We start from the raw sequence: 46,347 nt of genomic DNA, 5'->3' as shown, positions 1-46,347 counted from the left end.
TTTTTTAATAAAAGCGAATCCCTGAAGTATAAGCTTGCGATTTAATGATTATTTGCCGGCGGCTTCTCTGTCTCTGCGTTTAATGTTCTTATAGCCTAAGATCCACAGGGGCAGAATAATCAGTGCCCAGTTAAAAATACCCAGGTATTTGTAGGCATTTTGCACGATCCACATTAAGCCCAAGGTGGAAACCAGGTAGCATACCACCAAAGAGACCACGGCGATAATGGCTTTTTTCTTGACCAAATTGGTTTCGTTCTTCATGACGTGGGGTTCCATGCGGGTCACGATGCCGAAGATAAAGCCGACGGCGGTGGTGATCAGTGCCAGGAAGAGCAGGATCGGATAAAGGACGGAGAGGATCGAAATGTCCAATTTATTGACGACGGCAATGGTGGGCAGGGCTCTAGAGGCTTCGTTTAAATAAATGTCGGGCATTTGAGAGAAGATCAAAAGGGTGATGCCCACGAGCATAAGAATGTTCATGATGCAGCCGATGATCATGGCGCCTTTGGCTTCATTTTTGTATTGACCGCCTTTAAAGGATGCGGTAATGCCGCCGATGGCGCTGATTTGGAAGCCGGCATAGGTCAATGCCCACAAGAGGGAGTTGCCGATGTTGCCGGGGACGGTGGCATCCGATGCGGAAATGCCCCACTTGGTGGCCTTCGGATTTACATAGCCTTCAGAGAAGAGGCGGGCGATGTCCGGGCCGAATTTTATGAGGCCTGAGACGATGACGATAGAAATAATGGCTAAGATCATAATGGTCATAATCGTGGCATTTTTACGAACCAGCTCTTCGCCGAAAATAACCAGCAAGGTGACGACGACCACCATAAAGACGGAGCCGACGAGAACGGGCAGCCCCAGGTATTGATTCACCAAAAGCCCGCCGGATGCGATGGTGGCAGCCGATGCGGCGATGGTGGTAATGATGACGCTGACGTCCATGGCCGGAGTGAAGATTTTGGCGTATTTGCCGTAGGCTTCCTTGGACCAGGCGTCGTAGCCCCATTTGTCTGTTTGCCGTGCCGTTTCAAGGCCGACGTAGTAAGTAATGGCGATCAGAATAAAAGTAAGAATCGGCATTAAGGTGCCGAACCATCCGTGGTTTGCGAAGAATTGAAGTTCTTGCGTCCCCGATGCGAAACCTGCGCCGCAGTGGGTGGAGAACCACACCGTCGCAACACCGAAGCTGATGGATGTAAGATAATTGCGCTTGTCGTTATTCACGATATTCCTCCAATCTAAGGGGTTGCTTCTATTTATAGAAATAGTATCACAACCGCCCGCCCATGAAAAGAATCTTTTCACCGGTTTAACACCTTTTCTTAGCCTTTTTCCCCCTTTTCCGCTCCATTTTGATATAATAGCACCAATCCAATCATTTTTTATTTAAGGAGGTTCTTATGTCTGAGAAAAAGGCCTTTACTCTGGGCCTCATCCCCAAGCTTATCATTGCCATTGTTCTGGGTATTTTGGTAGGCTCCTACCTGCCGGAAGTGGTGACGAAAATCGCCGTCACGTTCTCGGCAAACTTCGGTAAGTTTTTGAACTTCGTCATTCCCCTGATGATTATCGCCTTTGTGTCCAAGGGCATCGCCGACTTGTCGGAAGGCGCGGGCAAATTGCTCCTCGCCACGGTGGGCATGGCTTATTGCTCCACATTAATCGCCGGGAGTTTGTCCTACACCATGGCCCACGGCATCTTCCCCTCGTTCATTTCCACGGAAATGGTAGAGCAGATCAAATCGGCCTCCGAAAAGAATTTAAGCGCCCTCTTTGAGATCCCTCTGGATCCCGCCATCGACGTCACTGGCGCCTTGATCCTTGCCTTTATGGTGGGCCTTTGCGTGTCGATTTTACGTCAAAAAAACAGCGGCGACACGTTCTACAAGCTCATTAACGAATTTAACGAAATGATTAATCTGGTTTTATCCAAGGCAATTATTCCTTTGCTTCCCTTCTTCATTTTCGGTAACTTCGCCAACATGGCTTACTCCGGCAGCGTCTTCGCCATTCTCTCCGTCTTTATTCGGATCTTCGGCTGCATTTTGGTTCTGCACCTGCTTTACGTCTTCGCCATGTTCCTCGTGGCCTGCACGACGACGAAGCGCAATCCCTTCAAGACCTTTACGAAGATGTTCCCGGCTTATTTCACCGCCGTAGGTACCCAATCTTCCGCCGCCACCATTCCCGTCAATGTGGAATGCAATAAGCAAATGGGCGTCAGCCGCCAAATTCGGGAATTCTGTATTCCTCTTTGCGCCACGGTCCACTTGCCCGGCTCCATGATTACTTTAACGGCTTGTGTCTACACCTTGCTCTATATGTACAACATGCCCCACGGCTTCGGCTTGATTATTCAATTTATCGCCGTCTTAGGCGTGGCCATGGTCGCCGCACCGGGCGCACCCGGCGGCGCGGTTATGAGCGCACTGCCCTTCTTGCCCATCGTCGGCGTAGCTACGAACTCGCCCATGGCATCGATTTTGATTTCCCTTTATTTAACCCAAGACTCCTTCGGTACCGCCGCCAATGTGGCCGGCGACAACGCCATTTCCATGCTCGTGGAAAAAGTGTACTACAAACACATTTTGAAACAACCGAAACCGACGGAAGAAAGTCTTTCCTAACGCAAAAAACCGGCCATGACAGCCGGTTTTTTTGTGCGAAAATTTATTCGTTCATGAGGGAACGTTCGTCGGGATCGCCGCTAAAGGTGACGACGCAGACTTCCGGGCCCGTGTGGGCGCCGATGACGCAACCCACCCGTTGGTCGATGTCGATGTTTTTCTCTTCCATGCCCATGTCTTTGATTAAAAAGTCTTTAACAAGGGAAACCCGCTCGGGCCAGTCGCCGGAATAGACATAGACCCGTTGGTTGGGATTGAACGCACCGCCGACGGATTTCTCGTTCAGGTATTTCTTCAGCTTTTTCAAAAAGGCTTTCTGTCCCCGATGCACGTCTAAAAGGGACAAAGTGCCCTCGGTTTTGTCGACGTCGAGAATGGGGCAAAGTTGCAGCACGCCACCGGCGATTTTCGCCGTCTTGGACACGCGGCCGCCGCGATGGAGGTATTCCAAACTGCCTACGGTAAAGAATTCGTAGGAGGTGGTTTTGATTTTGTTTAAGTAATCGGCAATGGCCTTAAGGCTTTCCCCGCGGTCCCTGAGGATGGCGGCCTTCAGAACCAAAATCCCTTCGCCGAAGGTGGCGGTTTTCGAATCCACCACTTCGATTTTTCCCGGATACTCCTTCTCCAAGGCGGCTTTTACCATCTCCGCCCCTTCGTAGGAACCGGAAAGGCCGGAGGAGAGGCTAATGTATAAGACCTCGTCTCCCTCTTCCAGGGCCTTTCGAAAGGCCTCTTCCATGACTTGGGGCATGACGCGGGAGGTGCTGTAGGTGGTGCCTGCCCGCATGTTGTCGTAGAAGTTTGAAATGTCCATGGCATGGCCCGTTTCAAATTCGTTTTCTCCGTCGGAGACGGCGATGGGCAGCTGAACGATGTCGTATCGCCCGGTGATGGTGAAATTAATATCCGCACCGTCGTCGGTAAATAATTTTATCATGAGTCGCTCCTTATGGCGTTGATTTTTCTCTTTTTCCGCCGGAACCTCCCTGCGGGAAATTTCCGTTTGTCATTATATTACGTGTTACGGCTTTTAAAGTCAACGAGGGCCGCGCCATTGGGGCTTTTTTATTTTTCGGCACCTGTAAGCTGATTTTTTGCCAACAGGATCACGAGCATGACCACGCCAAAGAGGACGATGCTCCCGCCGGGCTTAAGGCCCAGGTAGTAAGAGAGGGCGAGGCCGCCTTCGGTAAATAGGATGCCGAAGAAAATGGCGGCGACGTGGGTTTTTTTGTAGCTGAGTTTCAACTGCAGGGCGCAGGAGACGGGAAGCACCAAAAGGGAGGAGATGATTAAGACCCCGACGGTGCGGGCGGAAATGGCCACGGTAAGACCGGTTAAGAGGACGAAGATGCCGCTCAGTCGATCCACATGGATGCCTGCCAGGCGGGCGGAAATGCTGTCGAAGGAGAGGTAGAGGAGTTTTCTGTAATTATAGATAAGAAAGAGCACCACGCCACAGGAGACGGCGAGGATCATGTAGAATTCGAAATCCGTAATGGCCACGATGGTACCGAAGAGGAAGGATTCGAAATTGGCCCCGCCTTTGACGAAGCCCGAGAGGATCGATGCCAGACCCACGCCGGTGGACATAATGACCGCCGTGGAAATTTCCCCGTAAGAGGGGAAGCGGCGGCGAATCCATTCCATGGAAAGGGCCGCGGCGGCGCAGGTAATGATGGCGCCTAATATGGGATTGATCCCGATTAAAAGCCCGAACATGACCCCGGCCAAAGACACGTGGGAAAGGGCGTCGCCGATCATGGCCAAGCGCCGATTCACAATCACCACGCCCATGGCGGGAATGACGATGGAAAGGAGAAGGCCTACGACCATGGCCCGTATCATGTAATCGTATTGAAATAGCGCCATTGACTCACCTCTTTTCCAAAACGCCGTCTTCTAAGACGTAAATGCCGTCGATTATTTCTTCCACCAAATGCAATTCGTGGGTAATCATTAAAATGGTAATGCCGTGCACGTCGTGAAGGTGGCGCAAGATGTGGAAGAGCTCTTCCCGCGCCTTAAAGTCGATGCCTGTGGTAGGCTCATCTAAAATCAGCACGTCGGTCATGGAGATCAGGGCCTTGGCGATTAACACCCGCTGCCTTTGCCCGCCGGATAAGGCGCCGTAGAGGCGATGGCGAAAGTCTTCTAAATCCACGAGGGACAGGGCATCGTCGATGCGGCTTTTGCGCTCCTCTTCATTTAGCTTTTCTCCGTAAAGGCCCAAATCCACCAACTCTTTCACAGTAATGGGAAAGTCGTAGGAGGCGACCATGAGCTGGGGCACGTAGCTGATGCGGGAAAAATCCGTGTCCTTTCCCAGAGGCTTGCCGTCGTATTCGATGGTGCCCGATGTGGGCTTCTCGATGCCCAAAAGGAGTTTGATTAAGGTGGATTTTCCCGAGCCGTTGGCCCCTATAAATGCGAGAAAATCTCCCTGTTTAACAGAGAGATTTACCCCTTTTAACACATCGTTTTTCCCGTAGGAAAATCGCAGGTCACTGACCCGATAGATTTCTTTCATTGCAATGCAGACTCCAGTGTTTTTAGATTGCTTTCCATGCGTTCGAAATAGTTTTTATCGCTTTCGTATTCCATGGGATCCAGTTCTTTTACTTGTGCCCCAGCTTCCGATGCGATGGTTTGAGCTATTTTATCATCTTCGTGGGGTTCCGTAAAGACGGTTTTAATACCCTTGGCTTTCATTTCATCGACGATGGTCTTCATGGCTTTGGGATCCGGTTCCGATTCGGAGTTAATTCCTTCGATGGGGATTTGATTTAAGCCGAATTCTTTGGCCAGGTAACCGTAGGCTTCGTGGCTGACGACGATGTCTTTGTATTTGGCTTTGGAAAGCACCTTTTCGAAGGAATCGTTCAGGGCATCGAATTTTTCGCTGAGTTTTTCGTAATTGGCCTTATAGAAAGCGGCGTTGTCGGGGTCTTTGGCCGACAGGGCTTCGCAGATATTTTCCGCCATTTCTTCGGCATTTTCCGGAGACATCCATACGTGGGGATCCATGCCTTCGTGTTCGTGGTCGTGGTCAGCGGCGTCGTGTTCGTGTTCAGCTGCGTCGTGTTCGTGGTCGTGTTCGGCGGCGTCGTGTTCGTGGTCGTGTTCGGCGGCGTCGTGGTCGTGGTCGTGTTCGGCGGCGTCGTGGTCGTGATCGTGATCGGCGGCGTCGTGGTCGTGATCGTGATCGGCGGCGTCGTGGTCGTGATCGTGATCGGCGGCGTCGTGGTCGTGGTCGTGATCGGCGGCGTCATCGTGGTGGTGATGGTGGCCGCCCTTTAAGAGCTCGATGCCTTCGGAGGCTTCCACAAAGGTGGCGTCGCCTTCTGTGGTTTCTTTAAAGCGATCCGTAAAAGATTCCAGGCCGGCGCCGTTGTAGATAAAGAGGTCTGCCTCGTTTACTTGGTTCATGTCCTTCGGCGAGGGTTCGAAGCCGTGAACCCCTTGGCCCTTGGGAATCAAGCAGGTAACCGTGGCCTTGTCCCCGGCGATTTCTTGGGTCAGGTCTCTGAGGATGTAGGTGGTGGTGACGACCTTCAAGCCTTCTCCCTTGGGCTTTTGGCTGTCGGTAGCCACTGCTTTGTTGTTGTTATTGTTATTATTGTTGTCGTTGTTGTTGGTTTTTGCGCCGCAGGCGGTGAGCATCAAGGCGGCTGTAGCCAAAGCGACGAGTTGTTTTATTTTCATCGTATCCTCCTAAATAGAAATCATTGTTATTTAACGGATCTAAGTATACCACTTCTCCCCGCTTTTTGGGAGATTTTATCATAAATTTTTTTCACCGCTTTTCTTTTTTCTTCCCATGGCTTATGATGGAGCGAGGAGGAATGCCATGGAAAAATTACTGAGAGAAAAAGGCTTAAAGGTCACGAAGGGCCGCTTGGAAGTGCTGAAGATTTTACAACAGGCCCGTGTGCCCATGTGTGCCATGGACGTGTTTAACGAAACGCCGAGGGCCATCAGCGCCTCGTTGTCCACGGTGTATCGGATATTAAATCAGCTCACCGAGGCGGGGATTTTGCAGGTTTCTCTGGAGCAGGAAGAAAGCACCTATTACGAAATGAAGGGCGATCATCACCACTACATCGTCTGCGCCCGCTGCGGCAAGCTCGCCCCCATCGACGACTGCCCCATCGACGCCTTAGACGAACACATTATGCGCGCCACGGGCTATGCCATTACAGGCCACCGCTTTCAATTGGAAGGCATTTGCCCGGACTGCCTGAAGAAATAAAACGGAACCGCGGATATTTTTCCGTCGGTTCCGTTTTTGTTCTCTATTCAAATGTTTTACGCCTTTTTGCCCCGCCGGATCCACAGGGCGAGGGCGACGCTTGCGGCGGTAATGGCCATGTTTAAAAGGACGACGTGCCTCGGTGCATCCATGCCCCCTGTGGCCGTCACAGCCCCCGCCGCGGCGAGAACCACGTAATTGGCGAGGGAGGAGGCCATCATAACCACGGAGGTGATTTTCCCCTTATGCTCCTCGTAAAGGCCGTTGGCTTCCGCCACCACCAGCTGCAGTACGCCGCCGGCGCCGCCGTAGCCGATGAAAAAGCCGCCGATTAAGGGCGAGACGGGGCTTTTTACGACGTAGGTAAAGGCCAGGGCCGCAAAACAAATGGCCGGGTAAAGGACGAGGACATCTTCCGTGTCGATTTTCTTAAGCACCACAAAGGCCGTGGCCAAAATGGCGACGATGGTGCCCGCCGCGTAGACGGATTGAATCATGGACGGATCATTCATGCCGTAAAGGCTTCCCAGCTCCTGATTGCAATTGAGCCACAGGGTAAAGGTGGCGGTGGCGGTAAAGCCCATGAGCACCACGGGCACGATGCCTCGGCGAATGCCCGCCGATGACTTCGCCTTCCCTTCGGCTTTTTCCATGGCGGGGAAAGGGGCCGTGAAGATCAAGAGGCCGTCGGCGGCGATAAGCGCCCCCAAAAAGGCGAATACCGCTGTGTAGGAGAGGGTGCGGGCCGCGGCAAAGCCGATCATGAAGGGCAGGACGAATTGGCCCAAGGACATGGCGAATTTCGTAAACATATTGGCCTTGGCGCCTTTTTCCTTAAAGAGCTCGAGAATCGTCGGCGTGACGCAGGTGTCTAAAAAGGAATTGGCCATGCCGCCGATAATGGCCGCGGCGTAGGCGGCGGAGGCGGAGGTGCAAAAGGCGATGCCGAAAAAATACAGGGCGTACAGGAAGACGCCCACGAGGCCCGATGTCTTTCTCCCCCATTTGTCGGAGACGTAGCCCGAAAGGGGCAGGGCCACGAGTCGGCCCAAGCCTAAGGCGGCGATAACTTGAATAACGGCGGAAATGTCCGCCGCACCCCAGGCGCTTTGCAGGGCGGTTTTGTACTGAGACAAGATAGATACGCCGATGCCGTGAATAAAGTAAGTAAAGTACAAAGGCAGGGCGGTGCGCAAGACGCTTCGATTGGATTGCATGGATCACCTCGTAAATTTTTCAAAAAAAAAGTGACCCGCGGGCCACTTTTCCGGCTTTTTCAAGCCGTCTCGATGGTATGCCATTCCGATTTTTGGTAAGCAACAGTAAGTAAGAAACAACTCTAAGTAATAAAACTTATAGCTAGGAGTAAGTCGGCACGTTCGCCCATCGATAGGTATATTATCACATGAATTGCCGATTCCGTCAAGGGTTCTTTATCTATTGCCCACCAAATTTTTACAGATCCATAAATTGACGAAGGGTGTCGTAAATTTCCCTGGTCATTTCACGAAATTCCACCGGCGTCTGCTTTTCGTTGACGGAAAAGAGGTCGTCGAGGAGGTAATTAAAGGTAACCGAGAGCATGCCCTCTTCGATTTCCACATAAAAGGCCAGCTGTTTGTTTTCGATGACGGCTTCAAAGCCATAGCTGTCCCCGTCTAAGATGCGGATGCACTCGTCGTAAATGGCCACGAGCTCTTCGAATTTAAAGAAGCTGTCTTCCGCCTCAAAGTCCACCTCGCCGTCTGTGCCCTGAATCTTGCAGATTAAATAATCGGCGCTAAAGCCCGTGCCCACGCCCCAGCCCGGCTCGTACTCGAATTCCAGGGCGTCCACGGAAATTTCTTTTATGCCTTCTCGTAAGTGAAACATCTTATTTCTCCTTCGTTAGGCGAAAGCCTTGTTCTTCGGCGATTTCTATAAGAGCCGCCCGATTCGCCGTGGCGCCTTTTAGGCGAGAAACCACTTGTTTGGAAAAAGAATCTACCCGGCGATTGGCATCCCTGAGGTCGTAGTAGGTCTGCATTTCTTCGTCGTAATCCTTAATGGCTTCCATGTAATTGTCCAAAACCACGTAGCTGTCTGTGAAGCACTTAAGATCCATGGACATGCGGGGCTTCAGCTGCGGCGATTGATTGGGATGGCCGAAACCTAAACCGAAAACGGGGAAGGTGAGCTTGGGCAGATTTAACAGCTCGATGACGGCGCGGGCGTCGTTTAAAATACTTCCCAGATACACGGCGCCAAGCCCCGCCGCCTCAATGGCATTGGTGACATTTTGTGCCGCGAGGACCGCATCGGTGACGCCTTGGAAGAAGCGATCGCTGTCTGCCTCGGCTGCAAGTTCCACCCCTTGTTCCCGGGCGATGCGGCTATTTCTGTAGACGTCGGCGACAAAGACCCACAGCTCCGGCGCCCGGGCGATGTATTCCTGCCCGCCGATGTCGGCCAGGGCCTTTTTCTTCGCCTCATCGACGATGCGAATAATGGAATAAGACTGCATCCCCGTAGAGGTGGCCGTGCGATTGGCGACGTCTTTGAAGGTCTCCACCAATGCCGGATCCACCGGCGCATCGGTAAATTCCCGAATGGTCACGTGGTTTAATGATCTGTCAAAAAGGGTTTTATCTGCCATTACTTCCTCCTCTGTTTCTCTTTCAGTCGGCGAATCCACAAATTGCCGATTTCCGCCGTGGATTCCATGGTTTTAATCTGCATACGCAAAAGCCCCTTGAGGGATTCCGCCAAAGCGGCGTCTTCTTCGTTTCCCGCGGTTTTAAACATCCCGCCCTCGTCTTTTCCGTAGAGCTCGATGACCATTTCCCCGGGACCTGTGACATCTGCGTGTTCCACTTCCACGACCAGGGGCTTTTTGTCCGCGGGCAAAAGGGCGCCGGGGGTGCGCATGGCAGGGAGATTCACATCCCCGCCCTCGACAAAACTTCCCTCGGCCTCCGATAAATAGACGCCCCTATCGGTGATGCCGTCGACGAAATAAAAGCGCCGCCCATCGCCCATAAGCCACAGGCCGTCTCCCGCTTTTAAGCGCGCCAAATAAGCCGCCTCCACGGGCAAAAAGCCCTGCTCATCCGGCAGCTGATCCGTGTGTAAATAATAGGCCCGATTTCTCTCGCCCATGCCATCCCCCATTTGTAAATAGAAAAGGTACCGACGTTGGCCGGTACCTTACATGAAACGCTTATTTCGCGTTTTCGTTCACCCATTTCATGGATTCTTTAACGGCTTCATCCGTCGGAATTTCAACGCCGGTTTCCGGATCTTTTCCGGCTACCTTACCGTAGATGTCCGATGCCGGAGCGTGTTTGTCGTTTTGATTTTCTTGTTCTCTTCTTGCTTTTGCTTTTTCTTCTTTGTTAGCCACAATGTCCTCCTATTTATGATACACATGGCCGGCGTGAATTCGCGCAGCTCGATAAATCTGTTCCATTAAAACGACGCGCATCAAGGTATGTGGCAAAGTCATTTTCGAAAAGGACAAGAGCCAATTCGCCCGCGCCTTCACGGCGGGAGAAAGACCCATGCTGCTTCCGATGACAAAGACCACGTCCCCGGCGGTTGTTTCAATAAAATCGTATAATTTTTCGGAAAAGGCCGGTGAATCCACCTGCTTTCCCTCCACGGCCAACACGATCACCGTATCCCGCGGATTTATTTTTGCCAAAAGGGCCTCGCCCTCCCGCTCAAGCACCCCTTGTGCCTCTTTTTCAGATAGACTTTCCGGCGCACGCTCGTCTTTCAGCTCCACGACCTCTGTAGGAATATAAGGCCGCAATCGCTTCACATACTCCGAAACCAAGGCGCTCAGGGCGGGATCTTTTAATTTTCCCAGGGCCAGAACCTTTATTTGCATCCTTAGATCAGTGCCTTCACTGCTTCAAGGGCTTTGTCGTAATCCGGGTGATTGGTCACTTCTTGAACGTATTCAACGTATTTTACCTCATCATCAGCGCCGACGATGACGATGCCGCGGGTTAAGAGGCGCAGGCCTTCGATTAAGAAGCCGTATTTGTTGCCGAAATCGCAGATTTGATAGTCGCTGACGAGTTTGGCGCGGTCGATGCCTTCAGCGGCGCCGAAGCGTTCTTGTGCGAAGGGCAGGTCGTTGGAAATGGTGATGACGTGCACATTGTCGCCGAGGTCTGTGGCCATTTGATTGAAGTTGCCTGTTTGAATGGAGCAAACGCCGGTATCGATGGACGGTACGACGGAATAAATGCGAACGGTGCCGTTTAATTCCTTGGATTCAAAGGGACTTAAATCGTTGTTTACCGCTACAAAATCCGGCGCTTTGTCGCCGACTTTAATTTCTTTACCTAAAATGTTGATGGCGTTTCCGCCGAAAGTAATATTTTCTCTGGACATGATGTACCTCCTAAAGTTCATAAATCATATATCTTATGTATATCCTAAAATTCGGGAAACTAACAGAAAATCTGCCGGAGATTTTATTTTTTCCGTCTTTTGCGCCAAATGCCCGACGATGCGGTATGATAGTAATAAAATAAAGGAGGCATTATGACCCTACAAGCTACCGCACTCGTCTTCGACGGGCACACCGCCGCAGCCTTGGCCGTCATCCGAAACCTGGGCCGCCGCGGCGTGGTTTTTCGCACCCTGGACGCGGCGCCTTCCGACTACGGCATCAGCCGCTATGTAAAAGATGCCGTGCTGACAAAACATCCCGGCGACGACGCCCTTTTAGAGGCCCTCCTCGCCCTTTCAGACGGCCGACCGGTGCTCTTTCCCACATCTTCCGCCCATGTGGATTTTATGGCGCGGCATTTTTCCCTGCTAAAGGACCACTTCCGCTTCCCCTCCCCGACGGCCGAGGCCCTGTCCTCCGCCGGCCTTACCGCTCTTTTTCGCGACCTTATGCCCCCGGAAAAAGGCCTTAATAAAGCGCCGGATCAATTAGTCATCGACATCGCCACGACCTTGGGCTTTCCCTGCTTAATCAAATCCCGCCACGGAAAAAAAGAGGCGCCGATTCAATACATCCAAAGTGCCGCTGCCTTTTCCCGTGCCCTCGAAAAAATCGAGGCGGATTTCTACGCCGAGCGCTACGTGCCTGGCGAGGCCTGTGACAATTACACCGCCTCTCTCTACTACGCGGAAGCCGGCGAACTTTCGGGCTTTGTCACGGCGCAGGTGCTGCGGCAGTACCCCGAATTTGTCGGAGAGGCCACTTATTTGAAACAGAAATGGATTCCCGAGCTCATCGGCCTCGTCCATCCCCGCTTAAAGGCATCAGGCTTTCGCGGCATTTTCCACGCCCACTTTAAGCGCGATGAATTTACGAAAAAAGTCTACATCACCGGCGTGAGCGCATCCTTCTCCCCGGAAACGGAGCTTTACACCCACCTGGGCTTCGAAACCCCCTACCTCTATTATTTGGACAGCCTCGGCGAAGATGTGCCGAAGGTATTTTTTCAATCGGACACCGATTGCCACTTTCTCGACGGCTGGCGAGACATGGCCGGGGTGGCGGGTTACATCAAGACGGGCCACATGGGCCTCATGAAAATTCTCGGCGACTACAAATTCAGAAAAGTCCCCGCCACCTGGGCCTGGGACGACATGGGCCCTGGGCTGAATAAGCTCGGCGCCGAAGCCGCCAAAGGCGCGAAGATCCTCTACAACAAGCTTCCTTTTAATCGATAACGAAAAAAGCACCCCCGCGGGTGCTTTTATTTGTTCTATAAACAAAAAACGGGATGTGCGTAACATCCCGTTTCATTTGGCGGAGCGGGTGGGATTCGAACCCACGTGCCCGTGAAGGCAAACTGATTTCGAGTCAGCCCCGTTATGACCACTTCGATACCGCTCCTCGCATATTGACTTAACGAATCTATTATACAGGATTTATTCCTGTTTTAAAAGGTCGTTTTTCAATATGCCCCGGTTTACAGCTTGATAAAGTCCAAAGGATTTTTCGCCACGCCGCCGACGCGCACTTCGAAGTGCAGGTGGGGGCCGGTGGAGCGGCCGGTGGAGCCGATTTTTCCGATGGATTGGCCTTTTTGCACCACGTCGCCGACTTTCACGTTATAGGCGCTTAAGTGAGCGTAGCGGGTGGAGGTGCCGTTTTGATGATCGATGATGATGAGGTTGCCGTAGCTTCCCGCCATGCCCACGCGGGTGACGACGCCGCCGTCTGCAGCCACGACATTGGTGCCCGTGGCATTGGCCAGGTCGACGCCGTAGTGGAAGCGGCCCCAGCGGGGACCGAAGGGGGAGGTGAGGCGACCGACGGTGGGGGGCATGAAGCTGCCCGTAGCCAGGCCTTCTTTCGTGCCCACGGCGACGATTTCATCGACGGGCTCCTGAATCAGGCGGCTGGATTCGGTGACGGAAGAGGTGATTTTGCCGTTTTCCGATTTCACGCAGGTGGTGGTCTCTAAGAGCCCGGCTTTGCCCGCCTGTGCCACCTTTTTCACGCTCTTCAGTTGATTGGGATCTTCCTTCGTCACGGTTTTAAAAGCAACCGGCGATTGGGCCTTCATTTCCTGCTCTAAGGTGACGGTGATCATGGGCGCCGGTTTCAAGACGGTGATTTTCGATCCCTTGTGCAGGGGGTCTTGCCAATTGGCGTTTAAGGCCTTGATTTCATCGACGGTCATATTAAATTTCTCGGCCACGGACGCCAAAGATTCCGTTTCCTCGGCTACATAAACCGCCTCTTCCCGGCCGCCGGTTAAGAGAATCTTGAAGGCTTCATCCACGGTGAGGATCTTCTCTTCGGTCTTCATCGCTTCGGCCTTGATTTCAGGCTCAATGGCCATGCGGCGCACGGTGGCGCCTTTTGCCTTAAAATGGTTTTCTAATTTCGCCATGAGGGCGTCGTAATCGGCGGGATTTTTTAAGTAAAAGACTGCATCGCCGACGCTGACCTTCAAGGCCTCTGCGGCTTTTTCCGCTTCCGCAGCCATGGGCGTGGGATTTTCCGCCACTACCGTTGCAGCAACTACCGGGCTATGCACCATGCCTGCCGCCATCACTGCCGCCAGGGCACCTAAGTTTATCGTTCGTCTGATCTTGTTCATAAATGTCTCGCTTTCTCTATGGATTTGAAGCTCGAGGCTTCTTTCGTTACTATTTTGTAACTCTTTTGAGCACGAGACTTATTATAACAGAGAATCTCTCCCCTACTATTGCCTAAAGACTACAAAAAGATGACAGTTTCATGACACGATCCGTACACAAAATAAACATCCCCCGGCGTAGCCGGGGGTTTTCCTTTTTCGGCCCAAAGGGCCTGCATTACTAGCTGCGCCTGAAGGGCGTCGGTGGTCTGCCCGTGCTAACGTTACTCGGCTACCCCTTAAAGGGGTTCGTCGTGTCAAAGGTTAGTTGCTCACTTATTTGATCCTCTTTCAACTGGTTTTGTATATACTCTTGAATCTTTTTAGCGTTTTTCCCCGCTGTATCAACGTAATAGCCTCGGCACCAAAACTGTCTTCCCCTATATTTAAATTTCATATCTCCCCATCGTTCATAGATCATGATGCTGCTCTTACCTTTTAGAAAGCCCATGAATGAAGATACAGATAGTTTGGGTGGGATCTCTAGTAGCATGTGAACGTGATCTGGACATACTTCCGCCTCGATTATGTTCACGCCTTTCCAACTACATAACTCCCGTAGAATCGCTCCAATTTCTAAGCGCTTCGATCCATAAAATACTTTTCGCCTGTATTTCGGAGCAAACACGACGTGATACTTACAATTCCATTTTGTGTGTGATAAACTATGGGTGTGATTTAGTGATGTCATTATTTCCTCCTGATTGTGATTGGTTGGCAGACCTCTCTCATCATATCACGCTGGAAATAACGGGCAATTATCGCTAAAGCTAAACGGAACCCCCGGTCTAACCGGGGGTTTTCTAATGCAAAGAAAGCGAAGGGTTTCGCCTTCGCTTTTCTTTGATGATGTTCTTTCATTTAAATGGCACAGGGGCTGTAGCCGCAGTCTTGGCATTCGGCGCAGCCGCCGGTGTGGTTCATGGTGCCGCCGCACATGGGGCAGGTATCGGGATTTTCCGTCATTTGTTTGGCGATCTCCCGATTTAATTCGTCTTGCAGTTCTTTGATGCGGTCGGTGCCGTCTTTTTTGTCGTTTGTAATTAAAATGCCGCTTCTGGCGCAACCGTCGCGATAAATGGTGATGCCCTTCAGGCCCCGCTCCCAGGCGTAGACGTAAAGGTCTTCCACTTCTTCCACGGTAAATTCATTGGGCACGTTCACCGTAGAGGAAATGGAGGCGTCGATAAATTGCTGCCAGGTGGCCTGCACATTGATTCGGTCCCGATAGTTTAAATTCGACGTGGTAATGACGTAATCGGGCAGGTCTTCTTCTCGGGAAAGGCCTTGGGCTTCCATGAGCTTGCGAATAATTTCCGTGTACACCGTGTAGTAGGTGTCTTCGGCGTGAAGGGATTCGGATTTTCTCACGTAGCTGATTTGGAAAATGGGCTCCACGCCGTTGCTGCAGCCGATCAGGGTGGAGATGGAGCCTGTGGGAGCGATGGTGAGAAGCTGGGAATTTCTCAGGCCGTATTCTTCGATCAGGGCCAGCACGTCCTCGTCGGCGTTGGAGCGAATAAATTCACTGGCCAGGACCTTGTCTTTTCGATAGCGGGGGAAGGGGCCGGCTTCTTTCGCCAAGAGGGCCGATTGACGCAGGGCTTCGTTCACGAGGACGCGGCCGATTTGATTAATGAGGTTTAAAGATTCCGAGGAGCCGTATTTCACGCCCATTTTAATGAACATATCGGCCACACCCATAATGCCCAGGCCGATTTGGCGCAGGTCCCGGGAAAGATCCCGCTGCTCTTTTAAGGGGTGCAGGGCCATGTTTTCGTCCAGGACGTCGTTTAAATAAATGACGCCTTCCCGCACCAATTGACCGAAGGATTCGAATTCGAAGCGGGCAAATTTGCTGAAGGGGTATTTGACGAATTCCCCTAAATTAATGCTGGAGAGATTGCAGGAGCCGAAGGCGGGCAGGGGCTCTTCCGCACAGGGATTTACCCCGGCGTATTCGAAGGTGTCGTCTTCGCTCATAATGTGCCATGAATTGATGCGGTCTTTAAAGAGCACGCCGGGCTCGGCCATGTCCCAGTTGTTGTAGGCCAGATTGTGCATCATGTCCCGGGCGCTGACTTCCCGGCGGATTTTTTCTCCGGTGGCTTCCACGTCGAAGGTTAAGGTAAAGGGCTTATCTTCCTTGTAGGCTTTAAAGAAGTCATCGCCGCAATTTACGGAAATATTGGCGCTGGTTACCTTGTCCAGGTCTTTCTTCACATTGATGAAGTCCAAAATGTCCGGGTGAGAGGCATCCATATTGAGCATGAGGGCGCCGCGACGACCGCGCATGCCAATGAGGCCCGTGGTAAGGGAGTAAAGATCCATAAAGCTCACGGCTCCCGTGGTGGAGGAGGCGGCGTTATTGACTCTGGCGCCTTTCGGACGCAATTTGTTTAAGGTGAGGCCCACGCCGCCGCCATAGCTGTAGGTGCGGGCCATCCACTTGGCCGTGTCGTAAATGGATTCGATATTGTCTTCCACCTGGGGCATGACGTAGCAATTGGAAAGGGTGATCTTTTTGCCGAAGGCATCCAGCCCACGACCCGCCAAGATTCGTCCCGCCGGCATAAATTCCTTGTTGGCGATGGCTTTTTTAATGGCGGAATTGCCGCCGGAGACCCGTTCCAAAAAGTCTTCGAAACTTTCCGAATCGTAGCGGTACTTCTTCTCGTAAATGTCCCGCTGCAGATCCGTCATGTCCCAGCCGTGTTCCCTGAGGCGGGCGCGCTCTTGGCGATAGAGAATGTATTTCTTCGCCGCCACGGGATCCTTCGCCATCAGCGACAGCTCCACGGCATCTTGAATGGTCTCGATGTCCACGACCTCGTCGCCCGTGCATTTTTCGGTGACCTCCTTGGCCACGGCCCGGGCCGCGTCTTCATCGACGCCCCTGTCCGTCTCCGCCATGGCTTTTTTTACGGCGATGACAATTTTCTCGCCGTCGAATGCCACCACTTGCTTGTTTCGCTTCCTTACGTTCATTGCTTCCTCCCCTTATTTATCCACAATCTATCAACATATTGTGGTTAAGTTCTAACTATTTCTGTCTTACCTCTAAATGTAGTATACGCTATTTATACTACGCTATGGCCTGACTATTTTCAAGATCCTTTTCCAAATAAAAAAGACGCCGAAGCGCCTTAGTTTTCGTCGTAGATCATTAAATTGTAATCCTTCATTACCTGCACCAAGATATCGCCGTAGCGGGGGTTGGTGCTGTAGCCCGCCGAGTGAAGGGCCCGGGCGTAGGCCTCAGCACTTTCCGCTTCCCGCACCGGTGCGTAGCGGTTCGCCTTGGCGATGAGCTTGCCGTAGTCGTAAAAGCTCTCCCGGGCGGAGTTGTAGGTGCGAAAGCCGTCTTCCACGGCCATCTTCCGCCCGCCTTTCATTTCGATGGTGGGAAGCACCACGCCCTTGCCCTTGATGCCGAAGTAATTATTGTAGGTCTTCGACAGTTCGCTTTCGCCGAAATTCGATTCCACCGCCGCCTGGGCCAAAATCACCGAGGGGTAGAGATCGTATTTCTTTCCCACTGCCTGCGCCAGAGGCGCAAAGGCCGTGAAAAAATCCTCCCGGCTGTGGACGCTCTCCCGATTGGGCTCGTAGCGGGGCCGCATAAAGAAAAACGCCACGATAAGCACCGCAAAAAACAGGGTGCGCTTTCTCTTTTTCACAATTAATCCGCCTCGATGACCGTATCGGGATCATCTTTCAGATAGAAGGTGTTTTTGCCCAACGCCGTCATGACGATGACCACGGCGGGCATCAGGTAGTTAAATACGGCAAAGGGCATATAGGCCATGGGGGAGACGTGGAGCACGCCTTTCATATACACCCCGCAGGTGTTCCAGGGCACGAGGCAGCTGGTTACCGTACCCGAGGCTTCCAGTGTGGAGGAGAGCATCTTCGGGTGCAGGCCGCGGCGGCGATATTCCGGCGCAAACATGCGACCGGGCACCACCAGGGAAATGTATTGCTCCGGCATGGTCATGTTGGACAAGAGGCAGGTAAACAGTGTGGCGGTAACCAGGCCGGTGACGGAGCGAATGCCCTGTACCAAGGTCTTGACGATAATTTCCATCTGTCCCGTCTCCTCGGCAATGCCGCCGAACATCATGGCGATGAGCGTAAGGGACACGGACTGCATCATGTTCATGAGGCCGCCGGCGGTTAAAAGCTTATCCAAGCTTTCGATGCCCGTTTGAGACACATAGCCGTTCATGCCGCTTCCTAATATTTCGTTCAGACCCACGGTGGGCTGAATGACGGGGCCGATGAAGGTGGCCACCACAATCCCGAGGACGATGCCGGGAAGGGCCGGCAGCTTAAAGGCGATGGTGACGATGACCACAATGGGGGGCAAAAGAAGCAGAGGGCTGATGACAAAAGTGCTCTTTAAGCCCTCTCTCAATGCCACGATGCCCGAGGTGTCCGCCGAGCCGACGGGGCCGCTGTAGCGGGTGGTTAAAAAGGCGAAAATCGCCAGGGTAAGGACATAAGTAATCATCGTGGGCTTGATCATGGCCTTGACGTGGGTAAAGACGTCGGTGCCGCTCATGGCAGGCGCCAGGTTCGTCGTGTCCGACAAGGGGCTCATCTTGTCGCCGAAATAAGCGCCGGACAAAATGGCGCCGGCGGTAACGGGGGCGGGGATGTTTAAGCCTTGGGCAATGCCCATAAGGGCGATCCCCATGGTAGCCGCCGTGCCCCAGCTGCTCCCCGTGGCCAGGGAAGTAATGGAGCAAATCAAGCAGGCCGCCACGAGGAAAATGGAAGGTTTCAAAATCCCCAGGCCGTAATAAATCATCGAAGGCACCACGCCGGTGGCGATCCAAATGCCCACCAAAATGCCGATGGTGATTAAAATCATCACCGAAGGCAGGGCCTGAGAAATGCCACGCACCATGGCCTTTTCGATGCTGTCCCAGGAATAGCCGATTTTCATGGCCATTAAGGCGGCGAAAATCACGCCGATAAACATGGGAATATGGGGTTCTATTTTAAATTTTAAAATGCTCACGCACATAATTAAGACGAGGCCGAAAAAGACCGTAAGGGCCTCCCACAGCTTCGCCTTTCTCGGCGCATTCGTCGCTTTCATCGCTACAATCCTCCTCGTGGAATACTTTCCTGCATTAGTAAGTAAGAATATATGAACACATTATAATATAAAACCGTGCGCCGCGCTACGAAAAAGGAAAGCTGCGCGCCCTTTCATCTCTAAGAAATCACTAAGTCCGGTTTAAATTCAGTTTATCACCACATCTTCCCATAAAAAAAGCCCGCCGAAGCGGACTCTTTTTAAAAGGTATTTTAGAAGCCTCCCGTATCCGGGTGATCGTCGATGGTTTTGCCGACGCCCATCTTTCCGATGAGGTAGCCCACGGCGAAGCAAACAAGGGAAGGAACGAACCAGGTAAATCCGAATTGACCCAAGGGCAAGGTTTGGATGGATGCAGCCAGACTGCCCAGGCCAATTTTGTCGCCGACGGTTTCGATGACTGCGATAACGAGAACACCGGCGACCATGACGATGTAAGCCATGTCGTAGCGAACGCGTTTTTCAAACATCATGTAGAATACCAAGGCGATGATAATCGGGTAAACGATGGTAAGCACGGGGCCTGCCAAAGCGATGATGGCATCGACACCGATTAAGGAGAGTGCAAAACTGATGATCGTAACGATAATAACGGTGACGCCGTATTTGATCTTGCCGTTACTGATGTCTTCGAAGAAGTTACCTGCAGCGGAGGTTAAGCCGACGGAGGTGGTGAGGCAGGCCAGTGCAACGGCCAGACCCAATGCAACCTTACCGAAGCTACCGAAGAGCATACCGACTAAGCTAACCAAAATTTCGACGCGGGAATCGTCTGCGGTAAACATGGAGCTACCTTGTGCGCCTAAATAGGTGAGACCACCGTAGACAACGGCCAAGGCGACGAAGCAGACCAAGCCGACCATCATAATGAAGGAACGACGTTCTTTTTCACTGACTTCGCCATAGCCTTTTCGAATCAAGTCGGCGACGACGATACCGGTGAACAAGGGTGCTGCCAGAGCGTCAAGGGTTTGATATCCTTCATAGAAACCACTGACGAAGAAGCCGCCGTCGTGTTCGACGGGAACAATGGCGCCTACAGGTGTAATAATCGCTTTAGCAATAATGAGAACGAGGAAGATCAATAATGCCGGCGTTATGTATTTACCGATAATATCGACGACGCCACTTTCTTTATAAGCAAGAGCGAAGGTAATAGCAAAGAATACGATGGACGTAATGAAGGCGGGTGCATTCGGGAAGAAAGGCATTACGCCGACTTCGTGAGTCGTAGCTGCGGTTCTGGGAATTGCAAAAGCAGGACCGATACAAATAATAGCAACGAGGGATAACAGCTTCGCAAAACCGGGGCTGACGCGCTTACCTAAGTCAACGGCACGACCGCCTGCAAAGGCTGTGATGAAAACGGTTAGAATGGGAATGACCGGGTCGGCTAAAAGGAAGCCGCACATGGTAGCAAACCAACCGTCACCGGTGGTAACACCTAAGTAAGGCGGGAAGATCAAGTTACCTGCGCCGAAGAAAATGGCGAACAGGGCCAGACCGCTAACAAAGATATCTTGTGTTCTTTTGTTCATAAACTCATCTCCTTTATAAAATTCTAAGGTTCGTTCTACCTTTGTGTAACATTATATCTAAATTACATACCTTTTTGAAGTAAATTTTTCAATTAACGAAAACTGTGTCTATTTTGTCGTCAGTGTACTATATATTTGTATACAGCCGTGTTTTGACCTTAATATTTTTTCTATTCGTTATGCCTTTGTCAAGCATTGGGAATAGACGCATTTATTTTTTCTTCCGCGACGGCTTTTTCCGGCACCGCAAAAATAAAAACGCTTGCCTCGACGGATTTTTTCACGGTGCGGCGAAAAATTTTTTGCTGCGCTGATCCGTCCTTCGAGGCACCTTTTTCTTTTTGCCATGGCCTTATTTCTCCGTGGCTTTTCATTTAGCCGCGGCCGTATTTCTCCTCGCCCTTCGCTTTTTCATTACCCTACGGTTTTTCCGAATCTTTCGGGCAATAAAAAATGCGCACCGAAGTACGCATTTTTGCTATCTTAATTATTTTTAGAAGGCGGGCTTTATGTCGTGATCCGAACGTTTCTTACCCATGCCCATTTTACCGCATACGGTACCGATGGCGGCGCCGATGAGGCCGGGCAGAAGCCAGCTGAAGCCGAAGTCAGCCAAAGGCATGCTTTCGATGAGTTTCGCAGCGCCTTCGAAGGAACCGGTCATGTTGTAGATGGTAGTAAAGGATGCGGCCACGATGGTGCCTACAGCCATACCGATAATGGTTCCGTCGTAGGGGAGTTTGCGATCGAAGATCATGATGAAGGACATGGCGATAATGGCGGGATAGACGATGTCCAAAACGGGACCGGCCAAGCCGATAATGCCGTCTACGCCGACGAGGGAGAAGGTAAAGCTTACGAGGACGGATACGCAAACCACGTATTCGTATTTCCACTTGCCGTTGGAAACGGAGTTAAAGAAGTTTCCGGCTGCGGAGGTTAAGCCGACGGAGGTGGTGAGGCATGCCAAGCTGACTGCCACAGCCAGTGCCGCTTGTCCCCATTTACCTAAGAGCAGGCCGACGCTGCCGACGAGGATTTCGACGCGGGTTGCATCGGGACCGAAGTGGGTGCCGCCTTGAGCGCCGACGTAGGTGAGGCCGCCGTAGATAATGAATAACAGGACCATGGCCAAAACGCAAACTTCGACGATCATCCGTTGTTTTTCACGCTTCGGCGCATCGCCGTAGCCTTTTCGAATCAAGTCGCCGGTTACGATGGCGGTACAGAGTAAGGATACCATGGCGTCCATGGTTTGATAGCCTTCGATCATCCCTTGGGTGAAGAATCCCGTTCCCTCTGCGGGGAGGACGGGCCCGAAGGGGGTCGCAATGGCTTTTGCAATAATAATGCCTAAGAAAATGAGCAGTACCGGCGTAATGTAATTACCGATAATGTCGATAACGCCCGTCTCTTTAATGGACAGGGCCAGGGTGATGGCGAAAAAGATGCCGGATGTTACCCAAATCGGGGTTCCGGGAAGGAAGGGCAGGATGCCGACTTCGTGGGTGGTAGCTGCCGTTCTCGGAATGGCGAAGACCGGGCCTACACTGATCATGGCCGCTGCGGCCAACACAACCGCGAAGGGGTAATTGACCCGACGGCCCAAGTCGACGGCTTTACCGCCGGCAAAAATGGTAACGACCAAGGTGACGACGGGGATAACCGGGTCTGCCAAGAGGAAGCCCAGCATAACCGAGGTCCACGAGTCGCCTGCATGGAAGCCGAGATAAGGCGGGAAGATTAAGTTGCCTGCGCCGAAAAAGATAGCGAACAGCGCGAAGCCTATTACAATAACGTCTTTCGTTCTACTGCTTTTCATTTAGTCACTCCTCCAACAGTTCAATATGTCATTCATTATACAGAATATTGAAGGCGGTCGCTACTTTCATGACAAATAAGAATGGTTTATTTGTGAAAACCTTTATTTATGGAAAATATTTCGTGTCTTTACTTTAATTTTAAACTATTTTTTACATCACCGTTTCGTATGCAATCGTCGTTATATTGTATACTGAATAACGGTGTGTCAATTGACCTTTTTTACTCTTGCATGGCGAGAAGCCACGAGCACGAGGACGTCGTGTTCCAACAAAAGGGTGCCGCTCTCATCCCGCGTCGAGGCGATCATGTGCACGACGCCGTAGTCGCCGTCGCTTTTGATTTCGATGCCGTCGACGACTATGGTGGTGTAAAGGTCCACGCCGGGATAGATGGGATTGACCCAGCGCAGGTGATTCATACCGATGCCGGCGACGACGCCGCCGCAGTCCAGCCCCGTGGCGACCCAATGGCCCCAGGTGGCGCTTAAGCTGTGAAGGCCCGAGGCGATAATGGTGCCGAAGCGACTTTTCTTCGCCGCCTCGGGATCCGTATGAAAGGGCCGGTCGTCGTAGGCCCGGGCGTAGTCGATGATTTCTTTTTCTGTTAAGGCGAAGGGATCGGTTTGAAAGGTCAGCCCTACTACATAATCTTCTAAATACATTCTGCCTCCTTATCCGCGGGAGGCGACGATGGTGCCGCCGCCTACCACTTTATCGCCGTCGTAACAAACCACGGCTTGGCCCTTGGCGATGGCGCCGTGGGGTTCGTCGAAGATCAGGGTAATGTTTCCGTCTTTTTTGTCGATTAAGGTGGCCGGCGTTTCCGCGCCGTGGTAGCGGGTGCGGGCGGTAACTTTCATTTCGTCGGTTTCGGGGTAGCTGAGCCACTGAAAGTCCACGGCGTCCAGTTCCTTCTTCTTCAGGCTGCCTTTATTGCCTACGACGACTTGGTTTTTCTCCATGTCCTTGTCCAGAACGTAAACCGGGTGGCCTGCCGCCACGCCCAGGCCCTTTCGCTGGCCGATGGTGTAGCCCACGGCGCCCTTGTGGCGGCCGAGAATGCGACCTTCTTCATCGACAATATTGCCTTCGGCGTAGGTTTTGTTTTCCCTCCGCTCTAAAAAACCTTTGTAGTCGCCGTCAGGAACGAAGCAAATGTCCTGAGAATCGTGTTTCTTGGCATTGACCAGGCCCGCTTCTTCGGCGATTTTACGCACCTCGCTCTTTTCCAAATCCCCTAAGGGAAAGAGGGTGTGGGCCAATTGTTCTTGGCTCAGGCTGTAGAGGACGTAGGACTGATCCTTCTTTTCGTCCGGGCCCTTTAAGAGGGCGTAGCGCTTAAGCTTCTCGTCGTATTGGATGCGGGCGTAGTGGCCTGTGGCGATGTAGTCGCAGTCCAATTCCCGCGCCCGAGTGTAAAGGTCTTCGAATTTTAAGTAGCGATTGCAGTCGATGCAGGGGTTGGGGGTCCAGCCCTTTTCGTAATAGGCAACGAATTTGTCGATGACTTCTTCTTCGAATCGCTCGGAAAAATCGTAGACGAAGTAATCCATGCCGAGCTTCGCCGACACCATGCGGGCATCGTCGATGTCGTCAAGGGAGCAGCACGTGTGGCCGGTGTGGGCCACCGTGTCATTTTCGTACAGTTTCATGGTCACGCCGATGCATTCGTGCCCGGCTTTTTTCAGTAAGTAGGCTGCCACGGAGGAATCTACCCCTCCGGACATGGCGACGAGTATGCGACTCACGATCTCTTCCCTTCTACTATTTCTTTTAATGCGTCTAAAAATCCTTCCACTTCTTCCACGGTGTTTTCTCTGCCCAAAGACACCCGCATGGGGGCGCGGCCTCGTTGATCCACGCCCATGGCTTCGAGAACGTGGCTCTTTGTGGCGGCGCCGGCCTGACAAGCGCTTCCCCCGGAGAGGGCGAAGCCGCGGCGGTCCAATTGATACAATAAAACGTCCCGGGACATGCCCTCCACCATGGCGTGGACGATGCGGTCGTCGCCGCCTTCTGCGGTAAGCACGACGTCTTTTGTGGCGGCGAGGCCTTCACGCAGGCGAAGGCTGAGGCGCCTGATTCGCGCGGCCTCTTCTTCTCTGCGCTCTTCCGCCTCTTTTAAGGCTTCCACCATGGCGCAGATGCCCGGCACATTTTCCGTGCCGCTTCGAATGCCCCGCTCCTGACCGCCGCCGTAGATGACGGGCTCCAGCTCTTTTCGCGTCAGCAAAATGCCCACGCCTTTGGGCCCGTAAAATTTATGGCCGCTCATGGCCACAGTATCGGCGAAGGCGTAGCTGTCCGCCGGGCGATGGCCCGCCGCCTGCACACCGTCCACGTGAAAGTGCACGCCCTCGGGGAGACCGCCTTTTATCTCGGCCAGTGGCTGAAGGGAGCCCACTTCGTTGTTTACGGCCATGACGCTCACCAAAAAGGTGTCTTCTCTTACGGCGGCAAGGATGTCTTCGGCACGGACCACGCCTTTTTTATCCGGGGAAATGTAGGTGACTTCCACGCCCTCTTTTTCAAGGGCTTCGGCGCATTTCAACACGGCTTCGTGCTCGATGGCCGTGGTAATCATGTGGCCCGGGCTCTTTTTTCTGTTTTTGTAGGCGCTCATCATGGCGATGTTGTCGGCTTCCGTGCCGGATCCCGTAAAGAGGACGTTTTTCATGGAAAGGCCGAAAAGATTGGCCACATCCAGGCGGGCGCCTTCCAAGGCATTTTTCGCCTCCCTGCCCAAGCGGTGTTGGCTGGAGGGATTGCCGTAGCCTGCTTTTAAAAGGGCGGTCATGGTGTCGATGGCTTTTTCGCTCATGGGACAGGTGGCCGCGTGGTCGAAGTATATCATGGATCTCCTTTCATAAAAACAGCCCCTCGAAAGGAGCCGTCATCTCACTACAGGGCCTTCGCCCGGGCCTTGAGGGCCGGGGGTACGCGGCGGGATTCATTGATTTTCCGAATGGTCTTTTTCTGCACCGAAGGGGAAAGATCCCCTGTTGCCAATCGCTTTAACACGGCCTCCGGCTCGTATAGGGTGGCTTCGGCGAAAAACCAGGCCATGGCCATGTCCACGTAGTAATGGCCGCTTTCCACGCCTGCCACGGCTTCCATAAGCTCTTTTGTGTCTTCCGTCACATGGCGCAGGGCCAAAACGATGCCCAAACGCCTGCCGTAGGGCGCGGGGGACTGCATTAGGCGAATGTAATCCTTTAAGTAATTCCCCTTGTAAAAGGCCCGTGGGTCGATGGCATCCACCACCGCCCAGTTGTCTAAATAGGGCACAAAGGCGTCCATGGCCTTCAGGGCTTCCTCGGCGGGCAAGTCGTTAATTAAAAGCCCGTGGAGGATATTTTCCTCGTAGCTTTCGTGGGGCAGCTCCTTTAAAAAAGAGGGCTCCGCTTCCTTGGCGAGCTTTCTTAGGGTAGGCATGTTCACACCTAAAATCATCTCCGGCGCCACGGTGGGGATCAGCTTCTCCAAAAAAGCTTTGTGTTTCGCCGTGGCCAATGGCTTCAGCGCCTCTCTTACTGTTTTCATTTCACCAACTGATAGATAATAAAGAGAAGGACCAAAAGGGCGATGGCCATGAGGACCGGGCTCATGCGGCCTTTTTTCGCCGGCGCCTCTTGCGCCTCGGTTTGGATTTTCTCTTTTTCTAATTTGAAATCATCGGCGGCTTCGATTTTTTCCTTCGGCTTTTCCACCGGCTCTTCCCGTTTTTCTACCGCTTCTTTCCGTTTTTCATCCGCTTTTTCTTCCGCTTTTTTCGCAGGCACAACCGATTCCTTCTTGAAATCGTCGGCAGCTTCGATTTTTTCTTCTGCTACAGGTTCTTTTTCAACGGGGGCGGCTTTTTTCTCTTCCTTGGTTTTTCGGGCTTCGCCTTCGCCCCTTTTTCTCTCCCCTTCGGCGGATTGCTTTCTCGCCGCTTTTTGTTTGCGCTTTAAGGCCTGTCTTTTGCGCTTATCCATGGGTTTGGAAAGATCGAAATCATCCGCCGCCTGAATTTTTTCTTCCACGATGGCTTCTTCAACCACAGGTTCTTCAGCCATAGCTTCTTCAACCACAGCTTCCTCAACTACTTCTTCCTGTACGGGTTCTTCCACTACAGGTTCTTCCGCCACAGCTTCTTCAACCACGGCTTCCTCAACTACTTCTTCCTGTACGGGTTCTTCCACTACAGGATCTTCCGCCACAGCTTCTTCAACCACAGGCTCTTCGACTGCAGCTTCTTCTGCAACTTCTTCCATCACGGGTTCTTCCGCTACAGGCGCTTCAAATGTATCTGCCGCTTCGATTACTTCGGCCTTTTCTTCCGCAACAGGGGCTTCGGCATCTTCAACCACAGGCTCCTCAACCACAGGCTCCTCAACCACAGCTTCTTCCGCTACAATTTCTTCCTCTACCACCGGGACCTCGTCCTCGGGTTTGTAGCCTAAGGGATAGACCATGGGCGTCTCGCAGGACGCACAGTATTTGACGCCGGGCACATTTTCTTTTCCGCAAAATCGACACTTCATTTCATACCCTCCTTGACATAGTCCTTTGGATTTATCTATACCCGATGAATGACTATTTATCGCAGAAAAGCCCCTGTCTCGAAAAATTTATTTAATTTTTCGCCGTCTTGATTAATTTATCCACGGGCAATTGGGCGATGAGTATGGCCGCAAACAAAAGCACACAGCCCAGAGCTTCCCGCCCCGTCATGGTTTCGTGCAGGAACAAAAAGCCCCCCAGGAGGGAAAACACCGATTCCAAACTTAAAATCAAGCTGGCCGTGGTGGGGTCTGTGTGGCGTTGGCCTAAAATCTGCAGGGTAAAGCCCACGCCGCTTGAGAGAATCCCCAGGTATAAAATAGCGGGCAGGGCCTTGGCGTATTCCCCGAAAAGGGAGGCCCCGGTGGGCAGGACGAAAAAGAAAGAAAGGATCGCCGCCGTGAAAAACTGAATGCAGCTCATGGCTACGCCGTCCACATCCTCGGCAAAATGGTCGATAACGAGAATATGTACGGTAAAGGCGATGGCACAGAGAAAGACGAGAAAATCCCCGAGGCCCATGGAAAAGCCCGCGCCTTTTTTGATGCTGATAAAGTACAGCCCCACGGCGCCGACGGCCACGGCGAGCCAGGTCTTTTTTGAAATGGCGTGGCGGAGCAAAATCCCGCCGATGGGTACGAGGACGATGTAAAGGGCGGTAATAAAGCCGGTCTTGCCGGCGGTGGTGTACTTCAGGCCGTATTGTTGCAGGGCCATGGCCACGCTTAAACAGATCCCGCAGTAGATGCCGCCTTTTATGGTGGCATGTAAATCCTTGCCCGTATCCCTTAATTTCGGAACAAACAGGAGAATGACCAAAAGAAAAAGCCCTGCCGCCAGGGAACGATGCATATTCAGCACAAAGGGATGGATGTGGTTCATGCCCGCGACTTGCACCACCACCCCCATGCCCCAAATCACCGTGGTCAATACCAGGAGGAAAATGGCTTGATTACGCTTCATTTCCGTCTCCCTTATTTAAGACCACGCCGGTGGCGTGCATATTGAAAATCGCCTGGAAACAGAGCTTGTCCTTTTGAAAGAAATGGACTTCCACATTGTCGTTGACCTTGCCCCGCTTGTTGAAAAAGGCCTTGGCCACCACTTCCCCTTCGTAAAGGGGGGCGTGGTAGAAGCAGGAGGCGCCTTGGGTCACTACCACGCCTTTGCGATCGCAAAGGATGGCGCTGATTACATCGGCCATGCCGAAGTGGATCATGCCCTGGCAAGTGCCGGCGGAATTAATGGCGCCGGGCCACACCTGCCAAGTGGCGGTTAGGGCCTCTTGATTTTGCTCAAGAACGGTCAATTCGGAATCGTCCATGAGGCGGTGATCCACGCTGTCTTCTAAGTATTCGTAGCGAGCCATAAATCCTCCTTACTCCATCTCGATCTGTTCCGCTTGCGGCATATAGGCCATATCAAACATACCCTTGGCACAAAGCTTGCCCTCTTGACGCACCTCAGCCGCCATCACCGAGGTGTAGCTTCCCACTTTTTGAAAGGAGGCGGTAATGTAGGCATCACCGGGAAGGACGGAATGGTAGTAATAAAAGCTCACGCTTTTAGTAAGCAAATGATTGTTCCGCAGGCCAAGCGCCGCGCAAATGGCGTCGGTGACGGAAAAAACCGCCCCGCCGTGGGCGATGTCCGCGGGATTTAAAACCGTCTTGTCTACATGCCAACGGGCGTGAATCTCATCGTCTGTATGCTCCAAAATCGTGAGATCGAAAAGGCTTGTAAAGCGCTGAAAAATCTCCTGCACCCGTTGTTCTCTCCATGCTTCCATGTTGCACCTCCTATAAAAAACGCAATTGCCTGCTGTAATTTTCTTCCAATGCGGACACACTCAGCCCCAGAAGGCGAAGCTTCTCGCCACCGTAAAGGGAATCGAAAAGGGCCTTTGCCTCACGATACAGCGCCTTTTCCCCTTCCACCGGCGTGGGAAAGGTCTTGGACTTGGTGTGGGTGTCGAAATCCCTCGTCTTGATCTTTACGGTCACCGTGTAGCCCACAATCCCCTTTTTCTCCATAAGAAAAGCCGTCTCTCTCGCCGATTCCATGAGCCGCTCCTTAAAAAAAGCGCGGCTTCTGGTCTCGGCGAAGGTTTCTTCCGTGCCGATGGATTTTCGCTTCCTGCCCGGCACTACCGGCCGCATGTCCACGCCTCGCACCCGGTCGTAGAGCTCCGTGCCCATTTTGCCGAAAGTTTCCTGTAAAAAATCCCGCTCCAAAAGGAGCAGATCCGCCCCGGTGTGAATGCCCAAATCGTTGAGCCGCGCCGCCGTCTTCTCGCCGATGCCGTGAATCTTCGAAATGGGAAGGGTTTTGATGATTTCCTGCCCCCGCGCCCCGTCGATGACCGTAAAACCCGCGGGCTTGTCCATATCCGAGGCGATTTTTGCGAGAAATTTATTGTAGCTCAGCCCGCAGCTCATCGAAAGGCCGAAGCGGTGCGCCACTTCCCGCTGCATGGTCCGCGCCACCGCCTCGGGATCTTCCTCCCCCGTTAAATCCAAATAAGCCTCGTCGATGGAGACCTGCTCCATTTTGTAGCCGAAGCTGTGCAAATAACCGAAGACCTTGCGGCTCACCTCGCCGTAGACGCCCTTTCGCGTAGGCACCACGATGAGATTTGGGCACAAACTTTTCGCCATAAACATCGGCATGGCCGAGTGGACGCCGTATTTTCTCGCCTCGTAGCTGGCCGTGGTCACGATCCCCGAAGGATTTCTCCCACCGACGGCCAGGGGCTTGTTTTTCAGGGCGGGATTCAATAAAATCTCAACAGAGGCGAAAAACGCATCCATATCCACATGTAAAATGTTCAAATGCATCACCTGTCCACTATAACAAAAAACCGCCGCCGGCGGAAGTGCGGCGGACAAAGGAGAATTCATGAAACAAAAAATTGCCCTCTTCGATTTTGACCGCACGGTCATATCGAAAGACTCCATCCTTATATTATACGACGTAACGGCAAAAAAAATCCCGGGCTTTCGGGCAAAACTTTACAAAGAGCTCTTGGCGGGAAGCCTCTTTCGCTCGCCGAAGACGGTGAAGAAAAATGTTAAAAACAATTTTCTCTCCATGCTTCGCTACTACACGGAAGATGAAGTGAAGGCCTTCGTCTACGACGACGTTATGGCCTACGCCTTTAAAGAAGCCGTAGACGAGATCTATGCCCTGAAGGCGGCAGGCTACTACCTGCTTCTCGTCTCCGCTTCCGTGGAGGACTATTTAAAATATGTAGGCGACGTACTACCCTTCGATCACATTATCGGCACCTCCACCGATGCGCAATTTGAAATGGTGGGGGACAACAACAAGCACGCAAAAAAAGTGGACAACATCCTCGCCCATCTCACGGAAAAAGGCATGGAAATCGACTACGAAAACAGCGTGGCTTACAGCGATTCCCTTGCCGCCGATCGCCCCATGATGGAGCTGGTAAAGACACGCTATTTAATCAACAACAAAACCGACGCCGAGGGCTATTTGCATCTGAACTGGCAGGAAAAAGCCCAAGGCCCCCTTCGCGCCTGATCCGATTAAATTTTTCATTCCGGGGTATCTATTTTTCAAGGTATTTAACAAATTGATGAATGCACCTTTACGTGCACATAATAGATCTCAGATTAGGAAGGAATGAAGTATGAGTCGATTAATTTTTTACGGCGTCGACGACGAGGCGCGGCGAGCCCATTTGCTGGAAGCCGCCGAGGCCCAGGCCATTGACGTGCGGGAAGTTAAAAAAGAAGAAGTGGGCGAGCTTTTGGGCTACTTTGCAGGCCTTGAAGGCTACGAAAAAACCGGGGAGGCGGCGGAGGCACCGGAAGAAGAGCTCTTGGTTTTCGTAGGCCTGCACTCCCACGATCTGCAAAAAATCCTGCTCACCTTGCGTGAAATGGGCGAAGTCTTCCCCCACAAGGCGGCCATGACCGAAACCAACAAAGATTGGCCCTTCGCCCGGCTCGTTACGCACATTCGCCGGGAAAATGCCATTATTCAGGCCTGGTCCCAAATGATGGCCGCGGCCAAAGAAGTCATTCAGGCGCAGGAAACCGAACCCACTCAAGCCCGAGACGAGGCCCTCACCTTTGCCAAAGACCTTCGCTTAAAAGGCGAAGACATCGAAGAAAGCGACGTAAGAGAAGCCATTCGCCGTTTAAAAGAAAGTCTGTAAAAGAAAAACGAGTCCCACGCAGCGATGCAGGGGCTCGTTTTTTGTGCTTCTTTTTACGGATTGAGGGAATGAAGATCCAAGCTGTCGGAGACATTCACCCGCTTTAATCGGCGCAGGGTCTCGGGCAGGTACTTCACCGTGTAATTCTTCCCTTCCTCCGAGGTGACGCTCACCTTGTATCCCGCCTCCGTGAGGAGCACTTCCGTCAAATCGTCGTGAATGCCCTGGGGATAAGCGAAGGCGTAGGGCGCGTGGTCGTTGAATTTCTCGTACACCGCCTTAAACCGTGCGTCGTCGGCCTTAAAAGCCGCCATAAAGTGTTCTTCATCTTCCCCTTTGAGCCTGCCCATGTTTTCCCTGAAGGCGCTGCCCTTCACCTTTTGTGTTTGGTGGAAGAAGTAGCTGTGGGAGCCGTATTCGAAGACATCGGAAGCGGCAAGGGCCTCTTCGGGGGAAAAGTGGCGCTTCATGGGTTTGTCCGTGCCGGGATAAGTGTCCATGCCCATGGTCTTTCCGATGGGAAAGATCGTGGCCACCTGATTGTATTTTTTAAGCAATGGATAGGCCAGCTTCAGATTGGAATCGTAGCCGTCGTCGAAGGTAATGAGGGCGAATTTTTCGGGCAGATCCCCTTTTCCCTCGACGAAATTCATCAGGTCCTTAAAGTGGACGGTTTGAATCTCCTCGTCCTTGAGGTACTGCAAAAATTCCTCGAAGCGGGCCGGAGAAATGGTGTAGAGGCCGTCGCCCTCATCCGCCAGGTGGTGGAAGGCGAAGATGTAGTAGCTGCGCTCCAAGACCTCGGGGGCCTGGGCTGCGGCTTTCTCCACGCGGCCCTTTGCAATAAACTTTCCGTAATTTCCCTCGCCCTTGTAAATTTTATCCAGCATCATGGCGCCCATGGCGTTTCTGAAGTGGGATGGATCGTAGAAAAACCGGGGATCCTTCTCCAGAGGCGTGTTCGTGAAATCCCAAAAATCCACGGTCTCGGCAAGCTTTTTGTAGTAGGCATCCACTTCTTCTTTATCGTAGCGGGCATTTTGCCCGGCATACATAGGCGTCAATAGAAAGGTAATGGGAATGTGGTTTTCGTCGCACATGGCCTTGATCCTTCCGATGGCGGCGATGGCCTCGTCTTGCGAAGACAGGGGAATTTTTTCCGCGGGAATGTCGAAATGCTGATTCTTCATGTACTCTTCCGAAGATCCCATGTACTCCACGTCCCGCACCCGCTTGTCGTAGCTGCCGTCTTCGTGAAAGACGTCGAAATTTTTCGGAATGTAGCTGTCCTCTTTTTTCGCCGCGATTTTGTCCGCGCCGTAGCGGGGATTGGCAAAGAGGTAGTTTTTGTAAAAGGTGAATTTATTTTCCCCGCTCACATCCGGATGAAGGAGGTAATTTAAGTCCCGATTGTTTTCGTGGTACTTCGTGGCCGAGGGAATGGCCAGAGGCATAATAATGGACTCCACGGGATAATTCTTCACCAAAAAGGCCACGGTCTTCTCCGTGTCGTAAAGGTCCGCGCCGTAGTGAAAGACATTGTAGTAGTCCTTTCCCGTGTAGGCCTTGAGCTTGTCCAAGGGAATGGAGCTGGCACCGGATGCGCCGACGATGAAATTTTTGTACTGTTTTTCCTCTTGGTGGGTCTTTAAGTAGGTGATCTTCGCCGTGCGGGGATTTTGCGTGTAGTCGTAGCCGTACCAACGAAACAGAGGGTCGCCGAAGACATTAAAGGGATCGGTGAGCCCATTGAAGGCGGCGATGGCAATAAAAATCCCTAGGGCGATGAGTAAAAACAGCCGATTAAATTGTTTCGTCTTCTTTTCCATAGTTCACCTAGTAGTTTCTGTAAATAAATTCCACGGAGCGGTAGCCTTGGGCGTAGACGCCGAAGTAGAGAATCACCGCCATGGCGCCGAAGATAAGGGCCGCCTTCACCGGCATCTTGGCGGAAAGGATCCGCTCCGTCACATCCACGCCCCGCTCTTGAATCGACGAGATCACGGCCACGACGAGAAAAGCCAGACCGATAACGGCAAAATCCTTCGGCTCCACACCGAAATCCCCGTGGCGGAAGCTGAAGTCCCGAAGGGTTTTTTTCAGCATGAACATCGCCTGGGAAAAACTGCCGGAGCGGGTGAAGTAGCGGCCGATAAAGACCAAAAAGGAGGTGCGGATCACCTGAAATGCCCGGTAGGGCGCCTTCTGATCGTCGATGGAGAGGGCTTTTTTCACCGCGTTAAATCGCCGCTCGAAGAGAAGGGACAGAGAGATCAAGGTCCCGTTGTAGAGGCCGAAGGCGATGAAATTAAAGCCGCCGCCGTGCCAAATGCCGATGAGCAAATAGACGATGTAGGTAGAGATGGTTAAGGTAAGCACCTTGCCGCCGTGGCGTCCCAAAATCCGGCGGGATTTTTTGTTGATGGTGCCGAAGGTCTTCGTCAAAGACAGGGGGAAGAACACGTAGTCCCGCATCCACGCCCCGAGAGTAATGTGCCAACGGCGCCAAAAGTCCGTAAGGGACGTGGCGAAAAAGGGCCGCTTAAAGTTTTCCGAAAGCTCCACGCCGAAGAGATAGGCCACGCCTCTTGCGATGTCGATGCCGCCGCTGAAGTCGCAGTAAATCTGAATGGAGTAGAAAATAATGGCGATAAACACGAAGCCGCCGCCGAAATCGTCGGGATGATCGAAAATCCCCGACACCACGAGGGCGGCGCGATTGGCGATAAGGAGCTTTTTAAAATAGCCGTAGAGCATGAGAAGAAGGCCCCGGCTAAAGGAGAGGCTATCTGCCTCCGCCCGGTAAAGGTCCTCGGAAATGGCGTCGTAGCGGGAGATGGGCCCCTGCACGATTTGCGGAAAAAAGGACAGATACAGGGCGTATTTTAAGAGATTGTCCGCCGGCGGGTATTTCTTCCGGTACAGGTCGATAATGTAGGATGTGGCCTGAAAGGTGTAGAAAGAAATCCCCAGGGGAATGGCGATCTTAAAGGCGGAAAGATCCGTAAATTTCACCAAGGACAAAAGGCCGAAATTCACGGCCAGCGTGGCGAATAAAAGGGCCTTGTTCTTGGTTTTGTAGAGGATTTTTCCCGCGAAGTAGGTGGTGAAAATGGCCGTAAACAGATAAAAAAACGCCCTGATGTCGTAGAGCGCGTAGTACATAAGGGAAGCGACCAGTAAGACTTGCCACTTGCAACCGACGACGCGATAGATGACGACGAAGAGGGCGACAAATAAGAGAAAGGAAAGTTCGGTAAAGGCCATTATAATTTGTCGATAAACTCGGCGATGGTATTGACAGACTCAAAATTTTCCGGCAAGAGTTCCGACACGTCGATGGTAATGTCGAAGGCATCTTGCAGCTCCAACACCAGGCTCACCATGTCGAAGGAATCCAAAATACCTTCTTCGATTAAATCCGTATCTTCTTTCACCACTTCGCCGGTGATGCTTTCGATGATTTCAATGATTGATTCTTTCATAGCTCCTCCTTCGATTCTTTCCCATTATACAATTAGCCGCCGGTTATTTCAATTCCGGTGCGTAGACCATGACCGCCGAGTGAAAGCCGTCTTTTCGAAAGCCCGCCTTTTCGTATAAATCCGCGGCCCCGCCCTCGCTATCGGTCCACACCGTGGCCCGCTTTTTTTCGATGCAGGCGGCCACGTAGTGCTTCACCATTTCAAGGGCCAACCCCTTGCCCCGAGACGAAGGTGCCACGTACAAATGCTCGATGGTCTGCTCCGTCGGGCTTAAAGAATACTGCAAAAAGCCCGCCTCGGGAATCCCGATAACGCGGCCTTCTCTTACATCCCTCTCGATCTCATCCATGGATTGATGATTTCCCGAAACGGGATCGAAGGCGGCGATGCCCCGGGCCACGAAGTCCCCGTCGTCCAAAGTCACGACGCGGGGAGAAATTTCTCCCAATCCTTCTTTCAGACGAAGGCGCAGGCGCATTTTATAAAGGCGAAAGCCCACGGCCTCGGCGGCGGATGTGTCCGGCCGGCGACCGACGATTTCTGTGACCAACGTCTCGTTCAAATCCAAAGGCTTCTGCTCCTTTAAGTAATAGGTCACGTGCCATCGGTCGTTTTTATTCGTGCCGATGTAGAGATCCCCGTCGTCAAAATAGCGCAGATCCTCGAGCTCCTCTACATAGCGGCGGCGGTTCATGTAGTCGTTGTTCACGCTCCCCTTGTAAGCAGCCAGGCGCGCGTCCAAGTCACTTTCATCCTTAAAGGGCACCATGTTCATAGGCTTCCTCCAATGCCTTTCGGTCGATTTTTCCGTTTCGCGTCGTCGGCAGCGACGCCACGTGGATAAAGCGGTCCGGAATCATATAGGCGGGCAAATGGGCCTTGAGCCCCTTGCGAAAATCCATGCGGGAGAATTCTTCCCCGGTATAGACGGCGACGATCCGCTCTTTTTCGCGGTCGTAGAAACACATGCCGTCTTTGATGCCGAAGGCGAAAAGGGCCCGCTCCACTTCCCCCAATTCGATGCGGTAGCCGTGGCGCTTGATCTGATCGTCTTCTCGGGCGAGAAATTCGATTTCGCCTCGCCCATTTCTTCGCACAATGTCTCCCGTGCGGTAGACGATCTCCGGGTAGCGGCTGTTCAATGGATTTTGCACGAAGGCGGCCTTCGTCTTTTCCGGATCGTTGTAGTAGCCGTAGGCCACCCCCATGCCCCGCACCACCAGCTCGCCCTTTTCAGCGGGCACATCGCCGTCTAAAATCATTAAATCCATATTCTCGCAGGCCCTGCCGATGGGAATCACTTCCCCGGGGCCGAAATCCCGATCCACCTTGTAATAGGCGCAGTCCACGGTGGTTTCCGTAGGCCCGTAGAGATTAAAGTAATCCGCCGAGACGGCGTCGCGCCAGACCTTCAATTTCTCCGCGGAAAAAGCCTCCCCGGCAAAGGCCACCACCTTCAAATGCTCCGGCACCGCGGCGTCGAAGACCTTGGAATTGGCCAGGAGATTCATGGCGGAGACGGACCAGAGAATGGCGGTGATCTTGTGTTCGTTTAAATACTCCACGGCCTTCACGGGAAAGAGAAATAGCTTTTTGTCCATTAAATGCACCGTGGCCCCTTCTCCCATCATAAGGGCCAGCTCCTTCACCGACGCGTCAAAGTACAGGGGCGTTTGATTGGCGATGTTAAAACTTGCATCGATGCCCAAAGCCTCGGGGATCCAGTCCATAAAATCCACCACCATCTTTTGGGCCACCACCACCCCCTTCGGCGCCCCGGTGGAGCCGGAAGTAAAGAGGACGTAGCAGGGATCGGCGTCGATGATTCCGTCCCTGAGGCGATTGACATCCACCGCCCCCGTCGCCTTCGCCTTCGATGAAATCGCCGTAAGATTTAAGGATTCAAAGCAATTTTTTTTGTGAAAAATCCCCGCCTCGGCCTCGAGCTTTTCGGCGATTTGCTCCATGCGCCCCGCCGCTTCCTCGTCGCTTACGGGCACGTAAAAATTCCCCGAATAGAGCACGGCCAAATAGGCCACCACCGTCTCGATGCGCCGATTCACGGCGACGAGAATGGGCTTACTTTCCGCGCCGGTTGTTTCGTAAAGGACCGCCGCCAAATCCATGGCCTCTTTTCTCAGTTCGGAAAAGGTAATGGACCGCACGCCGTCCACCAGGGCGATTTTATTTTTATGACCTTCTACGGTCTGTTCAAATTTGTCGATAACTAACATAAACACCTCGGCTAAATTCTACCACGTATCAAAACCCCTGACCACAATCCTCCTTTTCCTTACGAAAAATCGAGCAGGCAAAAGCTTGCTCGATAAATGGCCTTTGTGTTCAATTCGATTTGCCTTTGTTCGACGAAAGGCACTACTGCTTTTGTACCTCGTCTTCTTTTTCGTCCTTTCCCTCGTTTTTTTCCGCCGCCTTATTATAATCCACGGTCTCCAGGGCATAGGGAAGCATAATCAAAATCACCAGAATAAAAAGAAGACGCAACTCATACTCTTGACTATCCATTCCGCCTTGCGAAAGGGCAATCCACGGTTTCCACGCCAATAAGCCTAAGAAAAACAGGCTGATGGCATAACCGATCTGCTTAAAATCTTTTTTCATAAAATCACCTCATTGATGAAACTTTCTATTGTCTTCCGAGTCACGCCCCTGCACCCCGCTCCATGACAAAGCGGAGAATGGTAACGATCAATAGCAGAATTGCCAAGACGCGGGTAATTTTTCGATCGTGTTTTGCCAGCCACGGGTACTTTGCTAACCACGCCTTCTCATCGGATAAGTAAAGCGGCAAGGTAGCGAAGGTGTATAAGGTAAACAACACCGTGATCATCAGTTGAATTCGTGCGATAGTCATAAGAGCTCCTTTCTTTTCGTCTCACTACTATAACGTTTCACGAAGGAAAAACTGTACAGTCTTTTTGAAATTTTTATTTCTTTTCACGGATGGATTCGGCCATTTTTATTAACTCATCCACCGTCACATCTCCATCAAGTATGAAAATATAATCTTCTTTTTCTATCGTAATGGAATTTGAAAACCCTTCACGTTTGGACACATAGAGGAATGCTTCATTTTTTCCTATGTTTATTTTTTTTCTTTCTCCGTTTTCATTGTCTTCTCCAATGGTAAATGCACCGTCTTTTGCGACGCACTCAAAGCTAAAGCTTTTTCCTTTCTCGTTCTCAAAAAATGTAATTTGATATCCCTCATCTAATTTTTCAATTTTAGATACCTTAAAGCCTTTCGGAACATAGGTGATGTCCCAGTCTTTTTTCTCTATCTTCTCTTTTTGGGTAAAGTGAATGGCGGTGTGGTCGCTAAACCACGCTTCCACATAGGATTGCATTTGGGCCAGCACGTCGCCGTGAAAGGCAAAGAGGCTCACAAGGCCGATCCCCGCCACGAGAAGAACGGCGGCGGCTTTTTTTAAGGGATTTTTCTTTTTGCTTTTTCCGATGGCCTTGAGAATTTTTCGGTCGGTTTCAAAGGAGGGGGTGTGGACACGATCGTGGTCACTTGTCCACTGCTCTTCGAGGGTGCGGATCTCTTCTTCCGCGTTTTTCTCCATGGCGTTTTTTATCCAGAGATCAAATTGACGATCATTCATTTTCCCCCTCCTCTCCCAGTAATTTTCGCAATTTTTGTTTGATTCGATAGAGCTTCACCTGAACCAAATTGGTGTTTATGGCCAGTTCTTCTGCGATTTCTTTGTAGGATTTCTCTTCAAAATACTTTAGGTATAGGATCTGTCGGCCCAGGGGATCTACTTTTTTTAATGCATCTCGGGCCATTTTCTCCCGCTCTTTTTTAAGATAGGTCGCCGACAGGTCGTCGAATGCATCGAAGGCGCCATTGGACGCATCTCGGGCATGATTCGCCCATTTTTTCTCTCTTCGCAGGCGATCGATGCATTTGTATTTCATCATGGTAACGGCTACTTTTCTGAATTCGTCGTCGGAAAGATCGGCGTAATTGGCTTTTCTCTCGATGATGGCGAGAAAACATTCCTGAAGGACGTCTTCCGCCTTTTCTTTTGATCCCAAGATTTTGCTTCCGTAGGCCGTAAGGAAGGCTTTTTGCTTCTCGTAATGGTCTTCGATTTTTTGATTGAATCCTTCGTCTCTTCTGTCCTTTAAAAGCAAGGGGCGCCCTCCTTTCTCTTTTATTAAAGCAAAGCAGATGGAAAAATACAATATTCGCGCCCCTGCCCTCAGAAATTTTTACGGGCACAAAAAAACAAATCCCGAAGGCATCGAAATTTCAGAGTGATGACAAAGGGAGGGAGAATCATCCGATTCACCCTCTCTTTTTTGTGTCATCAAACAGCATTCGCCTCAATTATAGTAAAATAGAAAAAAGGAGGCTTATCCTCTCCTCCTAAGCAAAAATAGCAACGCATAGTAGCTATAAAAAAGCAACTCTCCAATCATTTCACATAATATTGGTAAACCGTAAAATATTATTATGTGATGTGACGGAGAGTAGATAAAAAAACACGACCTATGGATTTTTCGTTTGGGGCATCCTTGCGGAATGCCAGAGAAAAACGAAACTATAAGAGAGAACAGATTGCGGAGCGTGCAGAAATCAGTCCTCGTTTTTTAGCGGCCATAGAAAGCGGCAGGCGCAAGCCGAGCCTGGATGTCCTGATTCGCCTTGTCAATGCCATTGGCGCTTCTTTTGATGAGATTCTTGCACCGCAGGTGAACGCAGACAGCGAAATCGTTGACCGGATCATGCGGTTGGTTCCACAATGCAGCCAGCGGGATCAGGAGTTGCTGCTTACCCCGGTTGACAAAATGCCGGATACCAAAGAGAAGAAAGCTGACAAATAATGCGGTCGGGTGTATTGCCCGGCCGCATTGCTCTGTCCGTTACTGTATGGGCCAACTATTTTCCCTTTTGAGAAGAATAGTGATCCCGAAGTTTCTCAAAGGATTCTATACTGATATTGTGTTCCATCCGGCAGGCGTCGTATTCCGCTCTCTTGGGATCAACGCCTGCGGCGATGAGCTTGTCGCGGAAGAAACAGTGCCGCTCGTAAATTTTCTCAGCAACTTCGCGACCCATATCGGTCAGATGGAGAAAGCGATCTTCATCCATTGTGAGAAAGCCGCCATCCCGTAAAGCCGCTACCGCATAGCTCACGCTGGGCTTTGACACCTCCATGTGCCGGGACACATCCACGGAGCGTACCTTGCCTTTCTTTTTCTGGATTACCAACACAGCCTCCAGATAGTCCTCGCCGGAAGCGTACAGTTTTTTACCGGGAGGCATTGACTGCACCTGCTTCTTGCTCGCGGGAGAAGAAAGCCCATAAGAGACTCTCAGCCTCCCCGTCCATAGGTCGGTGCCACAGCACCTTGCTCCCCTGAATGAACAACAGGTAGGTGCAGCATTTATAAATAAGTTCCGGGTCATGTGTAATCAGGAACAGGCTCTTTCCCAGTTCTTTCAGGCGGTTTAAGTTGTCTGATACCTCCAGCATATGCCGGTAATCCAATCCGCTGGTAGGCTCGTCAAATATCAGGATCTTTTTGTCCGAGGCTATTGCACTGCCAATCGCCACCCTCTGTTTTTCACCGCCTGACAGGGACATGGGGTGCAGCTTTGCCTTCTCCAACAGGTCAAGGCTTGTCAGTATCTCCTTGGCGCAGGCTGTGTCTGCTTTCTCGTCCTCGCCATCCATACTAAGTAGCAATTCGTCCATCACATCTTCCGTGAATAGCTGATGATTTACATCCTGCATGACCATATAGGAGATATGCCTGCGCTGCTTCGCGTCATAGGAGGCCCCATCCATTTCAAGCACACCTCTCGCTTTTTTATCTAGACCGCACAGACACCGGGCGAAGGTGGATTTTCCTGCGCCGTTGTATCCGATGATGCCGATAATCTCGCCTTGAGGCAAGTTTAGGTCTGGAACATCCACATTGAGGGGGCCGTGCTTTTCATAGGAGAACCGGAATCCTTTGATATGCAATTTCGGAGCGGTCGGTTTGGGGGCAGCCTCTGGGGACAGGTGGAATGGGTCCAGTGCCCGTAACCCCATCCCCTGCAATTCATCGGGCGATAATTTTTGAAACTCCGCCCCGGTAAATTCCCGTACAATACTTCCATGCTTCATATAGAGAATTCGATCTGCATAGGGAACGAGATAATAAAGTCGGTGTTCCGCGACAATCACAGTCTTTTTCTCTGACTGCCAGTGCCGAATCACACCAATCAAATCTTCGATAGTGGCAATATCTAGGTTGGAGGATGGCTCGTCCAGTACAAAGATATCCGGGTGGATTGCATCGGCAGAGGCACAGGCGATTTTCTGTTTTTCTCCGCCGGAGAGAGCAAACAAGCTCCTGTTCAGCAGCTTTTCCAGCTTGAGGCTGCGGGCAGTCTCTTCCAGGCGCTCCCGCATCTCCGGGACCGGCAGGGCCATGTTTTCACACCCAAAAACGATCTCACTGGTGGTATCCACATTGTAGAATTGTGTTCTTGGGTTTTGGAATACAGATCCCACCCGTTGCCCGATTTGATAAAGAGGATAGTCTTTTAACTCTTTCCCATCTAAAAGGACTTGCCCGGTCAGCTTCCCGCCGTAATAATGCGGGATCAGGCCGTTGATTAGCCGAGTCAGGGTCGTCTTGCCGCAGCCGGACTCTCCGCAGAGCAGGATGGTTTCGCCATCCTGGATTGTCAGATTGATATGGTTCAGGTTATTTTGGGTTTCTCCGCTCTCATAAGAAAAGGAAACATCTTTCAATTCGATCACAGTATCACCTCCTTACCACGGCCTGAAAAAGTATGTGGAGAGCAGTGCGGCTCCGGCAATCAACACCACCAGTAGATCCCAGCCAGTAAAACCGACCTTTGTGATATTGGTGCGCTGGACCGGGTTATCCAGGCCGCGGGTCAGGGCCGCCGCAGAGAGATCATCCCCGATTTTGACCACCGAGATCATCAGGGGAATAAAACGGTATTCAATCAGAGCGGCGGGGTTTTGCCAGAATTTCTTTGTTCCGAACTGAACCTCACGCATTCGCATGGCATCTTTGATGGCTGCCGACTCCTCTTGCATAGTGGGGATGAATCGAAACAGGACGGAGAGTGGAATAGTGATCTGCCGCCCAATGTGCATCCGGCCCAGCGCGGTAATGCACTCGCTGGCCGTAGTGGATTTGATGATGTAGGCCCCCATCACATAGGCCGGAAACAGCCGCAGGACCAGCCCCACCAGCAGGACTACCAGCATATTGACGATCATGGGGAACTGGACTGAGTTCTGGATGGCCTGCACAAACAGCCCGACCACAAACAGGCAGAAGAACACGGTTGCCGTTTTATACTGCCGATTAGTCAACAGCAGGATAAATGGGATCATCGCTACCGCAATCATAAAGGCGGTGTGGCTGTATAGGAATTCTGCAGTAGCGACAACGGCCATTAGCAAAAGCTTGGTTCGTGGGTCTAAGCAAAAGCCTGTTCTGTTTTCAACAACTGCTTGAAGCTGCTCCATTACACAATTCCCGCTCTTTCAAAGTGTTTTTTCAGCATTTTACGGCCCAGAAGCGCGCCCAGAATACCGCCCACAAACAGCAGCGCAAAGCCCACATACATCATCCGGGAGGGCATCATGGATTGCAAAGTGTTTGCGTACTGATCACCCATGGAGGTGTGAATGTTTTTCCAATATGCTTCACCGGCAAACCAGAGATTGGCGGGGCAGCCCATGAAGCCGAAGCAAAAGCAGGCATAGCTCAGAACAGTGACCTTAAATTTCTGATAGCCGCCGATTTTGAGCACGACATCGCTTAGAAAACCGCCGAGAAACCAGCCGAGCAGGCCAATCCATCCATAACCAATGAGGTAGAAGAAAATACCACCAATAGCGCCAGTAATGGTAAGCATTCCGAATTTTCTGATTTTCGTGTAATACAGCATCATAGGGATGCCGCAAACGATCGGCCAGATCAGGAACAAGAACGGGTATACTACCGGCAACGCAGTCAGCAGTCCAACAACAAAGAAAACAACCAAGGTCATGGCAGAATAGATGCCGATGTTAATAAGATCTTTACCTGTGAGCTTATTTGTATTTTCCATTTTCAAAAAGTCCTTTCCATATAATTAGATAAATAAATAAGTAACAAAAATTTCTTTATACAAAAGCAATGCTACAGACGCACCTCCTAGATAGATAGTTAGACAACGCTAACTTATGGTTAAAAATTTTGGGGATCAAATCCCCAAAACGGTTTGCCACCCGGAACTGAAAAAAGTGGCTAATGTATGAGCGTATTTTATCGCAGCATCTTTTGAATAATTGTGCAAGACAATTTCTGCGATAGATGAATAGTAAGAATGAACGAGCATATGCCACTCGTCATCCTCCAGATCATGTACGGAAACTCCGCGATCTTTCAGCTCTGCTATTAGCTTTTTTGTCTCCCGAACATCGGAACGCACCACATCATCCAGAAAAGATGCATATTTTGTGCCGGCAGACTGCATCAGCAGCAATTTGAATACATCGAAATGTTCGTAAATGTATTCGATAATCTGACGGATCGTGTCCTCCGACAGTTTCCAGAGCTGCTTTAATTCATCCGTCCGGGCCAATTCAAAGTGCTTGGCAACAGAATCGGAATACATCTCTGATACCGCCTGAACTACCGGCTCTACAAGTTCGCCAAACAAAGCCTCTTTATCCTCAAAGTGATTGTAAAAAGCCCCGTTTGTCACATGAGCAGACTTGCATATTTTACGGATACTGGCGCGTTCAAACCCGTTTTCCAGAAAATGTTTTTTTGCACAGGCTAAAAGATTTTCATGGGTTTGTTGAAAATCCATTGACATTTCTATCCCTCATCCTATACTTAAATTACACTGTAATATTACATCGTAATTTACGTTATAGCACGGTTACACGAAAAATGCAATACCTTCCTTGCATTTTGTGGCCTGAAAGGAGACTTTCTTATGTTCCAAAAAGAGCCGGGTGCAATCCGCCAACTATTTGCTTTTGTCGGTGAGAGTAATGGAAAAATGCGCATTTCTATTCTTCTTGCTGTGTTGGGAGAGATATTTGGTATCGTACCATTTCTAATGGTGGCACTGTTGGCAGATGAACTCTATCACGGTACAGCTACTCCGCAGAGCGTTTTGTTTTTCAGCGGAATTGCTGCCATATGTCAGATTATAAAAATGCTTCTTACATGGCGTTCCTCTCTTATTTCCCACAAAATCTCTTTTACGATTTTGAAAAATGTCCGTGAAGCGATTACAGATCGGATGGCAAAAGTCCCAATGGGTGTTATGCTGGAAACGCCCACAGGAACTTTCAAAAATTTGATTGTAGACAATGTTGCAAAGCTGGAAGATTCTATGGCACATTTTATGCCAGAGCTTCCATCAAATATTGCGGCACCGTTGTGCAGCATCCTCCTGATTTTCATCCTGGACTGGCACATGGGGCTTGCATCCCTAATCACAGTTCCACTGGGTATTCTCTTTTTTGCTGCTATGATGCGCGGTTATGGCCCCCGAATGGAGAATTATATACGCTCTGCGAATAATATGAATAGTTCTTTAGTGGAATACGTCAACGGCATTCAAGTCATTAAAGCCTTTAATCGCTCTGCTTCTTCTTATGGAAAATACTCGGAATCTGTCAACTATTTTCACGATTCCACAATGGAGTGGTGGAGCCAATGCTGGTTCTGGAACGCCGCAGCGAGGGCCGTTCTGCCCTCTACTCTTTTGGGTACATTGCCGGTTGGCGCATGGCTCTATATGGAAGGAACGCTTTCACTCCCCGTATTTTTAATATCTTTAGTCGTTCCGCTGGGGTTTATTGCTCCATTGATGAAAGTGTCTGAAGCGATGGAGCAAGTCAGCATGATAAAAGGTAATTTGGAGCAAGTAACAGCTTTCCTAAAAACCCCGGAACTTGTCCGGCCCTCTGAACCTGTATCTTTGGGAGAACGTACTTACCAATTCGAGAATGTACATTTCGGTTATAAAGAAACCGAAGTTCTCCACGGTATTTCTTTTCAAACCAGACCCGGCACTATGACGGCTATTGTTGGGCCTTCCGGGTCCGGTAAATCCACGATTGCGAAACTGATGGCTGGTTTTTGGGATGTGACTTCCGGCTCTGTGCGTTTCGGCGGCCAGGATATTCGTCAAATCCCCTTTGAGCAATTGATGGGTGAAATCAGTTATGTGGCACAGGACAATTACCTATTCGACAAATCCATTCGGGAAAATATCCGCATGGGTAATCCGGCAGCAACAGATGAAGAAGTGGAAGCTGCCGCAAAAGCTGCTAACTGTCATGACTTTATTATGCAGTTAGAGCAGGGATATGACACACTGGCCGGTGATGCCGGAGATCGTCTTTCTGGCGGGGAGCGCCAGCGTATTACGATTGCGCGGGCCATGCTAAAACCGGCATCCGTAGTCATTTTAGACGAGGCCACTGCCTATGCTGATCCGGAAAATGAGGCACTCATTCAACAGGCAATCAGTAAATTAGTGGCTGGAAAGACATTGATTGTTGTAGCGCACCGTTTGAATACGATTCGCAATGCCGACCAAATTCTGGTTGTGGCAAACGGAAATATTGCAGGCCGTGGGACACAAGAAGAACTTCTCCGGGAATGCCCCATCTATCAAAAGATGTGGCAAGATTATGCCGGAACCATAGAAGAAGCAGACATAAAAGGAGGAGTGGAAAACCATGTTTGAAATGATACGCCGAATTTTTAAGATTGCGGGTAGAAGCCGAAAGAAAATCATCGTTGGCATCACATTTAATATTCTCAAATCCTTTTTCAATAGTTTTATGATGTTCGGTGTTTTTTGGATTTTATTGCATTTAGAAAATCTTACACCCACTATTATCCTGCAAGCCTTTGGCGTTGTATTAGGAAGTGTTATCGGACGCTTTTTCTTCCAATGGATGTATGACCGTACCATGAGTGGAACGGGATATGATATTTTCCGTGATTATCGTCTGGAAATAGGAGAAAAATTGAAACAGGCTCCTATGGGCTACTTTTCAGAGCAAAATTTAGGAACTATTCAGACAATACTTACTACGACGATTGCGGATTTAGAGGGTTACTCCATGCTTGCAATCGAGCAGATGACAAGCGGTGTTGCTATGGCAGCTCTCATGTCAATTATGATGTTCTTTTTCAACCCAATTATTGCTATTTTGAGTCTGATCGGGCTATTATTAGGTTTACTCGCTCTTCGTTGGGTCCGCAGTAGAGCCGCGCAATATACCCCCATTTATCAAGAAGCACAGGAAAATCTGGTGAGTAAATCAATGGAATATATCCGAGGGATTTCTGTTTTACGCTCTTTCTCCAAAGGTGAGGAAGGACAACGAGAAGTACGCAGCGCATTTCAAAAAAAGTGGGATGCAGATTATGGGCAGGAAAAAGCCACAGCCGGAGTTCTTCGTTTTTATATTCTGGTATATAAGCTCATGAGCTGTGTGCTGATTTCTGTGGCAGCATTGATTTTCATGGCAGGAGAAATTAGTTTGCCGTATTGTTTGACTTTCCTGTTTTGTGCGTTTACGGTGTACTCTGATTTGGAAACTATGGGAAACAGTGCTTTTTTGAGCAAGAAAATA

General features: G+C 51.1%; 51 protein-coding genes and 1 tRNA gene. 8 read left to right on the top strand and 44 right to left on the bottom strand.

Going from position 1 to position 46,347, the window contains the following annotated elements; all coding sequences use genetic code 11:
- Window positions 1–48: 48 nt before the first annotated feature.
- A complete protein-coding gene (locus tag WKT05_RS07065; RefSeq protein ID WP_340413533.1) occupies window positions 49–1,236 on the bottom strand; it encodes a hypothetical protein in 1,188 nt (395 codons plus the stop codon).
- 176 nt (window positions 1,237–1,412) lie between these two features.
- Between WKT05_RS07065 and WKT05_RS07060 the strand changes: the two genes are divergently transcribed.
- Window positions 1,413–2,639, top strand: coding sequence for a dicarboxylate/amino acid:cation symporter (locus WKT05_RS07060; protein WP_340413532.1), 1,227 nt, complete (start codon window positions 1,413–1,415; stop codon window positions 2,637–2,639).
- A gap of 43 nt (window positions 2,640–2,682) precedes the next feature.
- Here WKT05_RS07060 and WKT05_RS07055 read toward each other — a convergent pair whose 3' ends face one another.
- The 4 genes from WKT05_RS07055 to WKT05_RS07040 form a co-directional block, all read right to left on the bottom strand.
- Complete coding sequence (locus WKT05_RS07055) at window positions 2,683–3,579, bottom strand: DegV family protein (RefSeq protein ID WP_340413531.1); 897 nt, start codon at window positions 3,577–3,579, stop codon at window positions 2,683–2,685.
- 128 nt (window positions 3,580–3,707) lie between these two features.
- The gene (locus WKT05_RS07050; protein ID WP_340413529.1) at window positions 3,708–4,514 is read right to left on the bottom strand and encodes a metal ABC transporter permease; all 807 of its coding nucleotides are present in this window, start codon (window positions 4,512–4,514) and stop codon (window positions 3,708–3,710) included.
- A gap of 4 nt (window positions 4,515–4,518) precedes the next feature.
- Window positions 4,519–5,172, bottom strand: a complete 654-nt coding sequence (locus WKT05_RS07045; protein ID WP_340413528.1) for a metal ABC transporter ATP-binding protein — start codon at window positions 5,170–5,172, stop codon at window positions 4,519–4,521.
- Entirely contained in the window at window positions 5,169–6,347 is a 1,179-nt protein-coding gene (locus WKT05_RS07040; protein ID WP_340413527.1) for a metal ABC transporter substrate-binding protein, read from the bottom strand. The genes WKT05_RS07045 and WKT05_RS07040 overlap by 4 nt, the downstream gene beginning before the upstream one ends.
- Window positions 6,348–6,492: 145 nt before the next feature.
- Here WKT05_RS07040 and WKT05_RS07035 point away from each other — a divergent pair, with 145 nt between their 5' ends.
- Entirely contained in the window at window positions 6,493–6,894 is a 402-nt protein-coding gene (locus WKT05_RS07035) for a Fur family transcriptional regulator (protein ID WP_340413526.1), read from the top strand.
- A 56-nt stretch (window positions 6,895–6,950) separates the two neighbouring features.
- Here WKT05_RS07035 and WKT05_RS07030 read toward each other — a convergent pair whose 3' ends face one another.
- The 7 genes from WKT05_RS07030 to tpx form a co-directional block, all read right to left on the bottom strand.
- Window positions 6,951–8,111: an MFS transporter gene (locus tag WKT05_RS07030; RefSeq protein WP_340413525.1), complete on the bottom strand. Its 1,161-nt coding sequence runs from the start codon at window positions 8,109–8,111 to the stop codon at window positions 6,951–6,953.
- A gap of 238 nt (window positions 8,112–8,349) precedes the next feature.
- Window positions 8,350–8,766 carry a hypothetical protein gene (locus WKT05_RS07025; protein ID WP_215508615.1) on the bottom strand — a complete coding sequence of 139 codons (417 nt, stop codon included), beginning with the start codon at window positions 8,764–8,766 and terminating at the stop codon, window positions 8,350–8,352.
- Between the two features lies 1 nt (window position 8,767).
- A complete protein-coding gene (locus tag WKT05_RS07020) occupies window positions 8,768–9,529 on the bottom strand; it encodes an NADPH-dependent oxidoreductase (RefSeq protein ID WP_340413524.1) in 762 nt (253 codons plus the stop codon).
- A complete protein-coding gene (locus WKT05_RS07015; RefSeq protein ID WP_340413523.1) occupies window positions 9,529–10,032 on the bottom strand; it encodes a hypothetical protein in 504 nt (167 codons plus the stop codon). Before WKT05_RS07015 ends, WKT05_RS07020 begins: the two co-directional genes overlap by 1 nt.
- Window positions 10,033–10,093: 61 nt before the next feature.
- Entirely contained in the window at window positions 10,094–10,276 is a 183-nt protein-coding gene (locus WKT05_RS07010; RefSeq protein WP_340413522.1) for a CDIF630_02480 family spore surface protein, read from the bottom strand.
- Window positions 10,277–10,285: 9 nt separating this feature from the next.
- Window positions 10,286–10,765, bottom strand: coding sequence for a 23S rRNA (pseudouridine(1915)-N(3))-methyltransferase RlmH (gene rlmH, locus WKT05_RS07005; protein ID WP_340413521.1), 480 nt, complete (start codon window positions 10,763–10,765; stop codon window positions 10,286–10,288).
- 2 nt (window positions 10,766–10,767) lie between these two features.
- The gene (gene tpx, locus WKT05_RS07000) at window positions 10,768–11,277 is read right to left on the bottom strand and encodes a thiol peroxidase (RefSeq protein WP_340413520.1); all 510 of its coding nucleotides are present in this window, start codon (window positions 11,275–11,277) and stop codon (window positions 10,768–10,770) included.
- Window positions 11,278–11,430: 153 nt separating this feature from the next.
- On the opposite strand from tpx, the gene WKT05_RS06995 reads away from it, so the two are divergent.
- Entirely contained in the window at window positions 11,431–12,576 is a 1,146-nt protein-coding gene (locus tag WKT05_RS06995; protein ID WP_340413518.1) for a hypothetical protein, read from the top strand.
- Window positions 12,577–12,653: 77 nt separating this feature from the next.
- Here WKT05_RS06995 and WKT05_RS06990 read toward each other — a convergent pair.
- The 18 genes from WKT05_RS06990 to WKT05_RS06905 all read right to left on the bottom strand — a co-directional run bounded on the left by WKT05_RS06990 (window position 12,654) and on the right by WKT05_RS06905 (window position 29,841).
- Window positions 12,654–12,742 (bottom strand) — tRNA-Ser (locus WKT05_RS06990).
- A gap of 76 nt (window positions 12,743–12,818) precedes the next feature.
- The gene (locus WKT05_RS06985; RefSeq protein WP_340413517.1) at window positions 12,819–13,958 is read right to left on the bottom strand and encodes a peptidoglycan DD-metalloendopeptidase family protein; all 1,140 of its coding nucleotides are present in this window, start codon (window positions 13,956–13,958) and stop codon (window positions 12,819–12,821) included.
- 271 nt (window positions 13,959–14,229) lie between these two features.
- Window positions 14,230–14,688, bottom strand: a complete 459-nt coding sequence (gene tnpA / locus WKT05_RS06980) for an IS200/IS605 family transposase (protein ID WP_068454115.1) — start codon at window positions 14,686–14,688, stop codon at window positions 14,230–14,232.
- A gap of 170 nt (window positions 14,689–14,858) precedes the next feature.
- A complete protein-coding gene (locus WKT05_RS06975) occupies window positions 14,859–16,985 on the bottom strand; it encodes an adenosylcobalamin-dependent ribonucleoside-diphosphate reductase (RefSeq protein WP_340413516.1) in 2,127 nt (708 codons plus the stop codon).
- A 158-nt stretch (window positions 16,986–17,143) separates the two neighbouring features.
- Window positions 17,144–17,677, bottom strand: coding sequence for a glycoside hydrolase family 73 protein (locus WKT05_RS06970; RefSeq protein ID WP_340413515.1), 534 nt, complete (start codon window positions 17,675–17,677; stop codon window positions 17,144–17,146).
- Window positions 17,678–17,679: 2 nt separating this feature from the next.
- Window positions 17,680–19,104, bottom strand: coding sequence for a Na+/H+ antiporter NhaC (gene nhaC / locus WKT05_RS06965; protein ID WP_340413514.1), 1,425 nt, complete (start codon window positions 19,102–19,104; stop codon window positions 17,680–17,682).
- 212 nt (window positions 19,105–19,316) lie between these two features.
- Window positions 19,317–20,642, bottom strand: coding sequence for a branched-chain amino acid transport system II carrier protein (gene brnQ, locus WKT05_RS06960; protein ID WP_215508976.1), 1,326 nt, complete (start codon window positions 20,640–20,642; stop codon window positions 19,317–19,319).
- Window positions 20,643–20,830: 188 nt separating this feature from the next.
- Entirely contained in the window at window positions 20,831–21,016 is a 186-nt protein-coding gene (locus WKT05_RS06955; protein ID WP_340413513.1) for a hypothetical protein, read from the bottom strand.
- 119 nt (window positions 21,017–21,135) lie between these two features.
- Complete coding sequence (gene brnQ / locus WKT05_RS06950) at window positions 21,136–22,464, bottom strand: branched-chain amino acid transport system II carrier protein (protein WP_340413512.1); 1,329 nt, start codon at window positions 22,462–22,464, stop codon at window positions 21,136–21,138.
- Window positions 22,465–22,671: 207 nt separating this feature from the next.
- Window positions 22,672–23,127 carry a MaoC/PaaZ C-terminal domain-containing protein gene (locus tag WKT05_RS06945; RefSeq protein WP_215506429.1) on the bottom strand — a complete coding sequence of 152 codons (456 nt, stop codon included), beginning with the start codon at window positions 23,125–23,127 and terminating at the stop codon, window positions 22,672–22,674.
- Window positions 23,128–23,136: 9 nt separating this feature from the next.
- Complete coding sequence (mnmA, locus tag WKT05_RS06940; RefSeq protein ID WP_340413511.1) at window positions 23,137–24,213, bottom strand: tRNA 2-thiouridine(34) synthase MnmA; 1,077 nt, start codon at window positions 24,211–24,213, stop codon at window positions 23,137–23,139.
- On the bottom strand, window positions 24,210–25,319 hold the full coding sequence (locus WKT05_RS06935) for a cysteine desulfurase family protein (RefSeq protein WP_340413510.1): 1,110 nt from the start codon (window positions 25,317–25,319) through the stop codon (window positions 24,210–24,212). Before WKT05_RS06935 ends, mnmA begins: the two co-directional genes overlap by 4 nt.
- A gap of 47 nt (window positions 25,320–25,366) precedes the next feature.
- Window positions 25,367–26,008, bottom strand: coding sequence for a DNA alkylation repair protein (locus tag WKT05_RS06930; protein WP_340413509.1), 642 nt, complete (start codon window positions 26,006–26,008; stop codon window positions 25,367–25,369).
- Entirely contained in the window at window positions 26,005–26,991 is a 987-nt protein-coding gene (locus WKT05_RS06925) for a hypothetical protein (protein ID WP_340413508.1), read from the bottom strand. The genes WKT05_RS06930 and WKT05_RS06925 overlap by 4 nt, the downstream gene beginning before the upstream one ends.
- Before the next feature lie 91 nt (window positions 26,992–27,082).
- A complete protein-coding gene (locus WKT05_RS06920) occupies window positions 27,083–27,973 on the bottom strand; it encodes a DMT family transporter (RefSeq protein ID WP_340413507.1) in 891 nt (296 codons plus the stop codon).
- The gene (locus WKT05_RS06915) at window positions 27,963–28,379 is read right to left on the bottom strand and encodes a hotdog domain-containing protein (RefSeq protein WP_340413506.1); all 417 of its coding nucleotides are present in this window, start codon (window positions 28,377–28,379) and stop codon (window positions 27,963–27,965) included. The genes WKT05_RS06920 and WKT05_RS06915 overlap by 11 nt, the downstream gene beginning before the upstream one ends.
- Window positions 28,380–28,388: 9 nt before the next feature.
- A complete protein-coding gene (locus tag WKT05_RS06910) occupies window positions 28,389–28,799 on the bottom strand; it encodes a PaaI family thioesterase (protein WP_215506441.1) in 411 nt (136 codons plus the stop codon).
- A 10-nt stretch (window positions 28,800–28,809) separates the two neighbouring features.
- Window positions 28,810–29,841: a DNA polymerase IV gene (locus WKT05_RS06905; RefSeq protein ID WP_340413505.1), complete on the bottom strand. Its 1,032-nt coding sequence runs from the start codon at window positions 29,839–29,841 to the stop codon at window positions 28,810–28,812.
- A gap of 67 nt (window positions 29,842–29,908) precedes the next feature.
- Here WKT05_RS06905 and WKT05_RS06900 point away from each other — a divergent pair, with 67 nt between their 5' ends.
- Complete coding sequence (locus WKT05_RS06900) at window positions 29,909–30,556, top strand: HAD family hydrolase (RefSeq protein WP_340413504.1); 648 nt, start codon at window positions 29,909–29,911, stop codon at window positions 30,554–30,556.
- Window positions 30,557–30,665: 109 nt separating this feature from the next.
- Window positions 30,666–31,196, top strand: coding sequence for a DUF3783 domain-containing protein (locus WKT05_RS06895; protein ID WP_340413503.1), 531 nt, complete (start codon window positions 30,666–30,668; stop codon window positions 31,194–31,196).
- A gap of 53 nt (window positions 31,197–31,249) precedes the next feature.
- Here the strand turns inward: WKT05_RS06895 and WKT05_RS06890 are convergent, their stop codons facing one another.
- The 9 genes from WKT05_RS06890 to WKT05_RS06850 form a co-directional block, all read right to left on the bottom strand.
- On the bottom strand, window positions 31,250–33,025 hold the full coding sequence (locus tag WKT05_RS06890; protein WP_340413502.1) for a polysaccharide deacetylase family protein: 1,776 nt from the start codon (window positions 33,023–33,025) through the stop codon (window positions 31,250–31,252).
- A 7-nt stretch (window positions 33,026–33,032) separates the two neighbouring features.
- Window positions 33,033–34,463, bottom strand: a complete 1,431-nt coding sequence (locus WKT05_RS06885; RefSeq protein WP_340413501.1) for an MBOAT family O-acyltransferase — start codon at window positions 34,461–34,463, stop codon at window positions 33,033–33,035.
- Window positions 34,463–34,681, bottom strand: coding sequence for a phosphopantetheine-binding protein (locus tag WKT05_RS06880; RefSeq protein ID WP_148471929.1), 219 nt, complete (start codon window positions 34,679–34,681; stop codon window positions 34,463–34,465). The genes WKT05_RS06885 and WKT05_RS06880 overlap by 1 nt, the downstream gene beginning before the upstream one ends.
- A gap of 43 nt (window positions 34,682–34,724) precedes the next feature.
- A complete protein-coding gene (locus WKT05_RS06875; protein WP_340413500.1) occupies window positions 34,725–35,456 on the bottom strand; it encodes a GNAT family N-acetyltransferase in 732 nt (243 codons plus the stop codon).
- Complete coding sequence (locus tag WKT05_RS06870) at window positions 35,437–36,915, bottom strand: amino acid adenylation domain-containing protein (RefSeq protein ID WP_340413499.1); 1,479 nt, start codon at window positions 36,913–36,915, stop codon at window positions 35,437–35,439. Before WKT05_RS06870 ends, WKT05_RS06875 begins: the two co-directional genes overlap by 20 nt.
- A 142-nt stretch (window positions 36,916–37,057) precedes the next feature.
- A complete protein-coding gene (locus tag WKT05_RS06865) occupies window positions 37,058–37,303 on the bottom strand; it encodes a hypothetical protein (protein ID WP_340413498.1) in 246 nt (81 codons plus the stop codon).
- A 40-nt stretch (window positions 37,304–37,343) separates the two neighbouring features.
- A complete protein-coding gene (locus WKT05_RS06860) occupies window positions 37,344–37,556 on the bottom strand; it encodes a hypothetical protein (RefSeq protein WP_340413497.1) in 213 nt (70 codons plus the stop codon).
- 73 nt (window positions 37,557–37,629) lie between these two features.
- The gene (locus WKT05_RS06855) at window positions 37,630–38,310 is read right to left on the bottom strand and encodes a DUF4367 domain-containing protein (protein ID WP_340413496.1); all 681 of its coding nucleotides are present in this window, start codon (window positions 38,308–38,310) and stop codon (window positions 37,630–37,632) included.
- Window positions 38,303–38,845 (bottom strand): RNA polymerase sigma factor, encoded by a 543-nt coding sequence (locus WKT05_RS06850; protein ID WP_340413495.1) that lies wholly within the window; start codon window positions 38,843–38,845, stop codon window positions 38,303–38,305. The genes WKT05_RS06855 and WKT05_RS06850 overlap by 8 nt, the downstream gene beginning before the upstream one ends.
- A 384-nt stretch (window positions 38,846–39,229) precedes the next feature.
- Between WKT05_RS06850 and WKT05_RS06845 the strand changes: the two genes are divergently transcribed.
- Complete coding sequence (locus tag WKT05_RS06845) at window positions 39,230–39,538, top strand: helix-turn-helix domain-containing protein (protein WP_340413494.1); 309 nt, start codon at window positions 39,230–39,232, stop codon at window positions 39,536–39,538.
- Window positions 39,539–39,593: 55 nt separating this feature from the next.
- Here the strand turns inward: WKT05_RS06845 and WKT05_RS06840 are convergent, their stop codons facing one another.
- From WKT05_RS06840 to WKT05_RS06820, 5 genes are all read right to left on the bottom strand, one after another.
- The gene (locus tag WKT05_RS06840; RefSeq protein WP_340413493.1) at window positions 39,594–39,980 is read right to left on the bottom strand and encodes a metal-dependent transcriptional regulator; all 387 of its coding nucleotides are present in this window, start codon (window positions 39,978–39,980) and stop codon (window positions 39,594–39,596) included.
- Window positions 39,967–41,472 carry an ABC transporter ATP-binding protein gene (locus tag WKT05_RS06835; RefSeq protein WP_340413492.1) on the bottom strand — a complete coding sequence of 502 codons (1,506 nt, stop codon included), beginning with the start codon at window positions 41,470–41,472 and terminating at the stop codon, window positions 39,967–39,969. Before WKT05_RS06835 ends, WKT05_RS06840 begins: the two co-directional genes overlap by 14 nt.
- Before the next feature lie 12 nt (window positions 41,473–41,484).
- On the bottom strand, window positions 41,485–42,216 hold the full coding sequence (locus WKT05_RS06830) for an energy-coupling factor transporter transmembrane component T (RefSeq protein ID WP_215506469.1): 732 nt from the start codon (window positions 42,214–42,216) through the stop codon (window positions 41,485–41,487).
- Complete coding sequence (locus tag WKT05_RS06825) at window positions 42,216–42,803, bottom strand: MptD family putative ECF transporter S component (RefSeq protein WP_340413491.1); 588 nt, start codon at window positions 42,801–42,803, stop codon at window positions 42,216–42,218. The genes WKT05_RS06830 and WKT05_RS06825 overlap by 1 nt, the downstream gene beginning before the upstream one ends.
- Before the next feature lie 135 nt (window positions 42,804–42,938).
- Window positions 42,939–43,556: a TetR/AcrR family transcriptional regulator gene (locus tag WKT05_RS06820; protein WP_340413490.1), complete on the bottom strand. Its 618-nt coding sequence runs from the start codon at window positions 43,554–43,556 to the stop codon at window positions 42,939–42,941.
- Between the two features lie 123 nt (window positions 43,557–43,679).
- Here WKT05_RS06820 and WKT05_RS06815 point away from each other — a divergent pair, with 123 nt between their 5' ends.
- Window positions 43,680–45,449, top strand: a complete 1,770-nt coding sequence (locus WKT05_RS06815) for an ABC transporter ATP-binding protein (RefSeq protein WP_340413489.1) — start codon at window positions 43,680–43,682, stop codon at window positions 45,447–45,449.
- Window positions 45,442–46,347, top strand: a 906-nt coding sequence (locus WKT05_RS06810) for an ABC transporter transmembrane domain-containing protein (RefSeq protein ID WP_340413488.1), incomplete at its 3' end; no start/stop codon positions are given. The genes WKT05_RS06815 and WKT05_RS06810, both read left to right, overlap by 8 nt.

Origin of the sequence: Peptoniphilus sp. HCN-40583, from assembly GCF_037892835.1 — a bacterium.
GTDB classification, from domain to species: domain Bacteria; phylum Bacillota; class Clostridia; order Tissierellales; family Peptoniphilaceae; genus Aedoeadaptatus; species Aedoeadaptatus rachelemmaiella.
Note: the sequence above shows the minus strand (reverse complement) of the source record. Positions and strands in the feature narration are given on the sequence as shown.

Coding starts and splice junctions, on each gene's coding strand:
- WKT05_RS07060 (WP_340413532.1), top strand. CDS start 1,413: ATGTCTGAGAAAAAGGCCTTTACTCTGGGCCTCATCCCCAAGCTTATC.
- WKT05_RS07055 (WP_340413531.1), bottom strand. CDS start 3,579: ATGATAAAATTATTTACCGACGACGGTGCGGATATTAATTTCACCATC.
- WKT05_RS07050 (WP_340413529.1), bottom strand. CDS start 4,514: ATGGCGCTATTTCAATACGATTACATGATACGGGCCATGGTCGTAGGC.
- WKT05_RS07045 (WP_340413528.1), bottom strand. CDS start 5,172: ATGAAAGAAATCTATCGGGTCAGTGACCTGCGATTTTCCTACGGGAAA.
- WKT05_RS07040 (WP_340413527.1), bottom strand. CDS start 6,347: ATGAAAATAAAACAACTCGTCGCTTTGGCTACAGCCGCCTTGATGCTC.
- WKT05_RS07035 (WP_340413526.1), top strand. CDS start 6,493: ATGGAAAAATTACTGAGAGAAAAAGGCTTAAAGGTCACGAAGGGCCGC.
- WKT05_RS07030 (WP_340413525.1), bottom strand. CDS start 8,111: ATGCAATCCAATCGAAGCGTCTTGCGCACCGCCCTGCCTTTGTACTTT.
- WKT05_RS07025 (WP_215508615.1), bottom strand. CDS start 8,766: ATGTTTCACTTACGAGAAGGCATAAAAGAAATTTCCGTGGACGCCCTG.
- WKT05_RS07020 (WP_340413524.1), bottom strand. CDS start 9,529: ATGGCAGATAAAACCCTTTTTGACAGATCATTAAACCACGTGACCATT.
- WKT05_RS07015 (WP_340413523.1), bottom strand. CDS start 10,032: ATGGGCGAGAGAAATCGGGCCTATTATTTACACACGGATCAGCTGCCG.
- rlmH (WP_340413521.1), bottom strand. CDS start 10,765: ATGCAAATAAAGGTTCTGGCCCTGGGAAAATTAAAAGATCCCGCCCTG.
- tpx (WP_340413520.1), bottom strand. CDS start 11,277: ATGTCCAGAGAAAATATTACTTTCGGCGGAAACGCCATCAACATTTTA.
- WKT05_RS06995 (WP_340413518.1), top strand. CDS start 11,431: ATGACCCTACAAGCTACCGCACTCGTCTTCGACGGGCACACCGCCGCA.
- WKT05_RS06985 (WP_340413517.1), bottom strand. CDS start 13,958: ATGAACAAGATCAGACGAACGATAAACTTAGGTGCCCTGGCGGCAGTG.
- tnpA (WP_068454115.1), bottom strand. CDS start 14,688: ATGACATCACTAAATCACACCCATAGTTTATCACACACAAAATGGAAT.
- WKT05_RS06975 (WP_340413516.1), bottom strand. CDS start 16,985: ATGAACGTAAGGAAGCGAAACAAGCAAGTGGTGGCATTCGACGGCGAG.
- nhaC (WP_340413514.1), bottom strand. CDS start 19,104: ATGAAAGCGACGAATGCGCCGAGAAAGGCGAAGCTGTGGGAGGCCCTT.
- brnQ (WP_215508976.1), bottom strand. CDS start 20,642: ATGAACAAAAGAACACAAGATATCTTTGTTAGCGGTCTGGCCCTGTTC.
- WKT05_RS06955 (WP_340413513.1), bottom strand. CDS start 21,016: ATGAAAAGCCACGGAGAAATAAGGCCATGGCAAAAAGAAAAAGGTGCC.
- brnQ (WP_340413512.1), bottom strand. CDS start 22,464: ATGAAAAGCAGTAGAACGAAAGACGTTATTGTAATAGGCTTCGCGCTG.
- WKT05_RS06945 (WP_215506429.1), bottom strand. CDS start 23,127: ATGTATTTAGAAGATTATGTAGTAGGGCTGACCTTTCAAACCGATCCC.
- WKT05_RS06935 (WP_340413510.1), bottom strand. CDS start 25,319: ATGATATACTTCGACCACGCGGCCACCTGTCCCATGAGCGAAAAAGCC.
- WKT05_RS06930 (WP_340413509.1), bottom strand. CDS start 26,008: ATGAAAACAGTAAGAGAGGCGCTGAAGCCATTGGCCACGGCGAAACAC.
- WKT05_RS06925 (WP_340413508.1), bottom strand. CDS start 26,991: ATGAAGTGTCGATTTTGCGGAAAAGAAAATGTGCCCGGCGTCAAATAC.
- WKT05_RS06920 (WP_340413507.1), bottom strand. CDS start 27,973: ATGAAGCGTAATCAAGCCATTTTCCTCCTGGTATTGACCACGGTGATT.
- WKT05_RS06915 (WP_340413506.1), bottom strand. CDS start 28,379: ATGGCTCGCTACGAATACTTAGAAGACAGCGTGGATCACCGCCTCATG.
- WKT05_RS06910 (WP_215506441.1), bottom strand. CDS start 28,799: ATGGAAGCATGGAGAGAACAACGGGTGCAGGAGATTTTTCAGCGCTTT.
- WKT05_RS06900 (WP_340413504.1), top strand. CDS start 29,909: ATGAAACAAAAAATTGCCCTCTTCGATTTTGACCGCACGGTCATATCG.
- WKT05_RS06895 (WP_340413503.1), top strand. CDS start 30,666: ATGAGTCGATTAATTTTTTACGGCGTCGACGACGAGGCGCGGCGAGCC.
- WKT05_RS06890 (WP_340413502.1), bottom strand. CDS start 33,025: ATGGAAAAGAAGACGAAACAATTTAATCGGCTGTTTTTACTCATCGCC.
- WKT05_RS06885 (WP_340413501.1), bottom strand. CDS start 34,463: ATGGCCTTTACCGAACTTTCCTTTCTCTTATTTGTCGCCCTCTTCGTC.
- WKT05_RS06880 (WP_148471929.1), bottom strand. CDS start 34,681: ATGAAAGAATCAATCATTGAAATCATCGAAAGCATCACCGGCGAAGTG.
- WKT05_RS06875 (WP_340413500.1), bottom strand. CDS start 35,456: ATGAACATGGTGCCCTTTAAGGATGAAAGTGACTTGGACGCGCGCCTG.
- WKT05_RS06870 (WP_340413499.1), bottom strand. CDS start 36,915: ATGTTAGTTATCGACAAATTTGAACAGACCGTAGAAGGTCATAAAAAT.
- WKT05_RS06865 (WP_340413498.1), bottom strand. CDS start 37,303: ATGAAAAAAGATTTTAAGCAGATCGGTTATGCCATCAGCCTGTTTTTC.
- WKT05_RS06860 (WP_340413497.1), bottom strand. CDS start 37,556: ATGACTATCGCACGAATTCAACTGATGATCACGGTGTTGTTTACCTTA.
- WKT05_RS06855 (WP_340413496.1), bottom strand. CDS start 38,310: ATGAATGATCGTCAATTTGATCTCTGGATAAAAAACGCCATGGAGAAA.
- WKT05_RS06840 (WP_340413493.1), bottom strand. CDS start 39,980: ATGCCTCCCGGTAAAAAACTGTACGCTTCCGGCGAGGACTATCTGGAG.
- WKT05_RS06830 (WP_215506469.1), bottom strand. CDS start 42,216: ATGGAGCAGCTTCAAGCAGTTGTTGAAAACAGAACAGGCTTTTGCTTA.
- WKT05_RS06825 (WP_340413491.1), bottom strand. CDS start 42,803: ATGGAAAATACAAATAAGCTCACAGGTAAAGATCTTATTAACATCGGC.
- WKT05_RS06820 (WP_340413490.1), bottom strand. CDS start 43,556: ATGTCAATGGATTTTCAACAAACCCATGAAAATCTTTTAGCCTGTGCA.
- WKT05_RS06815 (WP_340413489.1), top strand. CDS start 43,680: ATGTTCCAAAAAGAGCCGGGTGCAATCCGCCAACTATTTGCTTTTGTC.